Below are 55,035 nucleotides of genomic sequence, written 5' to 3'. Positions count from 1 at the left end.
GTTGCGTAGTCCGGAAATCATGCAGGGTATCGGAAACATCGTGCAGAACGCCGTCTCCTTCGCCCGCAAGGAGGTGCGTGTCTCCACCCGCTGGACGCGCGACTGGTCGGAAGTCGAGGTCGTGGACGATGGGCCGGGCTTCTCCGAGGCCCTGCTCGACGAACTGGGCACGCCGTTCATCTCGACCCGCCAGGGCCAGGGCGGCCATATGGGCCTGGGCGTGTTCATCGCCAAGACCCTGCTGGAGCGCACGGGAGCCAACGTGACCTTCGGCAATCGCAGCGGCATGGGCGGCGGGGCGGTCGTTTCGGTGCGCTGGTCAAATCCCGTCTTCAAGGCTACATAGCGGCCGATGTCGAAGGAGTCGCCATGACCCAGGACAGCGGCGCACCGCGCCCCTTGTCACCCGTCATCGCCGGCGCGACCAGCAACAAGGACCGTACCCTGTTGATCGCGGACGACGATGCGGCTTTCCGCAACCGGATCGCGCGCGCGCTGGAGCAACGCGGGTTCATCGTCACCGCCGTCGGTTCGGTGGCCGAGGCGCTGGCGCAAACCGCCCGGCCGCCCGCCTTCGCCGTGCTCGATCTGCGGCTGGCCGACGGCAACGGCCTCGAACTGGTCGGCCCGCTGCGCCAGGCCCGTCCGGACATCCGCATCGTCGTCCTGACCGGCTACGGCAACATTGCGACCGCCGTCGCCGCCGTGAAGGAAGGCGCCGTCGACTACCTCGCCAAGCCGGCCGATGCCGACGCGATCGAACAGGCGCTGACCGCGCACGGCCGCAAGCTGCCGCCGCCGCCCAGCAATCCCATGTCGGCCGACCGCGTGCGCTGGGAGCATATCCAGCGCGTGTTCGAGCAATGCGACCGCAACGTCTCGGAGACCGCGCGCCGCCTCAACATGCATCGCCGCACCCTGCAGCGGATACTGGGCAAGCACGCTCCGCGCGAGCACTGAGGATTCCGTTTCGCGTACCCCACCCTCATCCTGAGAAGGCCGCAAAGCGGCCGTCCCGAAGGATGGGCGACAGGCGTGGTGTGCGTTCCCACCCTTCGAGACGCGGTCCTGCGGACCGCTCCTCAGGGTGAGGCTATTGTTGTTGGAACTAGCGCTAGATCACGCCCGCCGGCTGGCGGCGTTCCAGTAGTGCTCGAGATTGGAGATCAGCGCCGGGCTGAAGTGGCACCAGGCCTGCTCGCGCGCGTAGAGCGCGGCGTAGCGGCGGAACGTGTCGAGCGGCTCAACGCCGAGGCGCAGCGCGCGACGGTTGCCGATCGCGCCCACCGCGCCCGATCCGGTCAGCCGGTCGATGACGCGCACGATGGTGGCATCGATCTCGCCCGGTTCCACGACCTCGTCGCAGATCATGCGGCCAACCTCGGAATCGCACTCGATGCGGCGCTCGTACATGATCGCCTGGCGTGCGATCCGGTCGCCGACGAAGCGCGAGAGCCGCAGGTTCGCCATCGCCGGGATGATGCCCTCTTTTCGCGCCGGCAGGGTCATGTAGGCGTCGCGGCCGGCGATGTTGAAGTCGGAGGCCAGCAGGATCTGGCAGCCGCCGCCGATCGCAAAGGTCTCGACTGCCGAGATCCAGAGCTTCTCGATCGAATCGCCCGCGACCTCGTCGGGCAGGATTTCGGGGCGCGCCAGGCCGCGGAACATCTTGTTCACGAAGCCCATGTCGCGGATCAGGAACCACAGGAACGGGATCTTGCCGTAGTAGAGGTGCGTGAGGTTGATGCCGGCATTGTAGACGCGGCGGCCGGCATACTTGCCCTCCGGCACCACGTCGCCGCGCAGTACCGCGACCTCGCTCTGCCGGTCGAGGATGCAGACGTCGGCGCCGATCTCGGTGGCGGCCTGGGTCGCATTGTCCTCGGAATTGAGGAACCGCCGGTTGGACAGCAGCAGCACCGCCGCCTTGCCCTGCCGCTCGACCTTCGCGTAGCCCAGATCGAGCGTGCCGTCGCGCTGGAACTTGGCCAGCGCCTCCGCCGATTCCTCGCGCGGCAGCAGCATCGCGTGGCAGAGATGCAGGCCGCACTCGGCGTCGGCGAGGAACTGGTTGCAGAGGATGCCCTGGTCGATCTCGACACCGTCCTTCTCGGACTGGCGCAGCTCGGCCTCGGCCGCGACCTCCGCTTGCGTCGGCGCGAGGCCGGGCACGAGGGCGGCCGCGTCATAGACCAGCCGCTCGATGCGCACGAACTTCCGACGGCCGTCGGTCAGCCGGTCGTAGAGGGTGCGGGCATGGCGGCGCAGGAAGGCGAAGCGGGCCTCGCGCGCGGCCTGCTTCAGGCTCTCGGCGGCATCGTAGGCTGCGGCATCGCGATCGGGCTTAGCCGGCAGTCGGCTGAGTCGCTCGGCGGCATCGCGCCAGTAGCCCGAGAAGGCGGCGACGTCGGCCGCGAAGTCGCCGCTGGCCGCGACCGGCGCCGGTGCTCCATCCATTTCGACGTTCCTGCCCGAAGAATTATGGAGCGGGCGACGGGATTCGAACCCGCGACCTACGGCTTGGGAAGCCGACGCTCTACCCCTGAGCTACACCCGCCTAAAGACCATTCTAGCCTGCGGTTGCGCCCGAGGTCCATTCGTGTATCTCAGTCGGATGCTCGATGAAGTCCTCACTCCCGAAGAGCGCGCCGTCGTGGCGCGCGCCAAGGCGTTCGCCGAAGAACATGTCGCCCCCAACGCCGCGCGCTGGGAATGGGAGCGGCGCTATCCGCTGGAGACCATCAAGGCGGCCTGCGCCATCGGGCTCAACACGATCGAGCTGGCGAAGAAGCATGGCGGACAGGGCCTGTCCTTCTCCTGCAAGCTGCGCGCCTTCGAGGAGATCGCAAAGCACGACTTCGCCTTCGCCTTCGCCCTGATCAACCACCACAATGCCTGCGCGCGCTTCGCCCGCGACGGCCAGCCCGCCCATGTCGCGCGCCTGCTGCCGCGCATGCTGACCGGCGACCTGATCGGCTGCGCGGGTCTCAGCGAGCCCGGTGTCGGCAGCGACTTCGGCGGCCTGGAGATGGAAGCCGTGCGCGTGGAGGGCGGCTGGAAGGTGAACGGTGCCAAGGCGTGGATCACCAACGCCGCGGTCGCGGGCCTTTCCGTGGCCTATGCGCAGACCGACAAGGCGCAGGGCTATCGCGGCATCATCTGTCTCGCGATCGAGGCGGAGCGGCCGGGCTTCCATCGCGAGAAGCCGTTCGAGCTGCATGGCGGTCACGCGATCGGCGTCGGTGGCTTTCGCCTGGTCGACTATTTCGCGCCGGACGAGGCGGTGCTGCATCCGCCCGGCAAGGCCTTCAAGGCCGCGCTCGCCGGCATCAACGGCGCCCGCGCCTATGTGGCGGCGATGTGCTGCGGCATGCTGCAGGCCTCGCTCGAGACCGCGGTGCGCTACACGCAGCAGCGCAAGACCTTCGGCCAGCCGGTGATCGAGCATCAGGGCGTGCGCTGGAAGCTGGTCGACGCCGCGACCGATCTCGAAGCCGCGCGCCTTCTCTGCTATCGCGCGGCGCGCCTGATCGACGAAGGCGCCGACGCGGTGATGCCGGCGGCCTACGCGAAGAAGTTCGCGACCGACATGGCCGTGCAGCGCATCGCCGACTGCATCCAGGCGATGGGCGCGAACGGCCTGCGCGCCGACTATCCGCTGGCCCGCCATCTCGCGGGCGCCAAGATCGCGGCCTACACCGACGGCTCGATCGAGATGATGAACGAGCGCATCGGCGCGGGGCTCGGCTCGGTGTTCGGGACGACGGCCTGAGCGTTTAACAAAACTCGTCGTCTCGACCGAAGCACCGAAGGTGCGGAGTGGAGAGACCTTCTCTCTACGATCGGGTGGCCCTGGGTGGAGGGAAGGTCTCTCCACTTCGCGCTGAGCCTGCCCCGAGGCACTTGAGGGGCGCTCCGGTCGAGACGACGGATCAGGCGTTGTGCGCGCGCTTCAGTGCCTGGTCGAGATCGTCGAACAGGTCGCCGCTTTCCTCGACACCGACGGACAGGCGCAGCAGGTCGGGCGGGCAGGGCGTGCCCGGGCCCTCGATGCTGGCGCGATGCTCGATCAGGCTCTCGACGCCGCCCAGCGACGTGGCGCGCTTCCACAGGCCGACGCGCGCCGCCGTGGCGATGGCCGCGCGCTCGCCGCCCTTCACCCGGACCGACAGCATGCCGCCGAAGCCGCCCTTCATCTGCTTCGCCGCCGCCGCGTGGCCCGCGAAGGAGGGCAGGCCGGGATAGAGGACCTGTTCGATCATCGGATGCTCGGCGAACTTCTCGGCGAGGCTCTGCGCCGACTTGCACGCCCAGGCGACGCGCGGGAACAGCGTGCGCATGCCGCGCATCAGCAGCCACGCCTCGGTCTGGCCGAGGATGGTGCCGAGCTGCGAGCGGATGGTGCGCAGCTTCGCCCAGTAGGCATCGTCGCGCGCGCCGGTCAGGGCGCCGGCGATGATGTCTGAATGGCCGTTGAGGTACTTGGTGGCCGAGTGCATCACGATGTCGGCGCCATGTTCGATGGGCCGGGTCAGCACCGGTGTCGCCACCGTGGAGTCGACGCCCAGCAGCGCGCCGGCCTTGTGCGCGATCTCAGCGATCGCTCCGATGTCGGACACGCTCCACGTCGGATTGGCCGGCGTCTCGATCCAGACGAGTTTGGTCACGCCGGGTTTCACGGCGGCCGCGACCGCGTCGGTCCTGTCGGTATCGACGAACTCGACCTTGAGTCCCCATTGCGTGGCGAAGGTCATGAGCCAGTTGCGCAGCGCCCAGTACATCACCTTCGAGGTAACGACATGATCACCGGGCGCGAGGGCCAGGAAGCAGGCGGTGGCCGCACTCATGCCTGAAGAAAAAATCAGCGACTTCGCGCCGCCTTCCAGCGCCGTGAGCGTTGCTTCTGCCTGATCGAAGGTCGGATTGTCCGAGCGGGCGTAGATGCGGCCGGAGCTGTAACCATTGTCCTCGTCTCGCAGGTAGGTGCTCGCCATGTGGATGGGCGGGACAACGGCCTTGGTGACGGGATCGATCCAGCCCAGGGCCTGTGCGGCGAGGGAGGCAGGAGCAAAGGTCTTCTCTGACATCGGGGCACCGTCGGCTTACACGAAACTTACGTCGATAGCGCCCTTATAGCGCATCACAACACTTGAAATGGCGGTTCACTAGTAGCTTCATATGTAGTGATTTGCATTCAGGATCGATAGTATCGGCAAGGTTGCCGATCAGACGAAGAACACTCGCTGGGGAGTCAGGAAATGGACGGTCAGACCCTGCACACGACGAAGCAGCTCCAGACGGCCGGTCGGGGCGATCGTGTTGCCCGCACACGCGAATCCATCGTCGCGTCGGCACTCGCACTGGCCACGGCCGGTCAGGTCGCGCCGATCGTGCGCGACATCGCGCAGATGGCTGGCGTCTCCGCACGCACTGTCTTCCAGCACTTCGCCGACACCGCCGAACTCTATGTCGCCGTCCTCGGCCGCGTGCTGGCGGCGCTGGTGGGCGAATCGAAGGAACTCGCGGCCGTGGGCCCGGTCGAGCAGCGCATCGCGGCGATGATCAACCAGTGCGCCGACCGCTACGAGCAGCTGCGTCCGATGTGGACCTTCGTGGAGACGCTGCAGCGCCGTTCGCCGGAAGCCGCCGACATGATCTCGCAGATCTACAGCGCCAACACCGCAAACCTGTCGCAGGCTTTCGCGCCCGAACTCGCCGCCCTGCCGGCCGAATCGCGCCAGCGGGCGCTGACCGCCCTGGCGCTCGCCATCGCCCCGGAGAGCTGGGTCGTGCTGCGCCAGCGCCTCAACCTGTCGGTCGAGCAGGCCCGCGAGGAACTCGGCTTCGTGGTGAAGTCTGTGTTCGCGACCGAGGCCGCGCGCCGCTAGCGGCACGAGGCTCGGCGCCGCTCGCGGCGGTGTGGGCCAGCATCTCGAGCGAGTGGTCGCGCAGGCCGAGCTCGCCGAGATGGCGGACGGTGTTCTGCACATAGTCGAGGCTGCTGCCGGTGGCGCCATGGCCCTGGCGGATCAGCCTCGAAGCCTCTTTCGCCGGCAGCTTGCCGGCGAATTGCCGATGGCTTCGGTCGGCGAGATAGACCAGCGCGAGGACCGTGCGCCCGTCGTCGAGATGGATCGGCCGCACCGTCTCCTCGTAGACGCCGTCATTGTCGATCTCGCGATGGATCAGGTAGCGGCGTACTTCCTCGTAGGTGGCGGCCGGCAGCCGGTGTGCCAGTCCGCGGCAGGAACCGCCCGGCAGCAGGCCGAGGATCAGGCCCGGCTTTTGCGGCGTGCCGCGATAGTGTTCGGAATAGATGCAGAACGCCCGATGCCAGCCCTGCAGGCGGGCGGGCTGGGTTTCGGGGGGCGCGAACCCCGGGTTCCACATCAGCGAGCCGTAGCCGAAGACCCAGCGGGGTTTCGCGTCGGGCTTCGCTGCGCGGGTGGCCAAGCCTCTAGGCCTGGTGCAGGTGGATCAGCGCGCGGCGGATTTCGCGCGTGCGCGTGAACAGGTCGAACAGCTTGTCGCCCTCGCCCCAGCGGATGGCGCGCTGCAGGTAGAACAGGTCTTCCTGGAAGCGCTGCAGCACTTCCAGCACGGCCTCGCGATTGTTCATGAACACGTCGCGCCACATCGTCGGATCGGAGGCGGCGATGCGGGTGAAATCGCGGAAACCGCCGGCGGCGAACTTCAGCACCTCGCTGTTGAGATGGCCGCCGAGATCGTCGGCCGTTCCCACGATCGTGTAGGCGATGAGATGCGGCAGGTGGGAGGTGATGGCGAGGATGCGGTCGTGGTCCTTGGCGTCGATGCGCTCGACCTGGCTGCCCAGACCCTTCCAGAAGGCTTCGAGCTTCGCCACCGCGTCCGCATCGCTGTCGGGCAGCGGCGTCAGGATGCACCAGCGGCCCTGGAACAGATCGAGCAGCGCCGCCTCGGGGCCGGAATTCTCCGTGCCCGCCACCGGATGTGCCGGCACGAAGTGCACGCCCTCGGGGATGTGCGGCGCCATGTCGGCGATCACGGTCTGCTTCACCGAACCCACGTCGGAGACGATGCAGCCGGGCTTGAGCGCGGAGGCAATCGCCTTGGTGGCCGGGCCGCAGGCACCGACGGGCGTGCAGACGATCACCAGGTCGGCATCCCGGCAGGCTTCCGCCAGATCGGTGCCGCAATGGTCGGCGAGCTTCAGCTTGTTGGCGAGGGCTGCGGTCTCGGCGCTGCGCGTCGCCGCGACGATATGCTTGGCGAGGCCGCGCTTGCGGGCCTCCAGCGCGATCGAGCCGCCGATCAGGCCGATGCCGATCAGCGCGATCTTGCCGAACAGCGGTTCGCTCATTTCTTCGCCGCCACGAAGCGTGCGAGCGAGGCCTGCACCGCCTTCACCTCGGTCTCGGTGCCGACGGTGATGCGCAGATGTTCCGGCAGCCCGTAGCCTGCGACCAGGCGCGGGATCAACCCGTCGTTCATCAGCCAGTCGTTGGCCGCCATGGCGCGCTCCTTCGAGCCGAAGCCCACCAGCACGAAGTTGCCGACGCTGGGCAGCGGTGCGAGGCCGAGCTTCTTCAGCTCGTCGCTGAGCCAGGGCAGCCAGATGTCGTTGTTGGTGCGGCTCGCATCTGTATGGGCGATGTCTTCCAGCGCCGCGATTCCCGCGATCTGCGCCGCGAGGTTGACGTTGAACGGCTGGCGCAGGCGGCTCATCACGTCGACGATGCCGGCCGGTCCGTACATCCAGCCGAGCCGCAGACCGCCCAGCCCGTAGATCTTGGAGAAGGTGCGCGTCATCACCACGTTCTCGGCCTGGTCGACCAGCTCGACGCCGGATTCGTAGTCGTTCTTGCTGACATACTCGGCATAGGCCGCGTCGATGATCAGCAGCACGTTCTTCGGCAGGCCGGCATGCAGGCGCCGCACGTCGTCCTTGGTAACGTAGGTGCCCGTCGGATTGTTCGGGTTGGCGAGGCAGACGATGCGCGTCCGTTCCGTCACCGCGGCCAGCAGCGCGTCGATGTCGCTGCCGTAATCCTTGGCCGGCGCCGCGACCGGCGTCGCGCCGACGCCCAGCGCGTTGATCGCGTACATCAGGAAGCCGTACTGGCTGTAGAGCAGCTCGTCGCCGGGGCCGCAGTAGGCGCGGACCAGAAGGTTCAGGATCTCGTCCGAGCCCGCGCCGCAGACGATGCGTGCCGGGTCGAGACCGTAGTGGCGGCCGATCGCCTTGCGCAGCTTGCTCGTATCGCCGTCGGGGTAACGATGCAGTTCGGAGGCCGCCTTGGCATAGGCTTCCATCGCCTTGGGCGAGGGGCCGAGCGCGCCCTCGTTCGACGAGAGCTTGGCGATCGTCTCCTTGCCGTCGATCGAGTCCTTGCCCGGCACGTAGGGCGCGATCTTCATGATGCCCGGACGAGGGGTGAGCGCGCTCATGCCAGTCTCCTCTGAAACGTTCGGTTACGCCTTGGCGTCGATGGGCACGGCATAGGCGCCGATCGCCGCCGCGCAGCCCTTCTCCAGCCCCAGGGCTGCTTCGAGGTCGCGCAGGCGCGGATCCTCGTCGGCAATCACGCCCGGCACTTCGACGAGATAGTGATGCACGCCGGCCAGAACCTGGTCCAGCGCCGAGGTGAAGGCCGGCAGGCCGGCCTTGGCCAGCGCCGTTGCGATGCGGTCTCGGCTGAGGCCGTTCTTCGCCTCGATCGCCACCAGCGCACGGTCCGAGCCGCTGGGCTCGGCGTCGATGCGCGCCAGCACGAAGGCCGAAATGCCGCGCGCGCGCGCGTTCGGCATGGACAGGAACGGAAGGCGGGCCACGACGGTCGGCAGGGTCGTGTCCTTGCCGGCGAGCAGCGGCCACCACGGCGCGGAATCGGCTTCGATCGGCGCCGGCACCACGCCGATCGTGGTCGTGCCGGCGCGCACCGCGGCCAGCACGCCGGCCGGCGTGTCGTGGGCGACGAAGGGGATCTGGCAGCCGAAATGGTCGCGCGCTAGGTCCCAGTAGCCCGGCTGGTCGGTCGGACGGCAGATGGCGATCTTGAGGCCCGGCGTCTGGATCAGCGTGAAGGCGCTCATCATCTCGCGCCACATGCGATAGACCGCGCCGGCCGGGAACTGTCCGTCATGCGACGCCAGCCGCTTGCGCAGCACCTGCGCCTCACGGCCCGGCCGCAGCGCCAGGCCGCCCGCCGGCTTGGTGGAGGAGATGTTGGCGACCACCTCCGAGCGGCGCCGGATCAGGCCGTGCAGCTCGGTGTCGATGGCATCGATTTCCTGCCGCAGGATTTCGAGATTGGGAGCGTCCATAAGGGCTTATGTCCTTTGCGCAGCGGCGATACTACGTCCGCACGTGCCGCGTAAAGGCAAACAAGGTCTCGGGAGGCTTGCGTGCCGACGCCGGCGACCGTATAGACACCTCTCCGTGGAATTTGGGCCGACCGGCTTGCGACCACGTTAAACATCGCTAAAAGGTCGGAGTGCTCGAAAAAGCCCCCGTCCTTCCGGTCGGGGGCTTTTTCGTTGGCTCCTTCGCGGGAGAGGGTAGTGCTGAACGACCTGACCGATGCCGAGCGCAAGGCGCTCGCCCAGTGCCGCCACGCGGTCCTGGGAACCGACCGGCCGTTGCGCCTCGACTGCGGCGTCGATCTCGGACCGTACCGGGTGGCCTACCAGACCTATGGCGAGCTGAACGCGGAGAAGTCGAACGCCGTCCTGATCTGCCATGCGCTGACGGGCGACCAGTTCGTCGCCGACCGCAATCCCATCACCGGCAAGCCCGGCTGGTGGGAGAGCATCGTCGGCCCGGGCAAGATCCTGGACCCGGCACGCTACTTCATCATCTGCAGCAACGTGCTGGGCGGATGCCTGGGCACGACGGGCCCGCTCGACACCGATCCCAGGGCCGGCCAGCCCTGGAACCTGCGCTTCCCGGTCGTGACCATCGGCGACATGGTCCGTGCGCAGGCGGCGCTGATCGACCATCTCGGCATTCCCGATCTCTTCTGCGTCATCGGCGGGTCGATGGGCGGGATGCAGGTGCTGGAATGGGCCGCGAGCTACCCCAAGCGGGTGTTCTCCGCCGTGCCGATCGCCTGCGCCGCCCGCCATTCGGCGCAGAACATCGCGTTCCACGAGGTCGGACGCCAGGCGATCATGGCCGACCCGGACTGGAAGGGCGGCGACTATCGCCTGCACCAGACCACGCCGTCGCGGGGCCTCGCGGTGGCCCGCATGACCGCGCACATCACCTATCTTTCGGAGCAGGCGCTGCAGCGCAAGTTCGGCCGCGCCCTGCAGGACCGCAATGCGCTGGGCTTCGGCTTCGACGCCGACTTCCAGGTCGAGAGCTATCTCCGTTACCAGGGCTCGACCTTCGTCGATCGCTTCGACGCCAACTCCTATCTCTACATCACCCGCGCCATGGACTATTTCGACCTCGCGGGCGCTCATGGCGGCGTGCTCGCCAACGCCTTCAGAGGCACCGCCACGCGCTTCTGCCTGATGTCCTTCACCAGCGACTGGCTGTTCCCGACGCGCGAGAGCCGCGCGGTCGTGCATGCGCTCAACGCCGTGGCGGCCAACGTGTCGTTCGTCGAGGTCGACAGCGACAAGGGCCACGATGCCTTCCTGCTCGACGAGCCCGAGATGTTCCGCACCCTCTCGGGCTTCCTGAAGGGCGCCGCCGCGGTGCGCGGCCTCGGGAGTGTTTCGTGATGGCCGCGCCGATCCGTGTCGATCTCCAGCACATCGCCGACATGGTCGAGCCGGGCACGCGCGCGCTCGACGTCGGCTGCGGCGACGGCGCGCTGCTCGCCTACCTGATGAACTTCAAGCGCGTCGATGCGCGTGGCATGGAACTCAGCCAGGCCGGCGTGAACGCCTGCGTGGCCAACGGCCTGTCGGTGATCCAGGGGGACGCCGATGCCGACCTGCGCGACTATCCGGATGCCGCCTTCGACTATGTGATCCTGAGCCAGACGCTCCAGGCCACGCGTGAGCCGCGAAAGGTGCTCGAGCAGATGCTGCGCGTCGGCAAGCATGCCATCGTGTCGTTCCCCAACTTCGCGCACTGGCAGGTGCGGCTGCGGCTGGTGTTCGGCGGCCGCATGCCCGAGACGACGTCGCTGCCCTACAAGTGGTACGACACGCCCAACATCCATCTCTGCAGCATCGACGATTTCCGCGCGCTGTGCCGGACCATGGGCGTGCGCATCGAACGCTCGATCGTCCTGAACAACGCGAGCCGCCGCATCAACCTGCCGCCGCTGCTCGCCAACCTGATCGGCGAGCAGGCCGTGTTCATGCTCCGGCGAGACTAGTCGCTGGACATCGCGAAGGTCGTGGCTGAGATCGCAAGATCTCGGCCTCTGAAGGCGCGGTCGTCCGATCCGCCCTGACCATGGCCGACGCTCCAGCGGCCCGGCCACTGCAGGCGCTCCGCGCCCCACGCGGACGCGGCCGACAGGGAAGTCCAGGGCGCATCGGCTGCAAGGCGATACAGCAGGCCCCCCGGCCCCATGCCCGGATGAACGAGCAGCTGAATGTCGAACGGCGCGTCGGCCGCGATCGGAGGTCCCAGCCAGTAGTGCGGGCTGCGGCCGGGTTCCGGTTCGAGGATCACCATGAGCCGTTGCGACGGTCCGCTCAGTCCGATCCAGAGCGGCGCGCGGACATTTGGCTCGAACGCGGCGAGCAACGTCTGTGCCGCGCCGGTAGGGGCGGGGGCCGTGTGGCCGGTGAAGCGGAAGGCCGCGAGCCTGTCCTTGCCGATGCCGGCTTCGTCCAGGGCCCGCCACTGCTCGACCGGCGGCACGGCCAGCGGCCAAGACAGTTTTTCGTGAACCTGACCGTCGGCGTCGAACACCTGGTAGCGCAGGCCTCCGTCATCCAGCGCGGCCTGCACCGCATGGAGATACTCGATCCCCTCCGGCATGCGGTGGGCGGTGCCGGCGCCGGCCGTGCAGATCTGCAGGACGCCGCGATGGACCTGGACGTCGAAGGCCAGGATGTGGCCGCACAGGTAGGCGAGCACACCGTTCTCGGCCAGCACGTCCCAGAAGACGTTTGCATGCTCGGGGCCGACGTCGCGCTGATACGGACCGCTGAAGCCGTTGACGGGGTGAACCGGATGATGGCCGGCGACGATCTTGTGGCGCGCATCGGCGTGCTGCTGCAGGACGGCGCGAAGCCACTCCGTCTCGACATGGCCTTCGCCGCCCAGGCCCGTCCACAGCGTATGGACGAAGACCAGCAGCAGGTCGCCGCGCCGCACCCAGTAGGACAGGCCTTCCTGGCCGGGCGGGCCGTTGCGCGGCAGATGAGCATGAACCTCACGGAACACCTGCTCGCTCATGACGTCGTAGGTCGCGTGGTTGCTGGTCGTGTGCCACATCGGCGTCGTGTGCCGATCGAGCCAGGCCATCTCGTGGTCGAGCCAGTGCCGCCACTGCCGGCGCAGCGTGTCCGCGTCGGCCGTGTAGCCGGCGATCTCGTCCCCGAGGAAGAGGATGAACTCCGGTGAGGGCGCGAGACGTCGCACCGCGGCGTTGATGCCGGCGAAGGTGCCTTCGTGCAGCGCGCCCGGCACGCCGGAGCAGGCATCGCCGTAGAAGACGAATTGATGGCCGGGGCCGCGCGGCAGCAGCGCCGGGATCGACGGACCGGCGGCCGGGCGCTCGTAGAAGCCCTCGATATCGTCTTCGCGCAGCTTCACGAAGCCGTGCCGCAGGTAGAGCCGGTCGGCCTTGCTGCCGGTCAGCACTTCGAGCCGCACGGGCAGGCCGGTCGCGTCGGCTTCGGTGAGCATTGCCTTCAGGATCGTGGTGCCGAGACCGGACCCGTGCAGTCGCCGTTCGAGATAGAACGAGTCGATTCTGATCTCATGCTCGTGCCGGCGGAACCCGACGCAGCCGACCCGCACGCCGTCCAGCAGGATCAACCGCGTGCCGGGCTCGTCGAAGTGCATGCGGAACATTTGCCGCGAACGCTCGGGCGTATAACGGCCGACTCGCTCGAGATGCTCGCGCATCACCTCGGTGCGAAGCACGAGCAAGGGTTCGAAGTCGGCCTCGGTCACGGGACCGAAGCGCCACCCCTCAGTCACGCGTCGCGATCCGGGCGAGGCGCGGCCTGGCGATCGCCAGCCAGTCCTTCGTGTCGAGTTCCATCGAGCGGTCGAGGCGGCCGGCGTTGAAGAACAGCGTCTCGTTCGCCAGCAGGTCTTCCTCGACGACGATCGAGAGGGCGGGATCGAGCGCAAACGGCGGCACCGCGCCCATGACGCAGCCGGTCAGCGCCTGCGCCGTTTCGGGCGAGGCGAAGCCGCACTTGCGCGCCTCGAAGAGCGCGGCCACGGCGGCGAAGTCGAGCTTGCGGCTGCCCGGCAGGATGGCGAGCACGTGGCGCCTGCCGCCGCCACCGCCGCGCACGTCCAGCACCATGGCCTTGGCGGCCTGGTCGGGGCGATTGCCGCGGATGACGCTGATCTCGGCCGACTTCCCTTCGGCCTCGTGCTCGATGACGCGGAACTGCGCCTTCGCGTCGGTGAGCAGCGTCACCAGCCGGTCGAAGACATCTCCCGTTCTGGGCTCAGCGTCCACGGATCACCTTATCCGACAGGATCGCGAGCGCGTCCTCGAGGCTCGGGACCTGGCCGTCGGCGGGCGCGATATGGGCGTCGACGGTACGGCGATGGCTCTTCTCGATGGCTTCGGTCATCAGCGGGTCGACGCCGGTCTCGCGCAGCGTCTGCGCCACCAGGCCCATTTCTTCCCAGCGGCGATGGGCATGCACGACATGGGTCTGGACCAGCATGGTGATGAAGCCGCTCAGGCCCATCGAATCGGCGTCGCCCAGGCAGCCCAGCACCTCGTCGAGGATTCCCTGGCGTTGCGCGGCCACCAGCGCCTCGACGCCCAGCGCCTCGAGGCCCTTCACCAGCGTGCTGCGGATCATCTTCACCGACGAGGCGCTGCCGGGCTTGGGCCCGAGCAGGGTCGCGACGAAACCGTTGTCGTTCATCCAGGCGACGGCCTCGGCGGCGTCCTCGCCGGCCACCAGCATCGGCGCCTTGATGCCCTGCTTGAAGAAGCCGCCCATGACGGCGATGTCGACGTAACGGCCGGCACCTTTCTCGATCTCGGCGCGGTCCTCGTCCGACATGCGGCCCGTGACGGTGCAGAGGTCGAGATAGTGCGCGCCCGGCTTCAGCAGTGGGGCGGCGGATCGGGCGGCGGAGAGCGCATGCTCGCCCTGCACGGCGCAGATCACGAGGTCGGCTTCGCCGAGCGCCTCGGTGTAGCTGTCGCTGATCGCGACATCGAGGCCGCGCGCGGCCTTGCCGAGCGCCGTGCCGCGCGCATCCTTGTCGAGCGCGGTGTCGATGGCGATGACGCGGCGCGGGGCGTTGTCGCCCGGCTTCGACGGGCCCCGCCAGCCACCCTCGGCCGTGAGACCGTGGGCAATGGCCGATCCGGCCTCGCCAAAACCAAGCAACGCGATCACGCGCGGAGAAAATGACATGTCGGGTCTTTCCGTCTTGGACTCAGGAGGCGGGCTTTTCGCCGTCCTCGGCGGTGCGGGCGGCACCCGCGACCTGCGGGGTGTCGCGCGAACTGGCGACGCGCAGCTTGGGCCGCGCAGCGGCCGCGGCTTGCGGCTGGCTGCGCTCGGCGATTCCGGCATAGAGCTGCTTGCCGGACTCGATGACGTTGACGCCGCCGAAGCGGCTGAGCCAGCGCTGGCCGAAGCGTTCGATGGCCGGCGCCATGCGCATCATCAGCCGAGAACGCGTCGGCGGCATGTAGAGCGCGCGCGTCTGGCGCAGCGGCGCGAACATGTTGGCGCGCAGCAGTGCGTTGATCTGCCCGGCCGAATAGGGATGGCCCTGGTAGAAGGGCGAACGGTCGATCTGCGACCAGAAGCCGGTGCGGGCCGGCGCGATCACGACCATGCGGCCGCCATCGGCCATCACGCGCCAGATCTCGCGCAGCATCGGCCGCAGCTGCTCGGTGCATTCCACGGCGTGGACCAGCACCACGCGATCGACTGAGCGGTCGGGCAGCGGCAGGTCGAGTTCGTCCACCAAGGTCGCGAGGTTGCGGCCCTCGCGCGGCCAGCGGGCCACGCCCTGCTGGGCCGGCATGAAGGCGAGCGTCCGTCCGGCCTCTTCCATGAAGGGGCGCAGCAGGGGCTGGGCGTAGCCCAGGCCCAGCACCGTCTCGCCGCGCACGTTCGGCCAGATCTCGCGCAGCCGCGCGCGCAGCAGCCGCCGGGTCATCTGACCGAGCGTGCTGCCGTAGAATTCCTCGAGGTCGAGGACGTCGCTCCACATGCCGCAACTGTAGCAGAAAGCCGGCCGGCCCGACCATGGCCCGCGCAAGCCAGCTCTGCTAGCGTTGCAGCATGAGCACAACGCTAGACATCGTCCGAATCCCGGTCCTGAACGACAATTACGTGTGGTTGATGCGCGAGCCGCAGAGCGGCGCCGTGGGCGTCGTCGATCCGGCGGTCGCCGGGCCGGTGCTCGCGGAGGCCGAAAAGCGGCGCTGGAAGATCACTCACATTCTCAACACGCACCATCATGGCGATCACGTGGGCGGCAACCTCGAGATCAAGAAGGCGACCGGCTGCACCATCGTCGGCCTTCGCCAGGATCGTGCCCGGATCCCCGGCATCGACGTCGAGGTCGACGACGGCGATCGCTACCGGTTCGGCGAGGCCGAGGCCGAGATTTTCTTCGTGCCGGGACACACCAGCGGCCACATCGCCTACGCCTTCCGCGACCAGAAGGCGCTGTTCTGCGGCGACACGCTGTTCGCCCTGGGCTGCGGCCGGATGTTCGAAGGCACGCCGCAACAGTTCTGGACGTCGCTCAGCCGCCTGCGCGCGCTGCCCGACGACATGCGGGTCTACTGCGCTCACGAATACACCCAGTCGAACGCGCGCTTTGCGCTGACCGTGGAAACCGGCAACCAGCAGCTCAAGGCGAGATCGGCCGCGATCGATGCAGCGCGCGCCAAGGGCGAGGCCACCGTGCCGTCGCTGCTCGGCGAGGAGAAGGCCACCAACCCCTTCCTGCGCGCCGACGTTCCGGCGGTGCAGGCGGCGGTCGGCCTCGCCGGTAGCGATCCCGTCGCGGTGTTCGCCGAGGTGCGCCACCGCAAGGACGTATTCCGCTGAAGCCACCACCGAAGAGGTAAAGGTCCCTCACTTCGTTCGGCATGACACCGCTTTCGTGATCAGCGCATCCGCGCCAAGTTCCAACACAGTGTCATCCCGAGCGTAGCGAGGGACCTTTCGCTTTCTTGCACCGTTAGACTGCGATTCGCACGCCATTGAGGACCGACATCTCGTCAGCCGTGGGCGGCTGCCACATCGTCTCGATGAAATCGAACATCGGGCGGGTGACCTCCAGGCGGAAGGTCTCTCCCTGCTCTTCGTTGCGCTGCTCGACGCGGCGCCAGCGTTCGTCGGCATCGACGTCGAGGAAATGCAGGCGCACGGCGAGGCCCGCAGCCGCTGCCCATTCGGCAATGCGCCGCCGCTGGTCGGCGCGCTGCAGGCCGAAATCGAGAATCGACGGCATGCCAACGCGGCCCGCCTGCAGCGCGGTCGCGAGGATCTGACGTTCGCAGCGCCCAGCCCGTTCCTCGATCCACGGCCAGTCCGGCCGTGCGGGCTTGTCGGGCGCGAACAGCGTCACCATCCAGTCGTCGATCGACAGGTGCAGCGCGCCGAACTGCTCGCGCAGCCGGCCGGCATAGGTCGTCTTGCCGGCGCCGGTGGAGCCGCAGATCAGGTGGATCATGCGAGGTCTCCCGGCTGGCCGGCGGTCAGGCGGCCGAGCAGATCGGCGAGGGTGGCGATTTCCGACCGGGGCCAGCGGTCGCGGAACAGGTCGGCCGCCAGGCGCTCCAGCGTCGCCCGCGCCTCGCCGACCCGCTTCTGGCCGGTCTCCGTGAGCACGACATAGGCGAGGCGGGCGTCGCGCGGATCGGCCTCGCGGCCGACGCAGCCCAGCTTCTCCAGCGGATTTGTCATGCGTGTCACAGTCGAGGGGCTGACATGCAGCCGCTTGGCGAGGTCGACGCGGCTCAGCCGCCGGAGCGGCGCCCGGTCGAGGTGCATCAATAGCAGCACTTCCTTGAGGGCGAGCCCGTGGACGGAGCCGAGTTCGCCGGCGAAGCGCTCCTCGAGGCGCGCGGCGGCGCGGAGCAGGTTCACGGTCGCGGAAAAGGATGGGGTATTCATCGGCCCTATATGGGCCGAAGTATTTCCGATTGCAAGTATATCGGAATCGATATGTCCGTTCGTCACCGTCGTACGAGGCAGAAGTACGCGCTGACTCCCAGCACCAGCGCCAGCGCGGCATAGAGCGGGACCTGCGGGACGTTGAGGAACAGCCACGGCGCCGTCAGCGGTCCGACGGCGGCGCCGAAGTCGCGCCAGGTCGAATAGCTCGCCTGGCTGGACAGCACGGTGCCGTGGCCGCGCTCGATCACCAGCACCGGGATCAGCGTGTTGAACATGCCGCGGGTGGTCACGATCATCAGCGCGCCCAGCAGCTCGTGGTCCAGCGCGATCAGCACGAAGCCCGAGACCAGCAGGGCGGCGTTGGCGATGGCGATCCGCCGGGCGCCGAAGCGGTCGCCGATCCAGCCACCGATCGGTCCGGTCGAGACCTCGACCAGCCAGCGCAGGGCCAGCAACAGCGCCGTCGCCATCACCGGGGCCACGGAGGTGATCGAGTCCTTCATCAGGAAGGCAAGCGTCAGCAGGAAGACGCCGTCGCCGGCGAAGCCCATCACGAAGCCCCAGACCTCCAGCCGGTGCGGCACCGGCAGCCGGAAGCCCTTCTTTGCCGCCGGCTCCGCCGGCAGGCGCGGCAGGACGATCGCCGCGCCCAGCGCGATCAGCGTCACGGCGCCGAAGATCAGGAACACCGGGCGGGCGCCCAGCTCGAGCACGATCCAGGCGCCGCCCACCAGCGACAGGGCCTGGACCAGGCCGATCGCCGCGCGGCTCGCGCCCACGCGCTTGCCGGCATTCGTGCGGTCGCTGACGGCATAAGCCAGGGTCGAGAGATTGAGCGAGGCATAGGATATGCCCCAGAGCACACGCGCCAGGATCTGTGCCGTCGGATTCTCGATCAGCCCGTAGATCGTCGTCGACAGGGCCGAGCCCAGCGCAGCGGCGATCATCAGCGCGTGCGGGCCGATCCGCTCGCCGAAATGGGCAACGCCGGAATTGGCAACGAGACGGATCCAGCGATTGAGCGACAGCAGCACGCCGACCATCGCCAGCGAGAGACCGAACTCCTGGTGGTAGAGCGGCAACACGGCATAGAGCAGCGTGTCGCCGATCATGCAGACGGCGATCACGAGGCCCGGCAGCGCCATGCCGACGGGCTTGGCGCGGCCCGGAGCGGCCGTGCTCACTGCGTGCGCAGGACCAGGGCTTCGCGCAGGGCCGCGGCGCAGAGCGTCGTGCCGCGACGGGCGCCGTGCAGCAGCATCGGCGAACTCAGGAAGCCGTGCAGCATGCCGCCGAACTCGACCAGGTCCGCCTGCGTGCCTTCCTGGTGCAGCCGCCAGGCATAGGCGCGGCCCTCGTCGCGCAGCGGATCGTAGCCCGCCGTCACGACCAGCGCCGGCGGCAGGCCGGCGAGCGATGCCGCGCGCAGCGGCGAGACCCGCCAGTCGCCGCGGCTGGCCTTGTCGGGCGTGTAGTGGTCGAAGAACCATTCCATCGTGACGGCGTTCAGCCCGTAGCCGTCCTCGTAGCGACGGTAGGACTCGGTGCGGGCGACCGCGTCGGTCACGGGATAGGCGAGCAACTGCATGAGGAGCTTCGGCCCGCCATGGTCGCGCGCCCAGATCGACGCGGCGGCGGCCAGGTTGCCGCCGGCGCTGTCGCCGCCGATCGCCAAGCGCGTGGGGTCGATGCCGACCGTTTCGCCATTGGCTGCGACCCACTTGAGCGCCGCCACGACGTCATCGAAGGCGCCGGGAAAGCGTGCCTCGGGCGCCAGCCGATAGTCGACATGGAACACCGCGATACCGGCTTCGATCGCGAGCTGCGCGCAGAGCACGTCGTGGCTGTCGAGATTGCCGAACACCCAGCCGCCACCGTGCGCGTAGACCAGTGCAGGAAGCTTGGCGTCCGCAGCGGCCGCCGTGGGCCGATAGATCCGGACGGGCAGGTTGCCGGCCGGGCCCGGGATCGTGCGATCGACCACGGTGACGTGAGCGGGACGCGGGCCCTGCGCACCGGGGCGCAGCGAAAGATAGAGATCGCGGGCGGCTTGCGGGCTCAGCGTGTTCCAGGCCGGACGATTCGCCGCCGCCATCAGGTCGATGAGACGCTGGGATTCCGGATCGAGAGCCATTTCCACCCACTCCATTCAAAACATTTGCCGCACTCTAGCAGGCGCCGCCCCTGTTTCGTCACGAGGCGAATGGTAAGATGTGCCATGACATTCGAACCGGACTACAGCGCGCCTTCATCGTCGTCGCCTTCCTGGTGGCGGCGGCGCTGGGACAGCGTGCGGGCATGGCGGCCGGGTCGATCGACTTCCCTGGCATCGTCAGGCGCCCCATCGTCAGGCGGGCGCACGGCCTGGAAGTGGACCTGGCGGATCGCCCTGCTTCTGATCGTTCTCTACTATCCGGTCGGCGCGCTGGTGACCGAGGACATCGACGACGATCCGCAGTTCGCGGCGCGCGGCGTTGCACCTGGCGAAAGCAAGGCGGTGGCCACGGCGGCCGATCTCGTCACCCGGGAGGTCGACGTCCACACCTGGACGCCGATGATGCCGTTCTTCATGCCGTCGGGCCTTCTCGACAACATGCCGAACTTCCAGCGCGGCATCATGTCGGCGCTCGGCCGGTTCAGCACGGAACTGATGGACCAGCTCGGCCGGACGCGCGGCTCCAGCCAGACCGATCGCGACCTCGAGCAGGCCCGCGGCTTCCTGAACGAGCAGCCCAACATCTGGCTGTGGCAGCCGAGCGTCTCGCTCCTGCCCTCGACGACCTCGGCGCAGAAGTATCGCGCCGGCCGCGACAGGCTGATGGCCTACAACAAGCGGCTGGGCAGCGGCCAGGCGGTATTCGAGCGCCGGGCGGACAATCTCCAGGCGCTGCTCGACCGTATCGCCAACGACCTCGGCTCGGACTCGGCGGCGATCGACCAGCACGTCATCGAGAAGGCCGGCGACCTGTTCGACGCACGGTGCGACGACATCTTCTATTTCAACAAGGGCCGCCTCTACGTCTATTACCTGCTGCTGCGAGACCTCGGTTCCGATTTCCAGAACGTGATCCGCGACCGCGAGCTCACGAATGCCTGGAACGGCACGGTCGAGACCTTCCGCATCGCCGCGCAGCTCGACCCGTGGGTCGTCTGGAACGGCTATCCCGATGCGCTGCTCATTCCCAATCACCTGCTCGCGCAGGGCTTCTACCTGCTGCGGGCCCGCACGCAACTGCGCGAGATCACCAACATCCTGCTGAAGTAGGCTGCGGCGTGGAGATCTACCTCCCCATCGCCGAGCTTTCGATGAACGTGTTCCTGCTGCTGGGCCTCGGCGCCGCGGCGGGACTGCTGTCGGGCATGTTCGGCGTGGGCGGCGGGTTCCTCGCCACGCCCCTGCTGATCTTCGTCGGCATCCCGCCGGCGGTCGCGGTCGCCAGCCAGGCCAACCAGGTGGTGGCCAACTCGATCTCCTCGCTGCAGGTCCAGTGGCGGCGCGGCAATGTCGACCTGCGCATGGGGCTCGTGCTGCTGGCGGGCGGCATGCTGGGCTCTTCGGGCGGCGTCTGGCTGTTCACCTACCTGAAGCGGATCGGCCAGATCGATTTCGTGATCGCCGTGCTCTACGTCGTGATGCTCTCCACGATCGGCCTGCTGATGCTGTTCGAGAGCCTGCGCAGCTATTTCCGGCGGCGTCGCAATCCCGAGGCACCGCGCGGCAAGCTGCATACCCACTATATGGTGCACCGGCTGCCGCTGAAGCTGCGCTTCTACAAGTCGAAGCTCTATATCAGCGCCCTGCTTCCGCTCGGGCTGGGCTTCCTCATCGGCATCCTGTCGGCGATCCTGGGCGTCGGCGGTGGCTTCGTGCTGGTGCCGGCGATGATCTACCTGCTCGGCATGCCGACCGCGGTGGTGATCGGGACCTCGAACTTCCAGATCCTGTTCGTGGCGGCCAACGTCACCTTCCTGCAGGCCGCGACCAACGGCACGGTCGACGTCGTGCTGGCGCTGCTGCTCATCCTGGGCGGCGTCGTCGGGGCGCCGATCGGCGCGCGAATCGCGGCCAAGCTGCCCGGCCTGGCGCTGCGGGCCCTGATGTCGATCCTGATCCTGGCGGTGGCGGCGGAATTGCTGACGGAGCTGTTGCGCACGCCGAGCTCGCTCTATTCGCTGGGCAGCCGAGAGGTGCTGCGGTGAGACGGGCCGGCACGCTGGCCGCGCTTGGCGTCGCCCTTTCGCTCTTCGTGAGCGCGGCCGGCGCCCTGGCCCAGAGCCCCCGGGTCGAGCCGGCCCCGGCCACCCGCCCGGCGCCCACCATCGGCGGGCCGCCCGACGCGATGGCTCCGCCTTCGGTGCCGACCGAACCAACGACCCCCGACCTGATCGTCGATCTTTCGCTGGCCCGCGTGTCGATCACCTCGGCCTTCCAGGGCGAGAGCATCCTGATGTTCGGCATGTTCGACCCGCCCGGCGAGATCGTGGTCGTGGTGGCGGGGCCGGCCGCGCGCGAGACGGTCATGCGCAAGCAGCGGTTCCTCGGCATCTGGCTCAATACGGGACGGCAGTCGTTCGACGACGTGCCGGCCTACTACGCGATCGCCGCCAGCCAGCCGCTGCAGCGCCTGCTGGCGCGCAGCGCCGGCGGCGAGATCCTCTCGCTCGAGGATCGCCTGGCGAGCGTCAAGCCGGCGACGCCGCGGGATGCCGCCGACCTTGCGCGCTTTCGCGCCGGCCTCGTCGAGGTCAAGCGGCGCGAGGGCCTTTATCCCGCGGCCATCGGCCAGGTCACGGTACAGGCCGGCCGTCTCTTCCGCGTCGATCTGCCGTTTCCGTCGCGCCTGCCGGAGGGCGTCTACGAGGTCCGGGTCTATCTGCTGCGCGAGGGCAAGATCGTCGCGGCGGTGTCGCGGCCGCTGCCCGTCGGCAAGGTCGGCTTCAGCGCCCAGCTTGCCGGATGGGCCAGTCACGACGGAACCTTGTACGGGCTCGGCGCCATCCTGATGGCCCTGCTGGTCGGCTGGATCGGCGGCTCCGTCATGCGGCGTCTCTAGGAGAGGGGGAGCGGTTCGATGAGCGTTCAACCGAAGTCCGACGAACGTGTCTTCCTGGTCGTGGTCGACGAGAGCCCGGAGATGCGCAACGCCCTGCGCTACGCCTGCCGCCGCGCCAAGCGCACGGGCGGCCGGGTGGCCATGCTCTACGTGATGGATCCACCGGAGGGCCAGCAATGGGGCTCCGTGGTGGAGCTGATGCGCGAGGAGGCCCGGCAGCAGGCCGAGGAAGTGGTGGCCCGCCACGCCGACGTGGCGGTGTCGCTGACCGGCCAGCCGCCGTCGATCTACATTCGCGAGGGCAAGAGCCGCGACGAACTCTCGAAGCTGCTCGTCGAGGACCGATCGATCTCGGTCCTGGTGCTGGGCAGCGCCTCGAGCGGCGACGGGCCGGGGCCTCTGGTGACGGCCTTCACCGGCAAGTCCGGTGCGCAGCTTCGCATCCCGCTGACGATCGTGCCGGGTGCCCTGACCGACGCCGAGATCGATGCGATTTCGTGAGGCGTGCAGGAAGTTTTGCCGGCGCGATGCGGCGATCCGCGCGGAATCCTTCTTTGTGTCGAAACCGGTGACAAAGGTTACATTTCGAGAAATACACGTTAAGTAATTGATAAATTTATATAATTTCAAATTATTCCATAATATTTATACAATGGCGATTCAGAATCAACTTGATCGACCTGCCCGTGGTTCCTACGTCCGAGGGCATCGAGTGGGGATGGAGACGTCCTGATCCCCAGCCTGAGCGATGCCGAGCGGGGTCTCCCGCGAAGCGTTCGAACCGGAGGTAGGTTTGTTTATCCAGACCGAGCAGACGCCCAATCCGTCGACCCTCAAGTTTCTCCCCGGCCGCGTGGTCATGGAGAAGGGGACTGCGGACTTCGCCAACGTAGAGGCCGCCACGCCGTCGCCGCTTGCCAAGAGGCTGTTCGCGATCGAGGGCGTAGAGCGCGTGTTCTTCGGGTCCGATTTCGTGACCGTCACCAAGACGGCCGACCGGGACTGGCAGATCATGAAGCCTTCGATCCTCGGCGGCATCATGGAGCACTACACGTCGGGCGATCCCGTGATCGTCGACGGAGAGGCGGCCGCGGCCGCTGCGGCGGACGACGATGAAGTCGTCGCCCAGATCAAGGAACTCCTCGACACCCGCGTCCGGCCCGCCGTGGCCCAGGACGGCGGCGATATCGTGTTTCACGACTTCCGCGATGGCATCGTCTACCTGCACATGCAGGGGTCCTGCTCGGGGTGCCCGAGTTCGACGGCCACGCTGAAGATGGGGATCGAGAACCTTCTGAAGCACTACGTGCCGGAAGTGGTTGAAGTCCAGGCGGCCCAGTAGGCCGCTTCAGCTCAGAGCGTACGCGTTGTGATGGCGTTCGCGGCTCCCCCGGGGCCGCGCGACCGGCCGTTCGTGCGAGCAAAACGAATTGAAGAGTGTGGCATGCAGTTGACCCTACGGCCCGCGATCGAGCGCGGGCGCCAATATGCTTTTCCGGCCGCATGGGCGGCAGTCCTGGCGACGGGTGTCGCCTTCTACAAACCGCTCCCGTCGATGGACGTAGCGCCCTATCTGTCTTTCGTCGGCGTCGGCAGCGCCTACGCCCATGAGGCGGAGCAGCCGTCGCTTCTCGTCATGGATGCCGAGCCGGCCGCCCTCATGTTCGTGCGGCACGAGGTGAGCGAGCCCGACGACGTCGTCAACCGCTCGCCGCGCGACGGTTCGGGGGCCCACGGCCGCTTCGCCGCCCCGGGCAACGCCGTTCGCCGCCAGGTCCAGGTGCGCGCGATCAGCCCGCGCACCGCCGACGAGCTCGCCGGCTTCTTCCGCGACGTCTCCTACACGCTCACCGATATCCGTCAGGGTGAAGCGGTGCCGCCCTACAAGGTCGATCGCGTGCCGGCCGACCTCGGCAACAAGGACGGCAACGCGCGCAAGATGCTGTTCATCACCGCGCTGCTGCCGGTGATCCTCGAGGTCAACCAGCGCGTGCTGGCCGACCGCGAGCAGCTCCTCTACCTGCGCGACAAGCTCTATTCGACGCCGCAGATGCTGACGGCCATCGAGCGCATCTGGCTCGACGATCTCGCCGATCGATACGACACCTCGGCCGACAAGATCGACGAGCTGGTCCGTCGCGTCGACATCGTTCCGCCGTCGATGGCGATCGCCCAGGGGGGCGTCGAGTCCGGCTGGGGCACCTCCTTCGCCGCGCGCACCGGCAACGCCCTGTACGGCCAGATCCAGGCGGTCGGGCGCCACAGCGTCTCCGTGCCGTGGAAACCCGGCGCCGGCATGCCGCAGCCTTTCGCCGACGTCGGCGAATCGACCGAAGCCTACATCACGAACCTCAACACCCATCCCGCCTATGCCGGCTTCCGCAACGAGCGCGCCGCGATGCGCGCGCGCGGCGAGGCTCCGGACGGCTTCCGGCTGATCGGTTCGCTGCTTCGTTATTCGGAGCGCGGCCAGGAGTATGTGCAGTTCGTCCGCCAGATCATGCGCGAGAACGATCTGCGCGATTTCGACAAGGCGCGGCTCTCGGGCTTCTGAGGCGCCCCGTCACCAACATCGGTCACATCATCGGACGCGGCAGGTCTGCGTCCGAGACGAGCGGATAGCGCCGGGCGTCGAACAGCTGATAGTGCCACCATTCGTTGCGGTAGAAGTCCCACCCGGCGGACGTCATCAAACCCATGAGCAGCAGGCGGTTGCGCTGCGCCTCGACCGGAATGTCGGTCCGCCCGTGATGGGACAGCGGCGTGAAGGCGTCGAAGCCGGTGCCCATGTCGAGTTCGCGCCCCTCGCCGTCGAGCAGGCTGAGATCGACCGCCACGCCGCGCGAATGCGGCGAGCCGCGACGGGGATCGGCGATGAACTCGGGATCGGGATTGACGTTCCACAGGGCCCATTGCGCCTCGACCGGCCGCAGCGCATCGAAGATCCGCAGGCGATAGCCCAGCGGCCGCGCGAGTTCGATCGCCGCGGCGAGCTTCTCGGCAGCCTCGCGATGCAGCCAGCATTCGGCGTTTCGGTACACCGGCCGTCCCGTTAGATTTGCGTCCGTCGCATAGGCCAGCGTCACATCGACGTCGAAGTCGGGCGGAGCGATCGCAACAATGTCGAGCTTCATGACACAACAATGCCCAGCCGCTTCTCCTGGCGCCAGTACCCTGCGCGGCCTCAGCCTGTGAGCGCGGTTCTCGCCTTCGACTGCGCCGTGAGCGGACAGGGTGTCGCGGTCCTGCGCGATGGCGTCACTCTCGTCAGTCTCCTGGAGGAGGGCCGCGAGCAGGCGGCGCGTCTTCTGCCCGCGATCGCCGACGCGCTCGACCGGGCCGCAATCGCCCGGCGACAGCTCGACCTGATCGCCGTCACGACCGGGCCGGGCAGCTTCACGGGCGTGCGCGTGGGATTGTCGGCGGCGCGCGGCCTCTCGGTCGGTCTCGGCATTCCCCTCGCGGGCATTCCCACCACCACGGTATTGCGCGCCCAGGCGCCCGCGACCGACCGGCTGGTGGTCGCCGCGGTCGACACCAAGCTCGGCGACTGGTTCTGCGCGATCGGTGCGGAGCCCGAGGCGTTCGCGACGACCGCGGCGGACCTCGCGGCGCGACTGGCCGGACGCGCGTGCCTGATCGTCGGCAAGGACGTGGGCCCGCTCGTCCAGTCGCTGAGGGCCGCCGACATCGATGCGATCGCCCACGACGGCCCACCCGATCCGGCCGTCCTCGGCGGCCTCGCCGAGAGTGTCGGCGTCGAGAAGTGGCGCCGGCGCAATCGCGAGGAGGGCCTGCCGCGGCCGCTCTATCTGCGGGGCGTGAACATCACCCTGCCGGATGGCGCCCGCCGCACGGTCGAGTGATGGAGGCGGGCTTCACCCTTGTCCGCCTGGGCGCGCTCGATCTCGACAGCGCGGCGCGTCTCCATCGCGACTCCTTCGGTCCGATGGGCGAGCGCGGCTGGACGCGGCAGGATGTTGCGGGGCTGATGTCGTCGCCGGGAAGCGCCGGCTTCCTGCTGAGGCAGGCCGACGTCGACATCGGCATGGCCTTGTGTCGCGTCGTGGACGACGAGGCCGAACTCATGGCCGTCGCGGTCGAGCCCGGCCACCGCCGCCGCGGCGCGGCGCGCCGGCTCCTCGATGCCGTGATGGAGCAGGCCCGCGCCGCCGGGGCGAAGACGCTTTTCCTTGAAGTCGGTGCGGATAATCCCGGTGCCCGGACGCTCTACGATTCGCTCGGCTTCGTCGTCGTGGGCAAGCGCGCCGGCTATTATCCCCGGCCCGGCCGGGCGCCGGCCGACGCTTTCATCATGCGTCTCACTCTCATCTGATCAGGCGCGGCGGATGATCACGATTTGGGCATCGCCCTCGGCCTCGATGGCCAGGATGGCGTGGCCCTCGTCGCGTGCGGCGCGCGGAACGTTGCGCAACGGCTCCTCGCCGCGAAGCCTTACGGCCAGCGTTTCGCCGGGCTTCATGCGTTCGAGCCTGAGCTTGGTCCGGACGAACGTCATGGGACAGACCTCGCCGGTAATGTCGATGTCATGGTCGGCGTGTATGGACATGTCCAACTATACCCCGAACGCCTGCCAGTGTAGGGTAGGCCGTCATGCCAGACCGGAAATCCAAACTCGAAATCCTATGCGCAGAGCGCGGCCTCAAGATGACCGACCAGCGACGCGTGATCGCCCGCGTCCTGTCGGAAGCGTCGGATCATCCCGACGTCGAGGCCGTGCACCGTCGCGCCACCACGATCGACGCGAACATCTCGATCGCGACGGTGTACCGGACGGTACGCCTGTTCGAGGAAGCGGGCATCCTGGCCAAGCACGACTTCGGCGACGGGCGTGCCCGCTACGAGGAAACGCCGGACGAGCACCACGATCACCTGATCGACATCCAGAGCGGCAAGGTTGTGGAATTCCACAACGACGAGATCGAGGAACTGCAGCGGAAGATCGCCGAGAAGGCCGGCTACCGGCTGGTCGGTCATCGCCTGGAACTCTACGGCGTTCCTCTGGACGGGAAATCCGACCACCAAAAATAAGTGGACTGGACCGGCGCCACCCCGATAATGGGCCCATGATCGGGGCGGCCCCCTTGCGGATTGTTCATGCGCATCGACCGCGTTGACAGCGAAGCCGAGCTTCTCGGACCGCCGGTCTCCAATGCGGAGATCGTGAAGGTCGTGGCTGGCGATTTCGAGGTTCGCCTGGCGCAGACCGCTGCCGAGATCGAAGCGGCACAGGCACTGCGGTTCCGCGTCTTCTATGAAGAAATGGCGGCGCACGCCTCCCCCGAAATGAAGGCGCTCGGCCGCGACTTCGATCCGTTCGACGAGGTCTGCGACCATCTGCTCGTGCTCGACCGCCGCCGCGGCGAAGGACCCGAGGGCATCGTCGGCACCTATCGACTGATCCGCCGGTCGGCGGCGCTGAAGATGGGCCGCTTCTACTCGTCGGCCGAGTACGACATCCAGAAGATGATCGACTATCCGGGCGAGGTCCTGGAACTCGGCCGCTCCTGCATCGCCAAGGATGCGCGCAACACCGCGACCATGCAGATGCTGTGGCGCGGCATCGCGCTCTATGCCTACCACTACAACATCCAGGTCATGTTCGGCTGCGCCAGCCTGCCGGGCGTCGATCCGGAGCAGCACGCCCAGGCGCTTTCCTACCTTTATCACCATCATCTCGCGCCGCCCGACATCCGCGTGCGCGCGCTGCCGAGCCGCTACGTGAAGATGGATATGCTCGAGCCCGGCAGCTACGACCCGCGCAAGGCGATGGCGCGCGTGCCGCCGCTGATCAAGGGATACCTGAGGCTCGGTGGCTTCGTCGGCGACGGCGCGGTGATCGACCCCGAATTCAACAGCACCGATGTCTTCATCATCGTGAAGACCGAACTGGTGACCGAGAAGTACATCCGCCACTACGAACGCGGGATGCGTGAGTAGCGCGGCGGACGCTCCTGTCGCCGCGACCTGGATCGGCTCTCCTCTGCGTGGCGCGTTTCGGCTGTTGAGCTACCTGCTGCTCACGCTGGTCCTGCTGCCGTTCCATCTTCTGGCGCTCGCCTGTCGCATCACGCCGGTCGTGCGCTGGATGCCGGTGTTCTATCACCGGACGGTCTGCACCATCCTCGGGATCAAGGTGAAGGTGAACGGCGCGCGGTCGACCGTCACGCCGACCCTCTATGTCTGCAATCACGTCTCCTATCTCGACATCGAGGTGCTGGGCGGCCTGATCCCCGGCAGCTTCGTGGCCAAGGCCGAGGTCGCGACCTGGCCGTTCTTCAGCACGCTGGCGAAGGCGCAGCGCACGATCTTCGTCGAGCGGCGCTCGAGCAAGACCAGCAACAGCCGCGACGAGATGCTGCGGCGCCTGAACACCGGCGACAATCTCATGCTGTTTCCCGAGGGGACCAGCAGCGACGGCACGCGCGTCCTGCCGTTCCGCAGCGCCCTGTTTGCGGTGGCGCAGCTTCGGCGCGACGACCGGCCCATCGTCGTGCAGCCGGTCGCGATCTCCTACACGCGGCTCGACGGCATTCCGCTCGGTCGCTACTGGCGGCCCCTGTTCGCCTGGTTCGGCGATCTCGACCTCGTGCCGCACCTCTGGCAGATGGTATGCCTCGGCGAGACCGAAGCGGTCGTCACCTTCTTCCCGCCGATCGACATCGACCAGCTGGGCGACCGCAAGAAGCTCGCCGAGCATTGCTTCCGCCAGGTTTCCTCCGGCGTGCAGGCGGCGAATTCCGGCCGCCCGGAGCTGCTGCCGCCGCTGGCCGAGCCGGCGCCCGCCGGCCCTCGACCCTGATCGGTGGCGGTGATAGAAACCGCGCGTTCCAGCACCGGAGACCGATGAAGGACGTCCGCACCGACGGACAGCCCAAGCGCGTGTTCATCCGCACCTACGGCTGTCAGATGAATGTCTACGATTCCGATCGCATGGCCGACGTCCTGCGGCCGCTGGGCTATGCGCTGGCCGAAGCGCCCGACCAGGCCGATCTGGTCGTGCTGAACACCTGCCACATCCGCGAGCATGCCTCGGAGAAGGTCTATTCCGAGCTGGGACGGCTGCGCGACCTGAAGACCGAGCGCCGCGCCGAGGGCCGGGACTACACGATCGCGGTCGCGGGCTGCGTCGCCCAGGCCGAAGGCGAGGAGATCCTGCGCCGCCAGCCCGCCGTCGACATCGTCGTGGGCCCGCAGGCCTACCACCGTCTGCCCGAGCTGCTGGCCCAGGTCGCGCGCAAGTCGGCCGCGGCGGGCGTGGGCGGCAAGCGTGTGCCGGGTGCCGGCGTGCTCGACACGGAGTTTCCGCCGGAGAGCAAGTTCGATCACCTGCCGTCGCCGCAGGGGATCCGGGCCGGCTCGGCCTTCCTGTCGATCCAGGAAGGCTGCGACAAGTTCTGCACCTTCTGTGTCGTGCCGTACACGCGCGGTGCCGAGTATTCGCGACCCGCTTCGGCGGTGCTCGCCGAGGCGCGGCAGCTCGTGGCCGCCGGCGCGCTCGAACTCACGGTGCTGGGGCAGAACGTCAACGCCTATCACGGCGAGGGGCCGGATGGCTCGACCTGGTCGCTGGCGCGGCTGGTGCGCGCGATCGGCGAGATCCCCGGCCTCGCGCGGCTGCGCTACACGACCTCCCATCCGCGCGACATGGACGACGACCTGATTGCCGCGCACGGCGACGTGCCGCAGCTGATGCCCTACCTGCACCTGCCGGTTCAGTCGGGATCCGATCGCATCCTCGACGCGATGAACCGCGGCCACGGTCGCGACCTCTATCTCCGCATCGTCGAGCGGCTGCGCAACGCGCGTGCCGACCTCGCGTTGTCGTCGGACTTCATCGTGGGCTTTCCCGGGGAAAGCGATGCCGATTTCGACGAGACGATGCGGCTCATCGAGCAGGTGGGTTTCGCGTCCGCCTATGCCTTCCGCTACAGCCGCCGTCCCGGCACGCCCGGGGCGGCATTGACCGACCAGGTGCCGGAGAACGTGAAGGTGGCCCGGCTCGCCGCGCTGCAGGCGCTGGTCGGACAGCAGGCCCGCGCGTTCAACGAGTCCAAGGCCGGCACCACCGTACCCGTGCTGTTCGCCGAGGCCGGCCGCAAGCCGGGGCAGATCATGGGCAAGACGCCGTGGCTGCAATCGGTCTACGCGCAGGGCGATCCGCGCCTGTTCGGCCGGATCGTCGACGTGCGGCTGATCGAAGGCTATGCCAACAGCCTGCTGGGCGAGATCGTCACCGGCGACTACGAGGTGGCTGCGTGAGCGACCAGGTCGCCGGCACCCGCGCCGCCGACGTCCGGCGCATGACGTTCGACAACAATGCGCTTCTCGCCGTCCTCTACGGCAACCACGACCGCAATCTCGTGCGCATCGAGCAGCTCACGAACGCCCAGTTGAGCGCGCGCGGCAACCAGCTTGCCATCACCGGCACGCCCGACGATGCCGGTGTGGCGCAGAAGGCGATCGCCAGCCTCTACGAGCGGCTGAAGCGCGGCCTGTCGATCGAGAGCGCCGACATCGATGCCGCCGTGCGCTTTGCCCGCAGCGGCGCGGAAGGCGGCGATGCCGAGAGCATTCGCACGCGCAAGCGCACCATCCAGGCGCGCACGCCCGGCCAGCGCGGCTATCTCGCCGCCCTGCGCGAACGCGACATGGTGTTCGCGCTGGGACCGGCCGGCAGCGGCAAGACCTATCTCGCGGTGGCCATGGGCGTGTCGCTGCTGCTCGCCGGCAAGGTCGAGCGCATCGTGCTGTCGCGTCCCGCCGTGGAGGCGGGCGAACGGCTGGGCTTCCTGCCCGGCGACATGAAGGAAAAGATCGATCCCTACCTGCGGCCGCTCTACGACGCGCTGCACGACATGATCCCGGCGGAGCAGATCGCGCATCGCATGGAATCGGGCGAGATCGAGATCGCGCCCCTGGCCTTCATGCGCGGGCGTACGCTGGCGCACTGCTACGTCATCCTCGACGAGGCACAGAACACGACGCCGATGCAGATGCGCATGTTCCTGACGCGCCTCGGCGAAGGCTCGCGCATGGTCATCACCGGCGATCCCAGCCAGACCGACCTGCCGAACAACCAGAAGTCGGGCCTGAACGATGCCGTCGAGACGCTGGCCGACGTCGAAGGCGTGCGCTTCGTGCGGCTCACCTCCCAGGACGTCGTGCGCCACGATCTCGTGACGCGCATCGTCGATGCCTACGATGCCCGCGACAAGAAAAGCAAAGCCTGAGCCGGCGCTGCGCTGCACGGTCGTCGTGCTGGACGAGGGCTGGCTGAAGGCGCTGCCCGACGCTGAAAAGCTCGCGCGCCGTGCCGCACGAGCCGCGTTCGCGGGCACGCGACGTCGCGGCATGCGCTCGCTGAACGTCGCGCTCGACGACGACAAGGGCGTGCGTGTGCTCAACGCGCGCGACCGCAAGAAGGACAAGCCGACCAACGTCCTGTCCTATCCCTCGGGCGAGCGCGATTTCCTGGGCGACATGGTGCTGGCCCGCCAGACCGTTTGGCGCGAGGCGCGCGAGCAGAAGAAGTCGCCGGCCGACCATTTCACGCATCTGGTCGTTCACGGCACGCTGCATCTGCTGGGCTACGACCACGAGACCGGCGAGGACGATGCCGAGCGCATGGAAGCGCTGGAGCGTCGCGTGCTGGCCAGGCTCGGCATCGCCGATCCGTATCTGGAGCGTTAAGGCTCTTCTCCTCCCCGGTCTTACGGGGGGAGGAAACAATAGATTGTCGAGCTACAGCATCTCCAGGGGCTGCTTGGCCCTCGGCGGCGGGAAGGCGCGGTCGAGTTCGCGCAGGATCTCCGGCGTCAGCTCGACCTGGAGTGCCGCGAAGTTCTCCTTCACGCGCTCTCGATTCGCGGATTTCGGGATGGTGACGACGCCCGGCTGCGCGAACAGCCAGGCCAGCGCCAGTTGCGCGGGCGTGCAGCCGACCTCGTCGGCGAGCTTCTTCAGCGGTGCCTTGCGCAGCAGGCCGCCCTGGTCGAGCGGCGAATAGGCCATCAACGGGATCGCGCGCTTGCGCATCCACGGCAGCAGGTCGAACTCCGGACCGCGCCGCGACAGGCAGTAGAGCACCTGGTTGGTGGCGGTCCGTCCCTTGTCGAGCCGTGCGGCGTCCTGCATGTCGTCGAGATCGAAGTTGCTGACGCCGAAGTCGGCGATCTTGCCGGCGCTCCTCAGTCTGTCGAACGCCTCGTAGGTCTCCTCGATCCGCGTGCCCCCGCGCCAGTGCAGGAGGTAGAGGTCGATGCGCTCCAGCCGCAGGCGCTTCAGGCTGCGCTCGCAGGCGGCGATCGTGCCCGCCCGCGAGGCGTTGTGCGGATAGACCTTGCTCACGATGAAGGGGAGGGTGTCGCGGCCCCGTAGCGCGTCGCCCACGATCTCCTCGGCGACTCCTTCGCCGTACATCTCGGCGGTGTCGATCATCGGATAGCCGAGATCGAGCCCGTAAGTGAGGGCGTCGAGTTCTTCGGCGCGGCGGCGGGCGTTCTCTCCCATGCGCCAGGTGCCGAGGCCGAGCACCGGCATTTCAGCGCCGGACGGAAGCTTGCAGGAACGCATCAGGAACTTCCACGATTGCAACGCGGGGGAGATAGCCTATCTTATCGGCCATGCCTGACTCCACAGCGCACAGTACCAGGCCGGGCATCGGCCCGGCTTCGTCGACTGAGCCCCTTAGCACCCCGGTGACATCGCCGGCTCCCGATGTCGCCCCGAGCGGTGGCCTGTTGCGCGCACTCCTGCGGCGCCTGCGTCGCCGGGACAAGAACGAAGCCGTCCGCGAGGCGATCGAGGAACTGATCGAGGAGACGCCCGAGAGCGACACTCCGATCAGCGACGACCAGCGCGAGCTGCTCGCCAACATCCTGAAGCTGCGCGACAAGACGGTGGCCGACGTCATGGTGCCGCGGGTCGACATCGTGGGCATCGCCGCCGACACGCCGCTCGACGAGGTGGTGCGGCTGATCCAGGCCGAAGCGCATTCGCGCTATCCGATCTACCGCGAATCGCTCGACGACGTGATCGGCATGATCCACATCAAGGACGTGCTGGCCTACTGGGGCACGTCCAAGAAGTTCAACCTGCGCGACATATTGCGGCGCGTCGTGTTCGTGGCGCCGACCCTGCCGGTGCTCGACATGCTTCTCGACATGCGCCGCTCGCGCACGCACATGGCGCTGGTCGTCGACGAGTTCGGCGGCACCGACGGGCTGCTCACCATCGAGGACCTCGTCGAGGAGATCGTGGGCGAGATCGAGGACGAGCACGACGTCGCGCAGACGCCGACGGTCGCTCGCCGTGTCGACGGCACGATCGACGTCAACGGCCGCACGCCGATCGAGCTCCTCGAGGAGGAGATCGGCAAGGTCCTGTCGGAAGACGAGCGACGCGAGATCGACACGGTCGGCGGTCTGATCTTCTCGCTGCTGGGACGCATTCCCGAGCGCGGCGAAGTGGTGCGCCATCCGTCGGGTGTGGAATTCGAGATCCTCGATGTCGATCCCCGGCGCATCCGCCGCCTGCGCGTGCGGCCGCCGACGACGGCGCCCGCCGCCTGACCGTCGCCTGACCGCCGCGTGACACGATGACCCTCAGAGGCTGGCGCGCCGCAGGCGTCGCCTTCCTGGCCGGTGCGCTCGCCGCCCTTGCCATGCCGCCCCTCCATTGGCTGCCGCTCGCCATCGTCGGCGCGGTGGCCTTCGTCTGGCTGTGGGACACCGCGCCGGGGCCGAAGAGCGCCCTGCTGCGGGGATGGGCGTGGGGAACCGGCCATTTCGCCGTCGGCTCCTACTGGATCGTCGAGGCGTTCTTCGTGCCGCCCGCCGACTACGCTCTGCTGGGGCCGCCCATCGTCATTGGACTGGCGGCGCTTCTCGGCTTCTTTCCCGGCATGGCGGCGGGCGCCGCCAAGTGGGCCGCCGGGCGTTGGCCGGCGCTGGGCGGCCGGTATGCGCGCCTGCTCCTGCTCGCCGTCACCTGGACGGTCGCCGAGTGGCTGCGCGGCCACGTCTTCACCGGCTACGCGTGGAATCCGCTGGCGCATGTCTGGGCCTTTGCCGTTCCCCTGCTGCAGGGGGCGGCGCTGTTCGGTGTCTACGGGCTCGGCCTTTTCACCTTCATGATCCTCGCTGCGCCGGCGGCGGGTTGGCGGGCCTCGCTGCTGGCGCTCGCGGTCGTGGCGGGCGCGGGCTTTGCGGGGCAGTCGGTGATGGCCCCGGCCGAGACGGGCGACGGACCGCTGGTGCGCATCGTCCAGCCGAACACGCCGCAGGCCGAGAAGTGGCGGCCCGAGAACCGGGCCCGTCAGGTGAACAAGCTGGTCGAGATGAGCCGGCGCGACGGGTTCGACCGGTTGGCCGCGGTGATCTGGCCCGAGACCGCGCCGCCCTTCATCGTCGAGCCGGGATCGCCCGCACTGGACGTGATGGCGAAGGCCGTGCCGCCGGAGGGCTACCTTCTCACTGGCGCGGCGCGCGGCACCGGCAAGCGGGACGAAGGGGTCTGGAACTCCCTGCTGGTCATCGATCAGGCCGGGACGATCGTCGCCAGCTACGACAAGGTCCATCTGGTGCCGCTCGGCGAATACATCCCGTTCCACAAGCAGCTCGCGCCGGTGTCCGGCTTCATCGGGCGCGGCTCGTTCGAGGAGGGCCTGTCGCGAGTCACGCTCGACCTGCCACGCCTGCCGTCCGTCTCGCCGATCATCTGCTACGAGGTGATCTTTCCCGCCGCCGTCACCGGTCCCGGCGCGCGGCCGCGCTGGCTGCTGAACGTCACCAACGACGCGTGGTTCGGCCTGTCCAGCGGTCCCTACCAGCATCTCGCCAGCGCCCGCCTGCGCTCGGTCGAGGAGGGCCTGCCGATGATCCGGGCGGCGAACACCGGTGTTTCCGCCGTCATCGACGCCTACGGGCGCGTGCTGGCCGCGCTGGACATGGAGCAGGAAGGCATCATCGATCACAGGATTCCCCCAGCGCGCGAGCCCACGCCGTATGGCCGCTGGGGGGACGGGACTCTTCTCGTGCTTCTGCTCCTGGCGGCCGGCGCACTTGGGCTTTTCGGCCGCGGCCCCTCTGGCAAAAAATCAGGAATCTCAAGCCGTTAACCTTGAGGTTCGGCTTGCATTCGGGTTTGGAGCAGCATAAGTAATATGCATCCTACGCGTGTAGATATGCATTTTTGCACATGTGGATCGGGCAGCACTCGCTGCACGCCATTCGGCCACGATTGCGTCGTATGCGCGTTTACGTCGTGTTTGAGCGTTCGGAAGGAGTAGGCACCTGATGGCCAAGTCGCATCCCGTAGATGTTCACGTCGGAGCGCGGATGCGCCAGCGGCGCACGCTCCTCGGCATGAGCCAGGAAAAGCTCGGGACGGCGGTCGGCCTCACCTTCCAGCAGATCCAGAAATACGAGCGCGGCTCCAACCGCATCGGCTCCAGCCGCCTGTTCGAGTTCGCAAAGGTCCTCGACGTGCCGGTTTCGTATTTCTTCGACGAGATGCCCTCGAACGCGCTCGCCGGCCGGCCGGTGTCTGGCCGCGGCAAGAAAGGCGGCTTCGGTGAAGCCGGTACGCCGTTCGAGCAGGAGAAGGACCCGCTCATCAAGCGCGAGACGCTCGAACTCGTTCGCGCCTACTACAAGATCGGCGAGGGCCGTGTGCGCAAGCGCATCTTCGAGATGGTCAAGGCGGTCGGCGCGGCCAGCCATGCCGAGGCGGTCGGCACGCGCAAGGGACGCCAGCCCCGCGCCTGAACGGCGCAGGAAATAGGCCCGAGATCCTCTTGATTTCCACTGCCATTTGGCGTTTTTAACCACCGCGGCCCCGATGGGCGGGGTCGCCGCGGACGGATTTGGACGACTTGCCACCGCGAAAATAAAGGCTAAGCCGGCCGTTGGCGGAAGCACCGCCCTGCCCGGAGTCCATGCGAACTTTGGGAGGGATCTTTGGCGCTCAAGGACTACATCTTCACCAGCGAATCGGTTTCTGAAGGACATCCGGACAAGGTCGCGGACCAGATTTCCGATGCGATCCTGGACGCGTTCATCGCCAACGACGTGAAGCTCGGCCACGCCGACGACAGCCACGCCAACACCCGCCTGGGCTGCGAGACGCTGGTCACGACCAACAAGATCGTCGTCGCCGGCGAGGGCCGCGCCTCCGAGCCGTACATGAAGAAGTATGGCAAGCACACCGTCGTGAACCGCGAAGCGATCACCGAGATCGCCCGTAACGTCGTGCGCGACATCGGCTACGACCAGGACGGCTTCTCCTTCCATGGCGCCGACGTCGAGGTGCTGCTGCACGGCCAGTCGCCCGACATCGCGATGGGCGTCGATGCCAAGAAGAAGGGCGGCAATCTCGGTGAGCAGGAAGGCGCGGGCGACCAGGGCCTGATGTTCGGCTTCGCCTGCCGCGACTCCGAAGAGTACGAGAAGGGCTCGTTCATGCCCGCTCCGATCTTCTTCTCGCACAAGATCCTCGAAGTGCTGAGCAAGGCCCGCCGCTCGGGCGAGCTCGGCGACCTGCAGCCCGACGCCAAGAGCCAGGTGACGGTGCGCTACGCCGACGGCAAGGCTGTCGGCGCCACCAAGGTCGTCGTTTCGACCCAGCACCGCGAAGCCAACAAGAAGGGCAAGAAGTACAATTCGGGCATGATCCGCGAGATGATCGCCGGTCACGTCGAGAAGTCGCTGCCCAAGGGCTGGATGCCCAAGAAGGCCGCCGACTTCTTCGTCAACCCGACCGGCAACTTCGTCGTCGGCGGTCCCGATGGCGATTGCGGCCTCACCGGCCGCAAGATCATCGTCGACACCTACGGCGGCTACGCCCCGCACGGCGGCGGCGCCTTCTCGGGCAAGGACCCGACCAAGGTCGACCGTTCGGCGGCCTACGCCGCGCGCTACCTCGCCAAGAACGTCGTGGCCGCCGGTCTCGCCGATCGCTGCCTGATCCAGGTCGCCTATGCGATCGGCGTCGCCGATCCGATGTCGCTCTATGTGAACACCGAAGGCACCGGCAAGGTCGACGAGCGCAAGCTCGAGAAGGTCCTGTCGGATCTCTTCCCGCTGCGTCCGACCAACATCCGCCGCTCGCTGCAGCTCAACAAGCCGATCTATCAGCGCACGGCGGCCTACGGCCACTTCGGTCGCAAGCCCGAGAAGGACGGCGGCTTCTCCTGGGAGCGCACGGATCTCGTCGCGGAGCTGAAGCGCGCCTTCGGCGCCCGCTAGGCCGTCTGATCTTCCGACAAGCAGGGCGCGCACCGGCAGGTGCGCGCCCTTTGCTTTAGGAAACCCTCGCAGATAATTGAATCCAAGGGCATTTCTGATACCCTTGGAAAATGGCCCCTCTCGAGAACGGCGGCTTCCGGCAGCCCGAATGGGATGCCGCTGGCCATCGCCGCGTCGATTCCCTGATGCGGGCGCTGCTCTACATCGCCCAGCAGGTCGGCCGCCCAGTCAGCGAGGCCGACATTCGCCGTCTCGTGGCAATTCCCGCGGCAGGCCTCGACGAGACCGCCTTCCTGACGGTGGCGGCGCGGCTCGGCCTCGAAGGCGAGGCGGTCGATCTCGCCGGCCGGCCGTTCGACGAGTTGTCCGTACCCTTCGCCATCGTCGGCGCCAACGGGGCGTCCCACGTCGTGGTCTCGGGCCGCGGCAACGGCTGGACCATCCTCGATGTGATGGAAGGGCGTGTCTGGCAATCGACGGCCGAGGAGGCGCGGTCCCTCGGAACGCGTGCCCTGCTGCTGCGCCAGCCCCTGGGACCGTCTCCAGCCGGGCAATGGTACGCCCCGCTCTGGGCACGCCTGCGACCGGTCGTCGTCAGGCTCGCGGCCGCATCGTTCTTCATCAACCTGCTCGGCCTCCTCACGCCGCTCTTCATGATGCTGGTGGTCAACGCGGTGATCGCGGGCCGTCCGCCCGAGGGGCTGCGGTCGACGCTGGCGGTACTCTGCGCCGGCATGCTCGCAGCCTATGGCGCCGACTTCGGCCTGCGCGTGGCGCGCGGCTGGCTGTCCGCCAGGACCGGTGCGCGCCTCGATGCGCTGATGAGCGCCGAGGTGCTGCATCACCTGATGGCATTGCCCTACCGTCATTTCGAACGGACGCCCTCGGGCGTCATCGCCGAGCGCCTGCGCCAGCTCGACGTGCTGCGCGGCTTCTTCACCGGCCAGATGCCGGTGCTGGCGATCGACCTGCTGTTCGTCGTGATCTTCCTGGTCGCCACCTTCGCCATCAGCGCCACGCTCGGCCTCGTCGCGGCGCTGGCGGTGCCGGTGCTGGTCGCGGTGTCGCTCGCCGGTCACCGCGCGCAGCGGCGGCTGGCCGACGAGACGTTCCAGGCGCTCGCGGCCAAGAGCTCGACGCTCAACGAGACCGTCGCCAACGCCGCCACCATCAAGGCGCTCGGCCTCGAAGCGGAAGTCGAGAAGCGCTGGCAGGCCAGGGTCGAGCAATCGGCCCGCGCCAGCCTGCGCGCCGGCAACCTCGCCACGCTCGCGGCCAGCGCCTCGGGCACGCTGCAACTCGTGGCGTCGCTGGCGATCGTGATGATCGGCGTCGGCGAGATCGCCGATCATCGCCTCACGATCGGCGCGCTGGTCGCCGCCAACATGCTGGCCGTGCGCGCGCTGCAGCCGATGCGCCAGCTCGCCGGTGCCTGGCACCAGCTCCAGGCGGTGGGGGCCGCCTTCAAGCGCATCGACGAGCTGATGCGCGAGCCGCCCGAAACGCGGCCGGGCGAGTTCGCGCCGATGCCGGCGCTGACCGGGGACATCGCGCTGGAGCGCGTCACCTACCGCGCACACGATCGCGGGCCGCCCATCCTGCGCGAGATGGATCTCTCGATCGCGGCGGGCGAGATCATCGGCCTCGTCGGCCCGTCGGGCTCGGGCAAGACCACCATCGCCAATCTCGTGCAGGGTCTGGTCACGCCGACCGACGGCCGCGTGCTGGTGGACGGCACCGACATCGCCCACATCTCGCCGGCGCAGTTGCGGGCGCAGATCGGCGCGGTGCCGCAGGACCTGCAGCTCTTCACCGGATCGGTGCGCGAGAACATCGCGATGGGCGTCGCCGACAAGGATCCCGGCCGCGTCGTGGCGGTGGCGCGATTCGTCGGTGCCCACGACTTCATCCAGCGCCTGCCGCAGGGCTACAACACCGTGCTCGGCGAACGCGGGCAGGGACTCTCGACCGGACAGCGCCAGCTTCTCTGCATCGCGCGCGCGCTGATCCGCAATCCGCGCATCCTGATCCTCGACGAAGCGACCAGCGCGCTCGATCCCGCCACCGAGGAGCAGCTGCTGCGTCAGCTCAAGTCCAACACGCGCGGCCGCACCGTCATCATGATCACCCACCGCCTGGCGCCGCTCGCCATCGCCGATCGCGTGGCGCTGGTGATGGACGGGCGCATCGAACGGGTGGGGCCGCCGACCGAGGTGATGGCCTATGCCCGCATCCGGATGGCCGAGGCGAGCCGCAGCCAGACGCCGGGCGCGGCATCCACCGCCACTTCCCGTGCGATGCCCGGCTGACGGTCAGGCGAGGTCGACGAACTCCGGATCCTCGAGGCGTGCCAGCCGCTCCGAGGCGAGGCGCGCGCAGTCGATGAGCAGCGCCTTGCGCCGCGCCGCCGTCACCGGGTGGCGCGCGGGAGGACGCAGGATCTCGCCGCCATAGGCATCGGCGACGATCAGGCCGACCTCCTCGGGGATCAGCGATTGCGGGAAGTCGACCGGCACGGCGAAGTAGAGCTGGTCGCACCAGGCGAGATAGTCCGGCCACTTCTGGTCGACCCGCCAATCCTCGATCGAGGACTTCACCTCGACGATGGTGAGTTCGCCGCTGCCGGCGATCGCCATGATGTCGGCGCGGCGCCCGTCGGGCAGCGGCAGTTCGCGCAGCACGGTACGGCCGGACTGGCGCATCAGGCGGCAGGCGCCGCGGCAGACGGCGAGGGTGATGTCAGGGCGCGTCTGGCGCGCGACGGCCGGCGCTTCCATCGCCGGTTCATCGGGGACCACGTCAGCGCCGGACCGGCACGAGGCGCGGCTGGCCTTCGTCGAGCGGAAGCTCGGAGGCCGGCTTGAACGCCTGGGCCAGCGCCTCGCCCCGCTTGCGATCGCGATCGGAGACCTTGTCGCCCGCCTTCTCGCGGACGGCACGCGCTTCCGGGTGACCGCCGCGTTCGGCGAGGTACAGCCACTTGAAGGCTTCCACCGGATCGCTGGTCCCGGCGCTGCCGGTCAACAGCATGACGCCGAGCGCCTGCTGCGCCTCGGGCAGTCCCTGCTGCGCGGCGCGGCCGTACCAGAACTGCGCCTGGACGGGATCCCGCGGCATGCCCGAGCCGGCGAGATAGGCGTTGGCGAGCTTGAACTGGCCGGACGGCACGCCGGCATTGGCCGCGGCCTGGTACCAGCTGATGGCCGACTTCAGGATCTTCTCGTTGGCCGCCTTGTCGCGCGTCGCGGGCGTCCGCACGGCCATGTCGCCCAGCGCCAGCGCCGCCTCGGGAACGCCGTTCTGCTGGGCCTGGACCAGCCAGCGCTGGGCCGCCGCCTGGTCCTGCTTCACGCCCGATCCCTCGGCCAGGGCCAGGCCGTAGCGCAGGGCGGCGAGCATGTGCCCCTTCTCGGCGGCGCGGCGGAAGAGATCGGCGGCCCGCGTCGGATCGGCCGAAGCGGGCGGCGCGTTCTCCGCCATCGCCCGCCCCAGCGCATAGGTGGCGTAGGGATCGCCGTCGGCGGATGCCTTTTCCAGCCAGGCGCGGGCCTGGATCACGTCGCGCGGAACGCCCTGGCCGCGAAGAAAGATCAGCCCGAGATTGAGTTGCGCGCGGCGATGTCCCTGCGCGGCGGCCTTCTCGAAAAGCTCAACGGCCCGGGCGGGATTGCGCGGCACGCCGGCGTCGCCCGTGGCGAAGACGAGGGCGAGCCGGTGCTGGCCTTCGGCCGATCCCGCATCCGCGGCACGCTGGATAAGGCTCAGCCCTTCGGCCTTGGCGCCGCGATCGATCAGGATCGCGCCCAGCCAGGCGTTGGCATCGGCATTCGACGAGCCGAGCGCGCGCAGCGTCCGTTCGGCCGTCGCGGCATCGCCCTGGCGGTAGGCCATGACGGCGGGACGCAGCGATGCGGCCACGTCCGAGGCGTCGGCGGCTTGCTGAGCCTGCGCGGCAGCGCCCGCGGCGACGAGCGCCGCGGCGAGCGCCAGCCGCGCCGCGATCATTTCGTCTTGAACTGGTAGGCGAGCGCGGCGGCCTTCGCCTTCTCGACCTCGTCGGCCGGCAGCTCGCGCGCCGCCTGCTCGAGCGCCAGATTGGCGTTGGGCACGTTCCACCGGTCGGCGATCGCGCACCACTTGTAGGCCTCGAAGAGGCTCTTGGGCACGCCCTTGCCCTCGGCATAGGCGCCGGCCAGCGGGATCATCGCGGGAAGATAGCCGCGCTCGGACGCATCGAGCAGAAGCGGGGTCGCCTTGTTGATGTCGAACAGCTTGGATTCGGCGTTGCCGTAGATGTAGAGGCCGAGCAGGAACTGGGCGCGCGGATCGCGCTCCTTGGCCAGCACCTGCAGCTCCTTCTCGGCCGTCACGGGATCGCCGGCCTGCAGCGCCTTGACCGCTTCTTCCATGCCGGCAGCCGCCGGCTGGGCCGCGGCGGCCAGCAACAGGGCAGCCCCGGCGAGGGGCAGGAGGGCGCGGACGGAACGAACGAAGGGCAAGGACAGGCTCCCGGTTGGCGCGGCCGGTATCGGCTGGACGGGGGACCGTCTAGCATGGAATTGAGGCCGAAACACGAAACCCGGCGGGCTGGCGGGTCACGACCGGAGGGGAGGAAGGATGCTGGAAAAACTTGCGGACCTCGTGAACGGGGACGAGGCGCTGGTGCGGCGCGGCCGTCATCTCACGGGCGCCTTCCTGGTCGAGGCGCGTCCGCGCGCCTGGCTGGTCCACGTGCTGCGCGGGCGGATCGAGAAGGTGGAAGAGGGGCCGTTCGTCATGCCGTCGTGGCGCTTCGCGCTGCGCGCCGAGGAGGCGGACTGGCAGCGCTTCTGGCGACCCCGTCCGGCGCCGGGCGACCACGACCTGCTGGCCCTGGTGCGTCGCGGCCTGATGAAGTTCGAGGGCGATCTCCAGCCGCTGATGGCCAACCTGCTCTATCTGAAGGCGGTGCTCGAAGCGCCGCGGGCGCTGGCTGCCGCCGCAGGCGGTGCACGATGAGCGCCGCGCCGGGTCTGCCCGCCCTCGAACCGATCGTCGGCCGCTATCTCTCGCTCGATTTCGAAGGCCGGCGCTACCGCGTCTATTTCGAGGAGGCGGGCGAGGGGATCCCGCTCATCTGCCTGCACACCGCCGGTTCCGACGGACGGCAGTACCGGGGCGTGCTGACCGATCCCGAGGTGACCCGGCGCTTTCGCGTCATCGCCTTCGACATGCCCCGGCATGGCAAGTCGTCGCCGCCGCAGGGTTTCGAGGCCGAGGAGTACCGCCTGACACGGGACTTCTATACGGCGTTCGTCCTTGCCTTCGCCGATGCCCTGTCGCTGGACCGGCCCGTGGTCATGGGCTGTTCGATCGGAGGCCGCCTGGTGCTCAACCTCGCCGCCCAGCACGCCGACCGATTCCGGGCCCTCATCGGCCTGCAGTCGTCCGCCCACGTCGCGCCCTACTACGATACGGAGTGGCTGCACCACGCGGACGTACACGGGGGCGAGGTCTGCGCCGGGATCGTTTCCGGCCTGGTGGGGCCCGACGCCCCCGCGGCCGACCGCTGGGAAACGCTCTGGCACTACATGCAGGGCGGCCCGGGGGTCTTCAAAGGGGATCTGCACTTCTACAAGGTCGATGGGGACCTGCGGCAGCGCATCGCCGCGATCGATACCGGCCGCTGCCCGCTGTTCCTGCTGACCGGGGAGTACGACTATTCCTGCTCGCCGGCGGAAACCGAGGAGGTGGCCGCGATGGTGCCGGGCGCCCTCTGCATCATCATGCCCGGCCTCGGCCATTTCCCGATGAGCGAGAATCCGGATTGCTTCCTGGCGCACCTGCGGCCGGTCCTCGACCGGATCGCAAAAGCCTAATTGCATCAAGAAATGCTGTCCCCGAGGGCTCCGGTGATCTTTTCTCGTTGAAAAACTTGGAGAAAGTCGAGTTTTTTGCTTGTTCTGCGCGGTCCGTGCGCTCCTTTTTTCGACTATCTGACCGCAGGCTAGTGTAGGATTTGTTGATCTTTCTCCGGCCCCTCCGAAAGAAGATATGCAATTTTGCAACTAACTGTCTTATGGTACAGCTGTTACGGTCTCTTCGTGAGGCCGGTTTGGTCTCCAATTGCATCGCTGAAGGTTTTTGAACGACAACCCACAGGCAGCGCTCGACCGAGCGCTCCCACCAGAGAGATCCACACAGCCCGCCGACGGCCTCCCAAGCCGTTCATCGAAGCCCCTTCCCACACACCCCAAGGCTTCGATACCCCACACACCCAGGCGGGCTCATAAGGAAGGCCGGTCGTTCCCCAAGCGACCGGCCTTTCGTATTTTTGGGGCGCGTTCCGGCCGTCCCTTGCGATCCAGCTCGTCACGACAATATGCTTGATTTTTACATATTGCGGCTAAAATGCAATGTCAGATCATCAAAAATGCCTATCTGACGGACGATAAATGCAGATAAATAAGGGTGTGTGAGTTGTTAGATATGCATTTTTGCAAGTTACGCAAAATCCGAGCAGTGTTAGATTTTTGACACGCTAACTCTCGCCGGTCGGTTTCCATGAAAATTGTCGGATTCCCCGTTGATGTCTCGCTTTCCCAGGACGGCCGTATCGTCGGTGGGCAGCGGATCCGGCAATCCCTGGTTCAGACCACCCTCGATCTCATCCAGGCGGGCGACGTCGAGCCGAGCCCGGCCATCATCGCCTCGATTGCGGGCGTTCCGGCGACCGTCCTCTTCCAGCATTTTCCCCGTCTCGCGGATCTCTATGAGGCCGCGTTCGACCTGTCCGTCAGCCGAGCCTTCGATCCGGATCGTCCCGTGGACCGGGCGGTGCCGCTGGCCAAGCGCACCGCATTGCTGGTGTCGGACAGGGCCCAGACGTTCGAGCAATGGCTGCCGGTCTGGCACTTCGCCCAGCGCGTATGCGGCGTGGCGCCGGCCGTCGGCCGCGGGATCGCGCATCTTCGCCAGCAGCTTCGGGAACGGGTGGCGGTGTGGTTTGCGGTCGAACTTGACGCCCTCGAACCCCGAGCGCGCGAGCCGGTTCTCGATTCCCTCGACGTGGCTTTCGGCTTCGAGCGCTGGATGAACATGCGCGACCGGCTGCGCCTGTCGCCGATGAACGCTTCGCGCACCTGGCGCTTCGAGGCCGAGTCGATCGTGCAGCGGGCCTTTACGGCACCGCGCCAGAGCGGCGTGGCCGCCTGACCGGCCGGCGCGCTTCAGCCAACGAAAAAGGGCGGCGGGATAAACCGCCGCCCTTCGCTTGAAGCGATGATTCTGGAAGCCGGCGGGCGCCTAGTTGGCCTTCGCCTGGAACTTCTGATGGCAGGCGCCGCAGGTCTTGCCGACATCGGCGAAGGCCGTCGCCAGCGCCTCGGCATTGCCCGAGCCGGCGGCGACCGCGAGCTTGTCGTAGGCGGCGTCGGATGCCTTGCTGGCGGCCTCGAAGCCCGCCCAGTCCGTCCAGATGACCGGCAGGGCGCGCGTCTCGCCCTTGTCGGAACCGGCCGGGAACATCTTCACGAAGGCGGCCTCGAGCGTCTTGAGCTTGGCGGCCTGTTCGACGGCGCCGGCCGTCGGGCCCTTGGCGTCGACGATTGCCTTGACGGCGCGCATCGCAGCGGCGGCCTGCTTGCGGTTATCCTTGCGCTGGGCGATCACGTCGCCCTGGGCCATCGCGATCGTCGCACCGCCCACCATCGCACCGGCTGCCAGGGCACCGACCAGCGCCACGACCAAAGTCTTCCTCATCGTACCATCCCCTTTAGAATTGCGGACGACGGACAATTTATGCCTCGCCGACGGTCTATTTGTTGCAGAGGTTGGCGCAGAAAGCGAACCTGCACGGACCCCAACATCAATCACGACTGCGTGTGGTCGTTCCTCGCAACCCCTGCCCACCGGGCCCGCGGTTCGACTATGCTCGCGACTTGCACAGGAGATGACGACCGATGGCCGGCAAGAACGACAAGATCCTCGTCTGGGACGTTCCCGTCCGGCTGTTCCACTGGCTGCTCGTAATCCTGATGGCGACCTCGTATTTCAGCGGCCGCGCCAAGGGCGACTGGATGCAACTACACTTCTGGTCGGGCTACGCCATCCTGACGCTGCTGCTGTTCCGCATCGTCTGGGGCTTCGTGGGCAGCAGCACGGCCCGCTTCTCGCACTTCCTGAAGGGCCCGGCGGCGGCGCTCACCCATGTCGGTCATCTCTTCCGCAAGGAGGGGCCGCGCGACGTCGGCCACAACCCGATGGGCGGCGCGATGGTCGTCGTCCTGATCTTCGCCGTGCTGGCCCAGGTCGTGGCCGGTCTCTTCGCGGCCGACACCGACACCGGCATGGTGAACGGACCCCTGGCGCTCAAGGTCGCCGACAAATGGGTCGACCGTGCCACCGCCTTCCATGCCTGGTGGATCAACGTGCTGCTGATCCTGGTGGCGGTCCACGTCGCGGCCGTCGCGCTCTACCTCGTCTGGAAGCGGCACAATCTGATCGGCCCGATGATCACCGGCCGCAAGCGGCTGGATCAGGCGGTGGAGCCGGGCGAGCCTGCACCGCGGCTCCGCTTCGCCTCGGGCCGCCTTGCGATGTCTGTCCTGCTGGCCTGCGCCGCCCTGGTCTATTTCATCGTGCGCGCGGGCGGCTGACCTGCTCGCGCGGCCTTGCTGGCCCGAAACCGCCCCTCTAGGGTGGTTGAAACAACAGTGAAATTTGGATTTTGCACCATGAAATTTACCGGTACCGACTCCTACGTTGCCAGCGACGACCTGCGCGTTGCCGTTAACGCGTCCATCGCGCTGCAGCGCCCGCTGCTCATCAAGGGCGAGCCGGGCACCGGCAAGACCGTGCTGGCGCACGAGGTGGCCAAGGCGCTGAACGCGCCGATCATCGAGTGGCACATCAAGTCGACCACCAAGGCGCAGCAGGGCCTCTACGAGTACGACGCCGTCTCGCGCCTGCGCGACAGCCAGCTCGGCGACGAGCGCGTGAAGGACATCGGCAACTACATCAAGCGCGGCAAGATGTGGGAGGCCTTTACCTCCGAGACGCGGCCGATCCTGCTGATCGACGAGATCGACAAGGCCGACATCGAGTTCCCGAACGACCTGCTGCTCGAACTCGATCGCATGCAGTTCTACGTCTACGAGACGCAGCAGACGATCAAGGCGGAGCAGCGCCCGATCGTGATGATCACCTCGAACAACGAGAAGGAGCTGCCGGACGCCTTCCTGCGCCGCTGCTTCTTCCACTACATCCGCTTCCCCGATCGCGAGACGATGACGCAGATCGTCGACGTCCACTTCCCCGACCTGCAGCGCAACCTGCTGCGCGAGGCGCTGAACGTGTTCTACGACATCCGCGAAGTGCCGGGCCTCAAGAAGAAGCCGTCGACCTCCGAGCTGCTCGACTGGCTGAAGCTGCTGATGGTCGAGGACATGTCGCCGGAGTCGCTGCGGTCGAAGGACAGCAAGCAGCTGATCCCGCCGCTGCACGGCGCGCTGCTCAAGAACGAGCAGGACGTCCATCTGTTCGAGCGCCTGGCCTTCATGGCGCGGCGGGAGCAGCGCCAGTAATCACGGCGGAGAGGAGAACGCGATGTTCGTGAATTTCTTCCTCGAATTGCGCAATGCCAAGCTGCCGGTCTCCATCAAGGAATATCTCGCCCTGATGGAGGCGATGGACAAGGGAGTGGCCGACTACAGCGTCGACGACTTCTACTATCTGTCGCGCGCCGCGCTGGTGAAGGACGAGCGCAACCTCGACAAGTTCGACCGCGTGTTCGGCACCGTCTTCAAGGGCCTCGAGGCGCTGCCCGCCGAGGGCATCGCCGCCGAAATTCCCGAGGAATGGCTGCGCAAGCTGGCCGAGAAGCTTCTGACCGAGGAGGAGAAGAAGCAGATCGAGGCGATGGGCGGCTGGGAGAAGCTCATGGAGACGCTGAAGAAGCGTCTCGAGGAGCAGCAGAAGCGCCACCAGGGCGGCAGCAAGTGGATCGGCACGGCCGGCACCTCGCCGTTCGGCGCCTACGGCTTCAATCCCGAGGGCGTGCGCATCGGCCAGGACAAGGGTCGCGAGGGTCGCGCCGTCAAGGTGTGGGACAAGCGCGAGTACAAGAACCTCGACGACACGGTCGAGATCGGCACGCGCAACATCAAGATCGCGCTGCGCCGCCTGCGCAAGTTCGCGCGCGAGGGCGCCGAGGTCGAGCTCGACATGCCCGACACGATCCGCTCGACCGCGCGCAATGCCGGCTACCTCGACATCAAGATGGTGCCGGAGCGGCGCAACAAGGTGAAGCTGCTGCTGCTGTTCGACATCGGCGGCTCGATGGACGCGCATATCCGCGTCTGCGAGGAGCTGTTCTCGGCGGCGCGCTCGGAGTTCAAGCACCTCGAGTTCTTCTACTTCCACAACTGCCTCTACGAGAAGCTGTGGAAGGACAATCGCCGCCGCCACGTCGACACCTTCTCGACGCAGCAGCTGCTGCACACCTATCCGCCGGACTACAAGGTGCTGTTCGTCGGCGACGCCTCGATGAGCCCCTACGAGATCGCCTATCCGGGCGGCTCGGTGGAGCACTGGAACGAGGAATCCGGGCAGACCTGGATCCAGCGCGTCTCCGACACCTATCGCAGCATGGTATGGCTGAATCCGGTGCCCGAGCGGCACTGGAGCTACACGCCGTCGATCCAGCTGCTGCAGCAGCTCACCGGCAACCGCATGTTCCCGCTCACCCTGGGCGGCCTCGACAGCGCGATGAAGGAACTGAACAAGTAACACGCGGTGTCATCCCGAGCGTAGCGAAGGATCCTTCGCTGCGCTCAGGATGACACTGTCGATTGGGAGGCAAGAATGAAGACCGGCCCGGCCGTCGCCGAAATCCTGAAGCGCGAGGGGGTCGAGTATCTCTTCGCCTATCCCGTCAACCATCTGATCGAGCACTGCGCGGCGATCGACATCCGCCCGATCATCGTGCGCCAGGAGCGCATCGGCCTGCACATGGCCGACGCCATGTCGCGCCTGACCAAGGGCCGCAAGATGGGCGTGTTCTGCATGCAGAGCGGCCCGGGTTCGGAGAACGCCTATGGCGGCGTGGCCCAGGCCTACGGCGAATCGGTGCCGCTGCTGGTGATCCCGGCGGGCTATCCGCGGCGCATCGCGCACGTGCCGCCGAACTTCAACTCGACCATCACCATGGCGCATGTCGCCAAGCACGCCGAGCCGATCACCTCGGGCGCCGACATCGAGAACATCATGCGCCGGGCCTTCAGTCTGCTGCGCAACGGCCGCGGTTCGCCGGTCATCATCGAGTTCCCGGCCGAGGCCAATGGCGAGGACGCGCCCGATCCGCTGACCTACGAGCCGATCAAGCCGACGCGCTACGGTCCCGATCCGGCGGCGGTGAAGGAAGCCGCCAGGGTACTGGTCGAGGCCAGGCGCCCGGTCATCTATGCGGGCCACGGCGTGCACTGGGCCGAAGCCTATGACGAGCTGAAGGAACTGGCCGAGCTGCTGGCGATTCCGGTCTGCACCTCGCTTCAGGGCAAGAGCAGCTTCGACGAGACCCATCCGCTGTCGCTGGGCTCCGGCGGCCGTGCCTATCCCCGGCAGGTCCGCCACTTCCTCGACAAGTGCGACGTGCTGTTCGGCATCGGCTGTTCCTTCACCGAGACGAACTTCGGCATCTCGATGCCGAAGGGCAAGACGGTGATCCACACGACGCTGGATCCCAACCATCTCAACAAGGACGTGCGGTGCCAGTACGGCCTGATCGGCGATGCCAAGCTCGCGCTGCGCGCCATGATCGACGAGTGCAGCAAGCTCGTGGGCGGCAAGCAGCGCGATGCCGCGCCGGTGGTGGCCGAGATCAAGCCGATCGCCGACGAGTGGCTTAAGGAGTGGATGCCCAAGCTCACCAACAACGAGGCGCCGCTCAATCCCTATCGCGTGCTGTGGGACCTGCAGCACACGGTCGACAAGGCCAACACGATCATCACCCACGACGCCGGCAGCCCGCGCGACCAGCTCTCGCCGTTCTGGAAGACGACCGCGCCGCACACCTACATCGGCTGGGGCAAGACCACGCAGCTGGGCTACGGGCTCGGCCTTGCCATGGGCGCCAAGCTCGCCTGCCCGGACAAGCTCTGCATCAACGTCTGGGGCGACGCCGCCATCGGCTTCACCGGCATGGACTTCGAGACGGCGGTGCGCGAGCGCATTCCGATCATGTCGATCCTGCTCAACAACTTCTCGATGGCGATCGAACTGCACATCATGAAGGTGTCGACCGAGAAGTACCGCTCGACCGACATTTCGGGCGACTACGCCGCCATGGCCAGGGCCTTCGGCGGCTACGGCGAACGGATCACCAAGCCGGAGGACATCGTGCCGGCCATCAAGCGCGGCATCGAACAGACGAAGAAGGGCGTGCCCGTCCTGCTCGAGTTCATCACCTCCAAGGAAACGACGATCTCGACGCCGAAATAGCGGGGGTGTGACACACGCACTGTCGTAAAGTGCGCGACGGGGAGCTTTCCCGCCGCGCCGAAAGGTGCTTGGCTTCCGGCATGACCAAGATCCTCACGCCGGACGGCGAGCACGACATCGCCGCACATGACGGGCTCTGGATGAGCCCCCTCGACGCCGAAAGGGTGACGGGCTGGACCCTCAAGCCGGAAGGCATGTGCCGTGCCGACCTCTGCGTGCCGCTGCCGGCATCGGCCCTGGCGCCCAACGAGGTCGATCTCGAAGCCTTCTGGAAGAAGCTCGGCGGGCCGGTGATCGCCAGCGAGGCGCGCGACGTGTGGGCGCTGGGCGCGCCGCCCGAGGAGCGCAACGCCGCCCTCGAAGGGCTCGAGGCGCCGGACTTCACCCTGCCGGACCTGGATGGCGTGCCGCGCTCGCTGTCGCAGTTGCGCGGGCGAAAGGTCTTCCTCGCCACGTGGGCCAGTTGGTGAGGCTGCCGCTTTGACTTGCCCGTGTGGCAGGCCCTCTACGAAGAACTGAAGGACAAGGGGTTCATGGTCGTGGCCGTGGCGCAGGAAAGCCGCGGCGCGGAGCATGCGCGTCCCTGGATCGAACAGGCCAAGTCGTCCTACTGGCAGCTGATCGACACCGAGCACCGGCTGGAAGACCTCTACAATCTCGTGAACGTGCCGCAGGCGATCTGGATCGACGAGCAGGGGCGGATCGCACGGCCGCCCGAGACCGCGGGCTCGACCGATCACTTCCGGCGCATGGACCTCCAGACCCGCACCATGACGCCGGAAGACCAGGCCGAGCGTCTGGCCGCGCGACAGGCCTATCTCGACGCGGTGCGCGCCTGGGTCTCGACCGGGGCGCATGCGCTGCCCGCCGATCGTGCGCGCGCCAGCCTGCCGAAGGTCACGCCGGAGATCGCCGAGGCGAGGGCGCGCTTCCGTCTCGGCGTGTGGCTGCGGGCGAACGGCCGCGTCGCCGAAGGCGACCGGCAGATGGCGGAAGCGAGCCGCCTGCATCCCGACTCGTGGAGCCTGTGGCGTCAGGCGGCCGACCTCGACGAGGTCGGCAAGGCATCGGGCCCCGATTTCTGGAAGCGCGTGCAGGCGCTGGGCGACCGACCCTACTACCCGCCGCCCAAACTCTAGGGAAACCGATGCGCCTCTCGTGGACCGACCTCGGGAAGGCACGCGCCGGCAAGGCCGATGGCAGGCGCGTGGAGATCACGGGGTTTGTCCTCGCGGCGAGTGCGCTGGGCGGCGACGAGCGTTTCCTGTTGATGGCCGAGCCCGGCTGCTGCCCGGGGTGCGTGCCCGACAATCCGGAGGCGGTCGTCGAGGTGCTGGCGCGGCAGCCGATGAAACGGGCCGACGGGGCGGTGACGCTCGACGGGATCTGGCGCGTGTCGGCGGATGATCAGGGCTGGCGCTATCAGCTGCACGACGCCGTGCCCGTGAAGCGCCTGTCGCGCCGGACGCTGATGGCCGCAAGCTCGCTCTTCTGCCTTCCGGTGCCGGCCATGGCGCAGGCGACGGACGGCATGGCGGTCGACCTGCACAGCCATGCGGGCAATCTGCTGCCGTTGAGTTTCGGCCGGGGCTCCTCCGCGGCCGTCGCCGAGCCGATGCGCCAGGGCGGCGTGGCGGCGATCTCGCTGGCGGTGGTTTCCGATTCGCCGATCATCAAGCTGACCGACGGCCGCCTGCGGCCCAGTCGCGACCCGCGCCCCGGCGAACTCTATGCGTTCAGTCAGCGTTCGTTTCCCGCCCTGCATGCGCTGGCGCGCGAGCAGGGCATGCCGATCATCCGCACCGCGGCGGAGCTGCGCGCGGCGCGCGCGGGCCAGCCCTCGCTGATCGTCGCCTCGGAAGGCGCCGACTTCCTCGAGGGCCGGATCGAGCGGCTCGACGAAGCCTACCAGCGCTGGGCATTGCGCCATCTGCAGCTCACGCATTACCGGCCGAACGAACTGGGCGACATCCAGACCGAGCCCAGCGTGCATGACGGGCTGACGCCGTTCGGCGCCGAGGTGATCCGGCGCTGCAATGCGATGGGCATCGTCGTCGACGTCGCGCACGGCCCGTTCGAACTCGTGAAGAAGGCGGCGGCGGTCACGACGAAGCCACTGGTCCTGTCTCATACGTCGCTCACCACCCGGCCGGCAGCCTGGACGCGGCGCATCCTGCCCGACCATGCCCGTGCGATTGCCGCGACCGGCGGCGTCATCGGCATCTGGCCCGTGACCGCCTACTTCCCCAACGTCGTGGCCTATGCGACCGAGGGCTTCGCGAGGATGGTCGACATCGCGGGCATCGATCATGTCGGCCTGGGCACGGACCAGCTCGGCCTCGTGGGCGGCAGCGCGATGCCGAGCTACGCCGATCTGCCGCAGCTCGCCGCCGCGCTGCGCACCCGATTCAATGCGGAAGAAACGGCAAAACTTCTGGGCGGCAACTTCCGGCGCGTTTTTGAAGCGAGCGTGCGCTGACGCGCATCACACATCCGTGAGTGCGGTGTCGCGGCTAGGTTCCGAAGCGCCGCTCGGCTAGGGTCCTTCCATATTTCCTGAACGACGGGAGACTGGGATGGCTGTCCTCAACGTCAACGGCAAGGCGGTCGACTACACGGCCGATCCGAACACGCCGCTTCTCTGGGTGCTGCGCGAGCAGCTCGGCCTGACCGGCACCAAGTATGGCTGCGGCATCGCGCAGTGCGGCTCGTGCACGGTCCATATCGACGGCGCGCCGGTGAGGTCCTGCAGCGTCCCGGTCAACAGCGTGGGCGACAAGAAGATCCTGACCATCGAGGCCCTGGCGGCCAACGGCGTGCTGAACAAGATCCAGAAGGCCTGGGTCGAGCTCGACGTGCCCCAGTGCGGCTACTGCCAGAGCGGCATGGTGATGGCGGCGACGGCGCTGCTGGCTGCCAAGCCGAACCCGACCGATGCCGACATCGACGAGGCGATGACCAACATCTGCCGCTGCGGCACCTACCAGCAGGTCCGCGCCGCCATCCACGCCGCGGCGAAGGCCTAAAGGGGAGGACGCATCATGACGATCCAGACTTCTCTCGGCCGTCGCGGCTTTCTCGTCAGCGGCGCCGCCGTCGCCGGCGGCTTCTCGCTGGGCTTCCACCTTCCCTTCGAAGGGAACGAGGCGCAGGCCCAGGCCGTCAAGGAACTGAACGCCTGGGTGGTCATCCATCCCGACGACAAGGTGGTGATCCGCATCGCCCGTTCGGAAATGGGACAGGGCACGCTCACCGGTCTCTGCCAGCTCGTGGCCGAGGAACTCGACTGCGACTGGAGCAAGGTCACCTGGGAGTATCCGACTCCCGGCGAGAACCTGAAGCGCAACCGCGTCTGGAGGAACTTCTCGACCGGCGGCAGCCGCGGCATCCGCGAGAGCCAGCAATATGTCCGCGAGGGCGGCGCGACCGCCCGCGAGATGCTGATCGCGGCGGCGGCCAAGCAGTGGAACGTGCCGGCCGCCGAATGCAGCGCGGCCAACAGCATCATCACCCACAAGGCCTCGGGCAAGACGGTGACCTATGGCGCGGTCGCCGCGGCGGCGTCGGCGCTCGAGCCGCCCAAGGAAGTGAAGCTCAAGGATCCCAAGGACTGGAAGATCGCCGGCAAGCCGCTGAAGCGGCTCGACACGGTCGAGAAGGTCACGGGCCAGCAGATGTACGGCATGGACTACACGATGCCGGGCCTGCTGAACGCCACCGTGCGCGCCTGCCCGGTGATCGGCGGCAAGCTCAAGGACTTCGACGCCGGCAAGGCCGAGAAGATGCCCGGCGTGAAGAAGATCTTCGCGATCGACGGCAATGCCGTCGTGGTGGTGGCCGACACCTACTGGCAGGCCAAGACCGCGCTCGATGCCGTCGTCACCAACTGGGACATCGGCGACCTCGGCAAGGTCTCGACCGCGACGATCAACGCGATGCTGAAGGAAGGTCTCGACGCCAAGGAGGCCTTCGTCGGCAACAAGGCGGGCGACGCGCAGAAGGCGATCGAGGGCGCAGCCAAGAAGGTCGAGGCCGTCTACAGCTTCCCCTACCAGCACCACGTCACCATGGAGCCGATGAACGCCACCGCGCGCTACACGGCCGACAAGTGCGAGGTCTGGTGCGGCACACAGAACGGCGAGGCGGCGCTTGCCGCGGCGTCCGAGGCGGCCGGCCTGCCGGTCTCGCAGTGCGAAGTCTACAAGCTGATGCTGGGCGGCGGCTTCGGCCGTCGCGGCCGGTCGGACTATGTCCGGCAGGCGGTGCTCGCCGCCAAGCAGATGCCCGGCACGCCGATCAAGCTCATCTGGTCGCGCGAAGAAGACATGACGCACTGCCAGTACCATCCGACGACGATGGCCAAGCTGACGGCCGGTCTCGACGCCCAGGGCAACCTGGTCGGCCTGCAGATCCGTCTCTCGGGCCAGTCGATCCTGGCGTCGCTGCTGCCGCAGAACCTGGTGAACGGCATGGATCCCATCGCCTTCCAGGGGCTCATGCAGTCCGGGGTCGAGGCCGCCTACGGCTACGACATCCCGAACCTGATGATCGACCATGCGATGCGCAATCCGCATATCACGGCGGGCTTCTGGCGCGGCGTGAACGTGAACCAGAACGCCGTCTACATGGAATGCTTCATGGACGAGCTGGCGGCAGCGGCGGGCCAGGATCCGCTGGCCTTCCGCCTCAAGTACCTGAAGCCCAAGTGGGCGGCGGTGCTGAAGGCGGCCTGCGACAAGGCGGGCTACGGCAAGCCGCTGCCCGAGGGCCGCTTCCACGGCATTTCGCAGGTCATGGGCTACGGCAGCTACGTCGCCGGCGTCGCCGAAGTGTCGGTGAGCAAGGACGGCCAGCTCAAGATCCACAAGATCACCGCGGCCACCAATCCCGGCCACGTGGTCAATCCGGCGCAGATCGACCGCCAGGTCGCGGGCTCGTTCGTCTACGGCCTGTCGGCCGCGCTGTACGGCGAGATCACGGTC

General features: G+C 67.8%; 58 protein-coding genes, 1 tRNA gene and 1 riboswitch (2 of these 60 only partly in view). Of the genes, 37 read left to right on the top strand and 22 right to left on the bottom strand.

Annotated features, from left to right (window positions below):
- Both LJ725_RS12590 and LJ725_RS12585 read left to right on the top strand, forming a co-directional pair.
- Positions 1 to 346, top strand: the 3' end of a protein-coding gene (locus LJ725_RS12590) for an ActS/PrrB/RegB family redox-sensitive histidine kinase (protein WP_230550999.1). The gene continues 1,004 nt to the left of window position 1, outside the view; only the last 346 of its 1,350 coding nucleotides appear in the window; its start codon lies off the left edge, out of view; it ends in the stop codon at positions 344 to 346.
- Between the two features lie 23 nt (positions 347 to 369).
- On the top strand, positions 370 to 960 hold the full coding sequence (locus LJ725_RS12585) for an ActR/PrrA/RegA family redox response regulator transcription factor (protein ID WP_230550998.1): 591 nt from the start codon (positions 370 to 372) through the stop codon (positions 958 to 960).
- 159 nt (positions 961 to 1,119) lie between these two features.
- On the opposite strand, the gene LJ725_RS12580 is transcribed toward LJ725_RS12585, so the two are convergent.
- Positions 1,120 to 2,457, bottom strand: coding sequence for an enoyl-CoA hydratase/isomerase family protein (locus LJ725_RS12580; RefSeq protein ID WP_230550997.1), 1,338 nt, complete (start codon positions 2,455 to 2,457; stop codon positions 1,120 to 1,122).
- Between the two features lie 25 nt (positions 2,458 to 2,482).
- A tRNA-Gly gene (locus LJ725_RS12575) sits at positions 2,483 to 2,557 on the bottom strand.
- Between the two features lie 57 nt (positions 2,558 to 2,614).
- On the opposite strand from LJ725_RS12575, the gene LJ725_RS12570 reads away from it, so the two are divergent.
- The gene (locus tag LJ725_RS12570) at positions 2,615 to 3,772 is read left to right on the top strand and encodes an acyl-CoA dehydrogenase family protein (protein ID WP_230550996.1); all 1,158 of its coding nucleotides are present in this window, start codon (positions 2,615 to 2,617) and stop codon (positions 3,770 to 3,772) included.
- A gap of 160 nt (positions 3,773 to 3,932) precedes the next feature.
- On the opposite strand, the gene LJ725_RS12565 is transcribed toward LJ725_RS12570, so the two are convergent.
- Complete coding sequence (locus LJ725_RS12565) at positions 3,933 to 5,087, bottom strand: trans-sulfuration enzyme family protein (protein WP_230550995.1); 1,155 nt, start codon at positions 5,085 to 5,087, stop codon at positions 3,933 to 3,935.
- A gap of 171 nt (positions 5,088 to 5,258) precedes the next feature.
- Between LJ725_RS12565 and LJ725_RS12560 the strand changes: the two genes are divergently transcribed.
- Positions 5,259 to 5,888: a TetR/AcrR family transcriptional regulator gene (locus tag LJ725_RS12560; protein ID WP_230550994.1), complete on the top strand. Its 630-nt coding sequence runs from the start codon at positions 5,259 to 5,261 to the stop codon at positions 5,886 to 5,888.
- On the opposite strand, the gene LJ725_RS12555 is transcribed toward LJ725_RS12560, so the two are convergent.
- Genes LJ725_RS12555 through LJ725_RS12540 form a run of 4 tightly spaced genes read right to left on the bottom strand, consistent with a single transcriptional unit; the run spans position 5,806 to position 9,306 of the window.
- The gene (locus tag LJ725_RS12555) at positions 5,806 to 6,453 is read right to left on the bottom strand and encodes a gamma-glutamylcyclotransferase (protein ID WP_268990597.1); all 648 of its coding nucleotides are present in this window, start codon (positions 6,451 to 6,453) and stop codon (positions 5,806 to 5,808) included. The genes LJ725_RS12560 and LJ725_RS12555 overlap by 83 nt on opposite strands.
- 4 nt (positions 6,454 to 6,457) lie before the next feature.
- The gene (locus LJ725_RS12550) at positions 6,458 to 7,342 is read right to left on the bottom strand and encodes a prephenate/arogenate dehydrogenase family protein (RefSeq protein ID WP_230550993.1); all 885 of its coding nucleotides are present in this window, start codon (positions 7,340 to 7,342) and stop codon (positions 6,458 to 6,460) included.
- Positions 7,339 to 8,430 (bottom strand): histidinol-phosphate transaminase, encoded by a 1,092-nt coding sequence (hisC, locus tag LJ725_RS12545; protein ID WP_230550992.1) that lies wholly within the window; start codon positions 8,428 to 8,430, stop codon positions 7,339 to 7,341. The genes LJ725_RS12550 and hisC overlap by 4 nt, the downstream gene beginning before the upstream one ends.
- A gap of 24 nt (positions 8,431 to 8,454) precedes the next feature.
- Positions 8,455 to 9,306: a chorismate mutase gene (locus LJ725_RS12540; RefSeq protein ID WP_230550991.1), complete on the bottom strand. Its 852-nt coding sequence runs from the start codon at positions 9,304 to 9,306 to the stop codon at positions 8,455 to 8,457.
- A gap of 105 nt (positions 9,307 to 9,411) precedes the next feature.
- A riboswitch (SAM riboswitch) is annotated at positions 9,412 to 9,487 on the top strand.
- Between the two features lie 59 nt (positions 9,488 to 9,546).
- On the opposite strand from LJ725_RS12540, the gene metX reads away from it, so the two are divergent.
- Positions 9,547 to 10,713, top strand: a complete 1,167-nt coding sequence (gene metX, locus LJ725_RS12535; protein ID WP_268990638.1) for a homoserine O-acetyltransferase MetX — start codon at positions 9,547 to 9,549, stop codon at positions 10,711 to 10,713.
- Positions 10,713 to 11,318 (top strand): methionine biosynthesis protein MetW, encoded by a 606-nt coding sequence (gene metW / locus LJ725_RS12530; RefSeq protein ID WP_230550990.1) that lies wholly within the window; start codon positions 10,713 to 10,715, stop codon positions 11,316 to 11,318. The genes metX and metW overlap by 1 nt, the downstream gene beginning before the upstream one ends.
- Here the strand turns inward: metW and LJ725_RS12525 are convergent.
- Genes LJ725_RS12525 through LJ725_RS12510 form a run of 4 tightly spaced genes read right to left on the bottom strand, consistent with a single transcriptional unit; the run spans position 11,315 to position 15,331 of the window.
- Positions 11,315 to 13,102 carry a GNAT family N-acetyltransferase gene (locus LJ725_RS12525; protein WP_230550989.1) on the bottom strand — a complete coding sequence of 596 codons (1,788 nt, stop codon included), beginning with the start codon at positions 13,100 to 13,102 and terminating at the stop codon, positions 11,315 to 11,317. The genes metW and LJ725_RS12525 overlap by 4 nt on opposite strands.
- Positions 13,095 to 13,598: a YbaK/EbsC family protein gene (locus LJ725_RS12520; RefSeq protein WP_230550988.1), complete on the bottom strand. Its 504-nt coding sequence runs from the start codon at positions 13,596 to 13,598 to the stop codon at positions 13,095 to 13,097. Before LJ725_RS12520 ends, LJ725_RS12525 begins: the two co-directional genes overlap by 8 nt.
- On the bottom strand, positions 13,588 to 14,520 hold the full coding sequence (locus LJ725_RS12515; RefSeq protein WP_230550987.1) for a DUF1932 domain-containing protein: 933 nt from the start codon (positions 14,518 to 14,520) through the stop codon (positions 13,588 to 13,590). The genes LJ725_RS12520 and LJ725_RS12515 overlap by 11 nt, the downstream gene beginning before the upstream one ends.
- A 22-nt stretch (positions 14,521 to 14,542) precedes the next feature.
- Complete coding sequence (locus LJ725_RS12510) at positions 14,543 to 15,331, bottom strand: class I SAM-dependent methyltransferase (RefSeq protein WP_230550986.1); 789 nt, start codon at positions 15,329 to 15,331, stop codon at positions 14,543 to 14,545.
- Positions 15,332 to 15,402: 71 nt separating this feature from the next.
- On the opposite strand from LJ725_RS12510, the gene gloB reads away from it, so the two are divergent.
- The gene (gloB, locus tag LJ725_RS12505) at positions 15,403 to 16,179 is read left to right on the top strand and encodes a hydroxyacylglutathione hydrolase (protein ID WP_230550985.1); all 777 of its coding nucleotides are present in this window, start codon (positions 15,403 to 15,405) and stop codon (positions 16,177 to 16,179) included.
- 133 nt (positions 16,180 to 16,312) lie between these two features.
- Here gloB and LJ725_RS12500 read toward each other — a convergent pair whose 3' ends face one another.
- The 4 genes from LJ725_RS12500 to LJ725_RS12485 all read right to left on the bottom strand — a co-directional run bounded on the left by LJ725_RS12500 (position 16,313) and on the right by LJ725_RS12485 (position 19,387).
- Complete coding sequence (locus LJ725_RS12500) at positions 16,313 to 16,807, bottom strand: AAA family ATPase (protein ID WP_230550984.1); 495 nt, start codon at positions 16,805 to 16,807, stop codon at positions 16,313 to 16,315.
- Positions 16,804 to 17,250: a MarR family winged helix-turn-helix transcriptional regulator gene (locus LJ725_RS12495; RefSeq protein WP_230550983.1), complete on the bottom strand. Its 447-nt coding sequence runs from the start codon at positions 17,248 to 17,250 to the stop codon at positions 16,804 to 16,806. Before LJ725_RS12495 ends, LJ725_RS12500 begins: the two co-directional genes overlap by 4 nt.
- 62 nt (positions 17,251 to 17,312) lie before the next feature.
- Positions 17,313 to 18,437, bottom strand: coding sequence for an MFS transporter (locus tag LJ725_RS12490; RefSeq protein ID WP_230550982.1), 1,125 nt, complete (start codon positions 18,435 to 18,437; stop codon positions 17,313 to 17,315).
- Positions 18,434 to 19,387: an alpha/beta hydrolase gene (locus LJ725_RS12485; protein WP_230550981.1), complete on the bottom strand. Its 954-nt coding sequence runs from the start codon at positions 19,385 to 19,387 to the stop codon at positions 18,434 to 18,436. The genes LJ725_RS12490 and LJ725_RS12485 overlap by 4 nt, the downstream gene beginning before the upstream one ends.
- An 84-nt stretch (positions 19,388 to 19,471) precedes the next feature.
- Between LJ725_RS12485 and LJ725_RS12480 the strand changes: the two genes are divergently transcribed.
- The 6 genes from LJ725_RS12480 (at position 19,472) to LJ725_RS12455 (ending at position 24,861) form a co-directional block, all read left to right on the top strand.
- On the top strand, positions 19,472 to 20,518 hold the full coding sequence (locus tag LJ725_RS12480) for a DUF2333 family protein (protein ID WP_230550980.1): 1,047 nt from the start codon (positions 19,472 to 19,474) through the stop codon (positions 20,516 to 20,518).
- 8 nt (positions 20,519 to 20,526) lie between these two features.
- Positions 20,527 to 21,453, top strand: a complete 927-nt coding sequence (locus LJ725_RS12475; RefSeq protein ID WP_230550979.1) for a sulfite exporter TauE/SafE family protein — start codon at positions 20,527 to 20,529, stop codon at positions 21,451 to 21,453.
- Positions 21,450 to 22,307, top strand: coding sequence for a TIGR02186 family protein (locus LJ725_RS12470; RefSeq protein WP_230550978.1), 858 nt, complete (start codon positions 21,450 to 21,452; stop codon positions 22,305 to 22,307). The genes LJ725_RS12475 and LJ725_RS12470 overlap by 4 nt, the downstream gene beginning before the upstream one ends.
- Before the next feature lie 18 nt (positions 22,308 to 22,325).
- The gene (locus tag LJ725_RS12465; protein WP_230550977.1) at positions 22,326 to 22,808 is read left to right on the top strand and encodes a universal stress protein; all 483 of its coding nucleotides are present in this window, start codon (positions 22,326 to 22,328) and stop codon (positions 22,806 to 22,808) included.
- Positions 22,809 to 23,100: 292 nt separating this feature from the next.
- Positions 23,101 to 23,649 (top strand): NifU family protein, encoded by a 549-nt coding sequence (locus LJ725_RS12460; RefSeq protein WP_230550976.1) that lies wholly within the window; start codon positions 23,101 to 23,103, stop codon positions 23,647 to 23,649.
- A gap of 102 nt (positions 23,650 to 23,751) precedes the next feature.
- The gene (locus LJ725_RS12455; protein WP_230550975.1) at positions 23,752 to 24,861 is read left to right on the top strand and encodes a glucosaminidase domain-containing protein; all 1,110 of its coding nucleotides are present in this window, start codon (positions 23,752 to 23,754) and stop codon (positions 24,859 to 24,861) included.
- A 22-nt stretch (positions 24,862 to 24,883) separates the two neighbouring features.
- Here the strand turns inward: LJ725_RS12455 and ddpX are convergent, their stop codons facing one another.
- Entirely contained in the window at positions 24,884 to 25,441 is a 558-nt protein-coding gene (gene ddpX, locus LJ725_RS12450; RefSeq protein WP_230550974.1) for a D-alanyl-D-alanine dipeptidase, read from the bottom strand.
- Positions 25,442 to 25,450: 9 nt separating this feature from the next.
- Here ddpX and tsaB point away from each other — a divergent pair, with 9 nt between their 5' ends.
- Positions 25,451 to 26,173 (top strand): tRNA (adenosine(37)-N6)-threonylcarbamoyltransferase complex dimerization subunit type 1 TsaB, encoded by a 723-nt coding sequence (gene tsaB, locus LJ725_RS12445; RefSeq protein ID WP_230550973.1) that lies wholly within the window; start codon positions 25,451 to 25,453, stop codon positions 26,171 to 26,173.
- Entirely contained in the window at positions 26,173 to 26,643 is a 471-nt protein-coding gene (locus tag LJ725_RS12440; protein WP_230550972.1) for a GNAT family N-acetyltransferase, read from the top strand. Before tsaB ends, LJ725_RS12440 begins: the two co-directional genes overlap by 1 nt.
- Here LJ725_RS12440 and LJ725_RS12435 read toward each other — a convergent pair whose 3' ends face one another.
- Positions 26,644 to 26,877 (bottom strand): sulfurtransferase TusA family protein, encoded by a 234-nt coding sequence (locus tag LJ725_RS12435; protein WP_230550971.1) that lies wholly within the window; start codon positions 26,875 to 26,877, stop codon positions 26,644 to 26,646.
- Between the two features lie 44 nt (positions 26,878 to 26,921).
- Here LJ725_RS12435 and LJ725_RS12430 point away from each other — a divergent pair, with 44 nt between their 5' ends.
- From LJ725_RS12430 to ybeY, 6 genes are all read left to right on the top strand, one after another.
- On the top strand, positions 26,922 to 27,359 hold the full coding sequence (locus LJ725_RS12430; RefSeq protein ID WP_230550970.1) for a Fur family transcriptional regulator: 438 nt from the start codon (positions 26,922 to 26,924) through the stop codon (positions 27,357 to 27,359).
- A gap of 66 nt (positions 27,360 to 27,425) precedes the next feature.
- Positions 27,426 to 28,268, top strand: a complete 843-nt coding sequence (locus LJ725_RS12425) for a GNAT family N-acetyltransferase (protein ID WP_230550969.1) — start codon at positions 27,426 to 27,428, stop codon at positions 28,266 to 28,268.
- Positions 28,261 to 29,130, top strand: coding sequence for a lysophospholipid acyltransferase family protein (locus LJ725_RS12420; protein WP_230550968.1), 870 nt, complete (start codon positions 28,261 to 28,263; stop codon positions 29,128 to 29,130). The genes LJ725_RS12425 and LJ725_RS12420 overlap by 8 nt, the downstream gene beginning before the upstream one ends.
- A 44-nt stretch (positions 29,131 to 29,174) precedes the next feature.
- On the top strand, positions 29,175 to 30,590 hold the full coding sequence (gene miaB / locus LJ725_RS12415) for a tRNA (N6-isopentenyl adenosine(37)-C2)-methylthiotransferase MiaB (protein WP_230550967.1): 1,416 nt from the start codon (positions 29,175 to 29,177) through the stop codon (positions 30,588 to 30,590).
- Between the two features lie 41 nt (positions 30,591 to 30,631).
- Entirely contained in the window at positions 30,632 to 31,561 is a 930-nt protein-coding gene (locus tag LJ725_RS12410) for a PhoH family protein (RefSeq protein ID WP_230551017.1), read from the top strand.
- A complete protein-coding gene (gene ybeY, locus LJ725_RS12405) occupies positions 31,533 to 32,021 on the top strand; it encodes an rRNA maturation RNase YbeY (RefSeq protein ID WP_230550966.1) in 489 nt (162 codons plus the stop codon). Before LJ725_RS12410 ends, ybeY begins: the two co-directional genes overlap by 29 nt.
- A 51-nt stretch (positions 32,022 to 32,072) precedes the next feature.
- Here ybeY and LJ725_RS12400 read toward each other — a convergent pair whose 3' ends face one another.
- Complete coding sequence (locus LJ725_RS12400) at positions 32,073 to 32,903, bottom strand: aldo/keto reductase (RefSeq protein ID WP_230550965.1); 831 nt, start codon at positions 32,901 to 32,903, stop codon at positions 32,073 to 32,075.
- A 167-nt stretch (positions 32,904 to 33,070) separates the two neighbouring features.
- Here LJ725_RS12400 and LJ725_RS12395 point away from each other — a divergent pair, with 167 nt between their 5' ends.
- The 5 genes from LJ725_RS12395 (at position 33,071) to LJ725_RS12375 (ending at position 39,885) form a co-directional block, all read left to right on the top strand.
- The gene (locus LJ725_RS12395) at positions 33,071 to 33,901 is read left to right on the top strand and encodes a hemolysin family protein (protein ID WP_230550964.1); all 831 of its coding nucleotides are present in this window, start codon (positions 33,071 to 33,073) and stop codon (positions 33,899 to 33,901) included.
- Positions 33,902 to 33,927: 26 nt separating this feature from the next.
- Positions 33,928 to 35,448: an apolipoprotein N-acyltransferase gene (gene lnt / locus LJ725_RS12390; protein ID WP_230550963.1), complete on the top strand. Its 1,521-nt coding sequence runs from the start codon at positions 33,928 to 33,930 to the stop codon at positions 35,446 to 35,448.
- A 178-nt stretch (positions 35,449 to 35,626) separates the two neighbouring features.
- Positions 35,627 to 36,097, top strand: a complete 471-nt coding sequence (locus LJ725_RS12385; RefSeq protein WP_230550962.1) for a helix-turn-helix domain-containing protein — start codon at positions 35,627 to 35,629, stop codon at positions 36,095 to 36,097.
- Positions 36,098 to 36,289: 192 nt separating this feature from the next.
- Positions 36,290 to 37,576, top strand: a complete 1,287-nt coding sequence (metK, locus tag LJ725_RS12380; protein WP_230550961.1) for a methionine adenosyltransferase — start codon at positions 36,290 to 36,292, stop codon at positions 37,574 to 37,576.
- 110 nt (positions 37,577 to 37,686) lie between these two features.
- Positions 37,687 to 39,885, top strand: a complete 2,199-nt coding sequence (locus LJ725_RS12375; RefSeq protein WP_230550960.1) for a peptidase domain-containing ABC transporter — start codon at positions 37,687 to 37,689, stop codon at positions 39,883 to 39,885.
- Between the two features lie 3 nt (positions 39,886 to 39,888).
- On the opposite strand, the gene LJ725_RS12370 is transcribed toward LJ725_RS12375, so the two are convergent.
- Genes LJ725_RS12370 through LJ725_RS12360 form a run of 3 tightly spaced genes read right to left on the bottom strand, consistent with a single transcriptional unit; the run spans position 39,889 to position 42,075 of the window.
- The gene (locus LJ725_RS12370) at positions 39,889 to 40,353 is read right to left on the bottom strand and encodes an MmcB family DNA repair protein (protein WP_230550959.1); all 465 of its coding nucleotides are present in this window, start codon (positions 40,351 to 40,353) and stop codon (positions 39,889 to 39,891) included.
- Between the two features lie 22 nt (positions 40,354 to 40,375).
- Positions 40,376 to 41,581, bottom strand: coding sequence for a tetratricopeptide repeat protein (locus LJ725_RS12365; RefSeq protein ID WP_230550958.1), 1,206 nt, complete (start codon positions 41,579 to 41,581; stop codon positions 40,376 to 40,378).
- Positions 41,578 to 42,075: an SEL1-like repeat protein gene (locus LJ725_RS12360; protein ID WP_230550957.1), complete on the bottom strand. Its 498-nt coding sequence runs from the start codon at positions 42,073 to 42,075 to the stop codon at positions 41,578 to 41,580. Before LJ725_RS12360 ends, LJ725_RS12365 begins: the two co-directional genes overlap by 4 nt.
- Positions 42,076 to 42,193: 118 nt before the next feature.
- Between LJ725_RS12360 and LJ725_RS12355 the strand changes: the two genes are divergently transcribed.
- From LJ725_RS12355 to LJ725_RS12345, 3 genes are all read left to right on the top strand, one after another.
- Complete coding sequence (locus tag LJ725_RS12355; protein ID WP_230550956.1) at positions 42,194 to 42,574, top strand: hypothetical protein; 381 nt, start codon at positions 42,194 to 42,196, stop codon at positions 42,572 to 42,574.
- The gene (locus LJ725_RS12350) at positions 42,571 to 43,434 is read left to right on the top strand and encodes an alpha/beta fold hydrolase (RefSeq protein WP_230550955.1); all 864 of its coding nucleotides are present in this window, start codon (positions 42,571 to 42,573) and stop codon (positions 43,432 to 43,434) included. Before LJ725_RS12355 ends, LJ725_RS12350 begins: the two co-directional genes overlap by 4 nt.
- Before the next feature lie 685 nt (positions 43,435 to 44,119).
- Positions 44,120 to 44,770 carry a hypothetical protein gene (locus LJ725_RS12345; protein WP_230550954.1) on the top strand — a complete coding sequence of 217 codons (651 nt, stop codon included), beginning with the start codon at positions 44,120 to 44,122 and terminating at the stop codon, positions 44,768 to 44,770.
- A 90-nt stretch (positions 44,771 to 44,860) separates the two neighbouring features.
- On the opposite strand, the gene LJ725_RS12340 is transcribed toward LJ725_RS12345, so the two are convergent.
- Positions 44,861 to 45,316 (bottom strand): c-type cytochrome, encoded by a 456-nt coding sequence (locus tag LJ725_RS12340; RefSeq protein WP_230550953.1) that lies wholly within the window; start codon positions 45,314 to 45,316, stop codon positions 44,861 to 44,863.
- Positions 45,317 to 45,516: 200 nt separating this feature from the next.
- Here LJ725_RS12340 and LJ725_RS12335 point away from each other — a divergent pair, with 200 nt between their 5' ends.
- The 8 genes from LJ725_RS12335 to LJ725_RS12295 form a co-directional block, all read left to right on the top strand.
- The gene (locus LJ725_RS12335; protein WP_230550952.1) at positions 45,517 to 46,212 is read left to right on the top strand and encodes a cytochrome b/b6 domain-containing protein; all 696 of its coding nucleotides are present in this window, start codon (positions 45,517 to 45,519) and stop codon (positions 46,210 to 46,212) included.
- Positions 46,213 to 46,290: 78 nt separating this feature from the next.
- Positions 46,291 to 47,139, top strand: a complete 849-nt coding sequence (locus LJ725_RS12330) for an AAA family ATPase (protein ID WP_230550951.1) — start codon at positions 46,291 to 46,293, stop codon at positions 47,137 to 47,139.
- A 22-nt stretch (positions 47,140 to 47,161) separates the two neighbouring features.
- Positions 47,162 to 48,343 (top strand): vWA domain-containing protein, encoded by a 1,182-nt coding sequence (locus LJ725_RS12325; protein WP_230550950.1) that lies wholly within the window; start codon positions 47,162 to 47,164, stop codon positions 48,341 to 48,343.
- A 30-nt stretch (positions 48,344 to 48,373) separates the two neighbouring features.
- On the top strand, positions 48,374 to 50,053 hold the full coding sequence (locus tag LJ725_RS12320) for a thiamine pyrophosphate-requiring protein (RefSeq protein ID WP_289297922.1): 1,680 nt from the start codon (positions 48,374 to 48,376) through the stop codon (positions 50,051 to 50,053).
- A gap of 80 nt (positions 50,054 to 50,133) precedes the next feature.
- Entirely contained in the window at positions 50,134 to 51,192 is a 1,059-nt protein-coding gene (locus tag LJ725_RS29180; protein WP_329958360.1) for a TlpA disulfide reductase family protein, read from the top strand.
- A gap of 8 nt (positions 51,193 to 51,200) precedes the next feature.
- Entirely contained in the window at positions 51,201 to 52,532 is a 1,332-nt protein-coding gene (locus tag LJ725_RS12305) for a dipeptidase (RefSeq protein WP_230550947.1), read from the top strand.
- A 97-nt stretch (positions 52,533 to 52,629) separates the two neighbouring features.
- Positions 52,630 to 53,079: a (2Fe-2S)-binding protein gene (locus tag LJ725_RS12300; RefSeq protein ID WP_230550946.1), complete on the top strand. Its 450-nt coding sequence runs from the start codon at positions 52,630 to 52,632 to the stop codon at positions 53,077 to 53,079.
- A 15-nt stretch (positions 53,080 to 53,094) separates the two neighbouring features.
- Positions 53,095 to 55,035, top strand: partial view of a xanthine dehydrogenase family protein molybdopterin-binding subunit gene (locus LJ725_RS12295; protein ID WP_230550945.1) — the 5' portion only. 231 nt of this gene lie beyond the right edge of the window; 1,941 of the gene's 2,172 nt are visible here — the first part of the coding sequence; its start codon is at positions 53,095 to 53,097; the stop codon falls past the right edge of the window.

It is taken from the genome of Reyranella aquatilis (assembly GCF_020880995.1).
Lineage (GTDB): Bacteria > Pseudomonadota > Alphaproteobacteria > Reyranellales > Reyranellaceae > Reyranella > Reyranella aquatilis.
The sequence above is the reverse complement of the archived record's forward strand: the minus strand, read 5'-3'. Positions and strand labels throughout refer to the sequence as shown.

Coding starts and splice junctions, on each gene's coding strand:
- LJ725_RS12585 (WP_230550998.1), top strand. CDS start 370: ATGACCCAGGACAGCGGCGCACCGCGCCCCTTGTCACCCGTCATCGCC.
- LJ725_RS12580 (WP_230550997.1), bottom strand. CDS start 2,457: ATGGATGGAGCACCGGCGCCGGTCGCGGCCAGCGGCGACTTCGCGGCC.
- LJ725_RS12570 (WP_230550996.1), top strand. CDS start 2,615: ATGCTCGATGAAGTCCTCACTCCCGAAGAGCGCGCCGTCGTGGCGCGC.
- LJ725_RS12565 (WP_230550995.1), bottom strand. CDS start 5,087: ATGTCAGAGAAGACCTTTGCTCCTGCCTCCCTCGCCGCACAGGCCCTG.
- LJ725_RS12560 (WP_230550994.1), top strand. CDS start 5,259: ATGGACGGTCAGACCCTGCACACGACGAAGCAGCTCCAGACGGCCGGT.
- LJ725_RS12550 (WP_230550993.1), bottom strand. CDS start 7,342: ATGAGCGAACCGCTGTTCGGCAAGATCGCGCTGATCGGCATCGGCCTG.
- hisC (WP_230550992.1), bottom strand. CDS start 8,430: ATGAGCGCGCTCACCCCTCGTCCGGGCATCATGAAGATCGCGCCCTAC.
- LJ725_RS12540 (WP_230550991.1), bottom strand. CDS start 9,306: ATGGACGCTCCCAATCTCGAAATCCTGCGGCAGGAAATCGATGCCATC.
- metW (WP_230550990.1), top strand. CDS start 10,713: ATGGCCGCGCCGATCCGTGTCGATCTCCAGCACATCGCCGACATGGTC.
- LJ725_RS12515 (WP_230550987.1), bottom strand. CDS start 14,520: ATGTCATTTTCTCCGCGCGTGATCGCGTTGCTTGGTTTTGGCGAGGCC.
- LJ725_RS12510 (WP_230550986.1), bottom strand. CDS start 15,331: ATGTGGAGCGACGTCCTCGACCTCGAGGAATTCTACGGCAGCACGCTC.
- gloB (WP_230550985.1), top strand. CDS start 15,403: ATGAGCACAACGCTAGACATCGTCCGAATCCCGGTCCTGAACGACAAT.
- LJ725_RS12500 (WP_230550984.1), bottom strand. CDS start 16,807: ATGATCCACCTGATCTGCGGCTCCACCGGCGCCGGCAAGACGACCTAT.
- LJ725_RS12495 (WP_230550983.1), bottom strand. CDS start 17,250: ATGAATACCCCATCCTTTTCCGCGACCGTGAACCTGCTCCGCGCCGCC.
- LJ725_RS12485 (WP_230550981.1), bottom strand. CDS start 19,387: ATGGCTCTCGATCCGGAATCCCAGCGTCTCATCGACCTGATGGCGGCG.
- LJ725_RS12480 (WP_230550980.1), top strand. CDS start 19,472: ATGACATTCGAACCGGACTACAGCGCGCCTTCATCGTCGTCGCCTTCC.
- LJ725_RS12465 (WP_230550977.1), top strand. CDS start 22,326: ATGAGCGTTCAACCGAAGTCCGACGAACGTGTCTTCCTGGTCGTGGTC.
- LJ725_RS12455 (WP_230550975.1), top strand. CDS start 23,752: ATGCAGTTGACCCTACGGCCCGCGATCGAGCGCGGGCGCCAATATGCT.
- ddpX (WP_230550974.1), bottom strand. CDS start 25,441: ATGAAGCTCGACATTGTTGCGATCGCTCCGCCCGACTTCGACGTCGAT.
- tsaB (WP_230550973.1), top strand. CDS start 25,451: ATGCCCAGCCGCTTCTCCTGGCGCCAGTACCCTGCGCGGCCTCAGCCT.
- LJ725_RS12440 (WP_230550972.1), top strand. CDS start 26,173: ATGGAGGCGGGCTTCACCCTTGTCCGCCTGGGCGCGCTCGATCTCGAC.
- LJ725_RS12435 (WP_230550971.1), bottom strand. CDS start 26,877: ATGTCCATACACGCCGACCATGACATCGACATTACCGGCGAGGTCTGT.
- LJ725_RS12430 (WP_230550970.1), top strand. CDS start 26,922: ATGCCAGACCGGAAATCCAAACTCGAAATCCTATGCGCAGAGCGCGGC.
- LJ725_RS12425 (WP_230550969.1), top strand. CDS start 27,426: ATGCGCATCGACCGCGTTGACAGCGAAGCCGAGCTTCTCGGACCGCCG.
- miaB (WP_230550967.1), top strand. CDS start 29,175: ATGAAGGACGTCCGCACCGACGGACAGCCCAAGCGCGTGTTCATCCGC.
- LJ725_RS12410 (WP_230551017.1), top strand. CDS start 30,632: ATGACGTTCGACAACAATGCGCTTCTCGCCGTCCTCTACGGCAACCAC.
- ybeY (WP_230550966.1), top strand. CDS start 31,533: ATGCCCGCGACAAGAAAAGCAAAGCCTGAGCCGGCGCTGCGCTGCACG.
- LJ725_RS12400 (WP_230550965.1), bottom strand. CDS start 32,903: ATGCGTTCCTGCAAGCTTCCGTCCGGCGCTGAAATGCCGGTGCTCGGC.
- lnt (WP_230550963.1), top strand. CDS start 33,928: ATGACCCTCAGAGGCTGGCGCGCCGCAGGCGTCGCCTTCCTGGCCGGT.
- LJ725_RS12385 (WP_230550962.1), top strand. CDS start 35,627: ATGGCCAAGTCGCATCCCGTAGATGTTCACGTCGGAGCGCGGATGCGC.
- LJ725_RS12375 (WP_230550960.1), top strand. CDS start 37,687: ATGGCCCCTCTCGAGAACGGCGGCTTCCGGCAGCCCGAATGGGATGCC.
- LJ725_RS12370 (WP_230550959.1), bottom strand. CDS start 40,353: ATGGAAGCGCCGGCCGTCGCGCGCCAGACGCGCCCTGACATCACCCTC.
- LJ725_RS12365 (WP_230550958.1), bottom strand. CDS start 41,581: ATGATCGCGGCGCGGCTGGCGCTCGCCGCGGCGCTCGTCGCCGCGGGC.
- LJ725_RS12355 (WP_230550956.1), top strand. CDS start 42,194: ATGCTGGAAAAACTTGCGGACCTCGTGAACGGGGACGAGGCGCTGGTG.
- LJ725_RS12350 (WP_230550955.1), top strand. CDS start 42,571: ATGAGCGCCGCGCCGGGTCTGCCCGCCCTCGAACCGATCGTCGGCCGC.
- LJ725_RS12345 (WP_230550954.1), top strand. CDS start 44,120: ATGAAAATTGTCGGATTCCCCGTTGATGTCTCGCTTTCCCAGGACGGC.
- LJ725_RS12340 (WP_230550953.1), bottom strand. CDS start 45,316: ATGAGGAAGACTTTGGTCGTGGCGCTGGTCGGTGCCCTGGCAGCCGGT.
- LJ725_RS12335 (WP_230550952.1), top strand. CDS start 45,517: ATGGCCGGCAAGAACGACAAGATCCTCGTCTGGGACGTTCCCGTCCGG.
- LJ725_RS12330 (WP_230550951.1), top strand. CDS start 46,291: ATGAAATTTACCGGTACCGACTCCTACGTTGCCAGCGACGACCTGCGC.
- LJ725_RS12325 (WP_230550950.1), top strand. CDS start 47,162: ATGTTCGTGAATTTCTTCCTCGAATTGCGCAATGCCAAGCTGCCGGTC.
- LJ725_RS12305 (WP_230550947.1), top strand. CDS start 51,201: ATGCGCCTCTCGTGGACCGACCTCGGGAAGGCACGCGCCGGCAAGGCC.
- LJ725_RS12300 (WP_230550946.1), top strand. CDS start 52,630: ATGGCTGTCCTCAACGTCAACGGCAAGGCGGTCGACTACACGGCCGAT.